Annotated in this window: 53 protein-coding genes (2 of these 53 cut by a window edge); 33 read left to right on the top strand and 20 right to left on the bottom strand. The window is 63.0% G+C overall.

The genetic code is table 11. The annotated features are described in order from the left end of the window. On the bottom strand, positions 1-96 hold the beginning of the coding sequence (locus KY379_RS07210; RefSeq protein WP_196172814.1) for a hypothetical protein. The gene continues 306 nt to the left of window position 1, outside the view; only the first 96 of its 402 coding nucleotides appear in the window; the start codon lies at positions 94-96; its stop codon lies beyond the left edge, outside the window. Between the two features lie 228 nt (positions 97-324). On the opposite strand from KY379_RS07210, the gene prfB reads away from it, so the two are divergent. The 7 genes from prfB to KY379_RS07175 all read left to right on the top strand — a co-directional run bounded on the left by prfB (position 325) and on the right by KY379_RS07175 (position 6953). Beyond that, a protein-coding gene (gene prfB / locus KY379_RS07205; protein ID WP_133326106.1) for a peptide chain release factor 2 occupies positions 325-1420 on the top strand; the annotation gives its coding sequence in 2 pieces (ribosomal slippage) (positions 325-396 and positions 398-1420; 1095 coding nt in all). A 93-nt stretch (positions 1421-1513) separates the two neighbouring features. Next, complete coding sequence (lysS, locus tag KY379_RS07200; RefSeq protein ID WP_196172812.1) at positions 1514-3016, top strand: lysine--tRNA ligase; 1503 nt, start codon at positions 1514-1516, stop codon at positions 3014-3016. 124 nt (positions 3017-3140) lie between these two features. After that, positions 3141-3845 (top strand): TetR/AcrR family transcriptional regulator, encoded by a 705-nt coding sequence (locus KY379_RS07195; protein ID WP_133326102.1) that lies wholly within the window; start codon positions 3141-3143, stop codon positions 3843-3845. Positions 3846-3872: 27 nt separating this feature from the next. After that, positions 3873-4421 (top strand): hypothetical protein, encoded by a 549-nt coding sequence (locus tag KY379_RS07190; RefSeq protein WP_133326100.1) that lies wholly within the window; start codon positions 3873-3875, stop codon positions 4419-4421. 36 nt (positions 4422-4457) lie between these two features. Then, the gene (locus KY379_RS07185) at positions 4458-5735 is read left to right on the top strand and encodes a flavohemoglobin expression-modulating QEGLA motif protein (RefSeq protein ID WP_133326098.1); all 1278 of its coding nucleotides are present in this window, start codon (positions 4458-4460) and stop codon (positions 5733-5735) included. After that, positions 5707-6630 carry an alpha/beta hydrolase gene (locus tag KY379_RS07180; RefSeq protein WP_133326096.1) on the top strand — a complete coding sequence of 308 codons (924 nt, stop codon included), beginning with the start codon at positions 5707-5709 and terminating at the stop codon, positions 6628-6630. Before KY379_RS07185 ends, KY379_RS07180 begins: the two co-directional genes overlap by 29 nt. Continuing rightward, entirely contained in the window at positions 6627-6953 is a 327-nt protein-coding gene (locus KY379_RS07175; protein ID WP_009686993.1) for a hypothetical protein, read from the top strand. The genes KY379_RS07180 and KY379_RS07175 overlap by 4 nt, the downstream gene beginning before the upstream one ends. Before the next feature lie 219 nt (positions 6954-7172). Here KY379_RS07175 and KY379_RS07170 read toward each other — a convergent pair whose 3' ends face one another. The 3 genes from KY379_RS07170 to KY379_RS07160 form a co-directional block, all read right to left on the bottom strand. Continuing rightward, positions 7173-7958 (bottom strand): OmpA family protein, encoded by a 786-nt coding sequence (locus KY379_RS07170; protein ID WP_261239480.1) that lies wholly within the window; start codon positions 7956-7958, stop codon positions 7173-7175. A gap of 50 nt (positions 7959-8008) precedes the next feature. Further along, on the bottom strand, positions 8009-8422 hold the full coding sequence (locus KY379_RS07165) for a DUF4398 domain-containing protein (protein ID WP_133326092.1): 414 nt from the start codon (positions 8420-8422) through the stop codon (positions 8009-8011). 274 nt (positions 8423-8696) lie between these two features. Then, a complete protein-coding gene (locus KY379_RS07160) occupies positions 8697-9041 on the bottom strand; it encodes a pilin assembly protein (RefSeq protein ID WP_133326090.1) in 345 nt (114 codons plus the stop codon). Positions 9042-9211: 170 nt separating this feature from the next. Here KY379_RS07160 and ppc point away from each other — a divergent pair, with 170 nt between their 5' ends. From ppc to KY379_RS07120, 8 genes are all read left to right on the top strand, one after another. Then, the gene (gene ppc, locus KY379_RS07155; RefSeq protein WP_133326088.1) at positions 9212-11839 is read left to right on the top strand and encodes a phosphoenolpyruvate carboxylase; all 2628 of its coding nucleotides are present in this window, start codon (positions 9212-9214) and stop codon (positions 11837-11839) included. 100 nt (positions 11840-11939) lie between these two features. Then, positions 11940-12086, top strand: coding sequence for a hypothetical protein (locus KY379_RS07150; protein WP_165976039.1), 147 nt, complete (start codon positions 11940-11942; stop codon positions 12084-12086). Between the two features lie 10 nt (positions 12087-12096). After that, positions 12097-12747 carry an adenylate kinase gene (adk, locus tag KY379_RS07145; protein ID WP_133326086.1) on the top strand — a complete coding sequence of 217 codons (651 nt, stop codon included), beginning with the start codon at positions 12097-12099 and terminating at the stop codon, positions 12745-12747. A gap of 88 nt (positions 12748-12835) precedes the next feature. After that, positions 12836-13510, top strand: a complete 675-nt coding sequence (gene tsaB / locus KY379_RS07140; RefSeq protein WP_261239481.1) for a tRNA (adenosine(37)-N6)-threonylcarbamoyltransferase complex dimerization subunit type 1 TsaB — start codon at positions 12836-12838, stop codon at positions 13508-13510. Between the two features lie 130 nt (positions 13511-13640). Next, complete coding sequence (locus KY379_RS07135; protein WP_133326082.1) at positions 13641-13925, top strand: hypothetical protein; 285 nt, start codon at positions 13641-13643, stop codon at positions 13923-13925. Positions 13926-13928: 3 nt separating this feature from the next. Then, the gene (locus tag KY379_RS07130; RefSeq protein WP_261239483.1) at positions 13929-14798 is read left to right on the top strand and encodes a DUF72 domain-containing protein; all 870 of its coding nucleotides are present in this window, start codon (positions 13929-13931) and stop codon (positions 14796-14798) included. 40 nt (positions 14799-14838) lie between these two features. Further along, positions 14839-15669 carry an oxaloacetate decarboxylase gene (locus KY379_RS07125; protein WP_261239484.1) on the top strand — a complete coding sequence of 277 codons (831 nt, stop codon included), beginning with the start codon at positions 14839-14841 and terminating at the stop codon, positions 15667-15669. Positions 15670-15672: 3 nt separating this feature from the next. Next, complete coding sequence (locus KY379_RS07120; protein WP_261239485.1) at positions 15673-16362, top strand: extensin family protein; 690 nt, start codon at positions 15673-15675, stop codon at positions 16360-16362. 2 nt (positions 16363-16364) lie between these two features. Here KY379_RS07120 and KY379_RS07115 read toward each other — a convergent pair whose 3' ends face one another. Then, positions 16365-16988 (bottom strand): energy transducer TonB, encoded by a 624-nt coding sequence (locus KY379_RS07115; protein ID WP_133326074.1) that lies wholly within the window; start codon positions 16986-16988, stop codon positions 16365-16367. Between the two features lie 105 nt (positions 16989-17093). Here KY379_RS07115 and KY379_RS07110 point away from each other — a divergent pair, with 105 nt between their 5' ends. Next, the gene (locus KY379_RS07110) at positions 17094-17876 is read left to right on the top strand and encodes a class I SAM-dependent methyltransferase (protein ID WP_261239537.1); all 783 of its coding nucleotides are present in this window, start codon (positions 17094-17096) and stop codon (positions 17874-17876) included. 91 nt (positions 17877-17967) lie between these two features. Here the strand turns inward: KY379_RS07110 and KY379_RS07105 are convergent, their stop codons facing one another. Beyond that, the gene (locus KY379_RS07105) at positions 17968-18597 is read right to left on the bottom strand and encodes a TetR/AcrR family transcriptional regulator (protein ID WP_133326072.1); all 630 of its coding nucleotides are present in this window, start codon (positions 18595-18597) and stop codon (positions 17968-17970) included. 181 nt (positions 18598-18778) lie between these two features. Here KY379_RS07105 and KY379_RS07100 point away from each other — a divergent pair, with 181 nt between their 5' ends. Then, complete coding sequence (locus KY379_RS07100; protein ID WP_133326070.1) at positions 18779-19879, top strand: efflux RND transporter periplasmic adaptor subunit; 1101 nt, start codon at positions 18779-18781, stop codon at positions 19877-19879. Between the two features lie 6 nt (positions 19880-19885). Continuing rightward, the gene (locus KY379_RS07095; RefSeq protein WP_133326068.1) at positions 19886-22960 is read left to right on the top strand and encodes an efflux RND transporter permease subunit; all 3075 of its coding nucleotides are present in this window, start codon (positions 19886-19888) and stop codon (positions 22958-22960) included. 81 nt (positions 22961-23041) lie between these two features. Here KY379_RS07095 and KY379_RS07090 read toward each other — a convergent pair whose 3' ends face one another. The 3 genes from KY379_RS07090 to plsB are packed head-to-tail and all read right to left on the bottom strand — an operon-like array spanning position 23042 to position 26649. Beyond that, complete coding sequence (locus KY379_RS07090; RefSeq protein WP_261239486.1) at positions 23042-23728, bottom strand: DUF4197 domain-containing protein; 687 nt, start codon at positions 23726-23728, stop codon at positions 23042-23044. A 33-nt stretch (positions 23729-23761) separates the two neighbouring features. Then, positions 23762-24160, bottom strand: a complete 399-nt coding sequence (locus KY379_RS07085) for a YbaY family lipoprotein (RefSeq protein ID WP_261239487.1) — start codon at positions 24158-24160, stop codon at positions 23762-23764. Then, entirely contained in the window at positions 24157-26649 is a 2493-nt protein-coding gene (plsB, locus tag KY379_RS07080; protein ID WP_261239488.1) for a glycerol-3-phosphate 1-O-acyltransferase PlsB, read from the bottom strand. The genes KY379_RS07085 and plsB overlap by 4 nt, the downstream gene beginning before the upstream one ends. Before the next feature lie 228 nt (positions 26650-26877). Here plsB and KY379_RS07075 point away from each other — a divergent pair, with 228 nt between their 5' ends. Next, positions 26878-27087, top strand: a complete 210-nt coding sequence (locus tag KY379_RS07075; protein ID WP_003252255.1) for a cold-shock protein — start codon at positions 26878-26880, stop codon at positions 27085-27087. A gap of 119 nt (positions 27088-27206) precedes the next feature. Here the strand turns inward: KY379_RS07075 and KY379_RS07070 are convergent, their stop codons facing one another. The 3 genes from KY379_RS07070 to dapE are packed head-to-tail and all read right to left on the bottom strand — an operon-like array spanning position 27207 to position 29562. Next, positions 27207-27581, bottom strand: a complete 375-nt coding sequence (locus tag KY379_RS07070) for a hypothetical protein (RefSeq protein ID WP_133326058.1) — start codon at positions 27579-27581, stop codon at positions 27207-27209. Positions 27582-27598: 17 nt separating this feature from the next. Then, positions 27599-28411 carry a putative RNA methyltransferase gene (locus tag KY379_RS07065; protein WP_133326056.1) on the bottom strand — a complete coding sequence of 271 codons (813 nt, stop codon included), beginning with the start codon at positions 28409-28411 and terminating at the stop codon, positions 27599-27601. Beyond that, the gene (gene dapE, locus KY379_RS07060) at positions 28411-29562 is read right to left on the bottom strand and encodes a succinyl-diaminopimelate desuccinylase (RefSeq protein WP_261239489.1); all 1152 of its coding nucleotides are present in this window, start codon (positions 29560-29562) and stop codon (positions 28411-28413) included. The genes KY379_RS07065 and dapE overlap by 1 nt, the downstream gene beginning before the upstream one ends. 181 nt (positions 29563-29743) lie before the next feature. Here dapE and KY379_RS07055 point away from each other — a divergent pair, with 181 nt between their 5' ends. Genes KY379_RS07055 through KY379_RS07045 form a run of 3 tightly spaced genes read left to right on the top strand, consistent with a single transcriptional unit; the run spans position 29744 to position 33500 of the window. Next, positions 29744-30391, top strand: a complete 648-nt coding sequence (locus tag KY379_RS07055) for a DUF1120 domain-containing protein (RefSeq protein WP_133326052.1) — start codon at positions 29744-29746, stop codon at positions 30389-30391. A gap of 8 nt (positions 30392-30399) precedes the next feature. Continuing rightward, a complete protein-coding gene (locus KY379_RS07050; protein WP_261239490.1) occupies positions 30400-31116 on the top strand; it encodes a fimbria/pilus chaperone family protein in 717 nt (238 codons plus the stop codon). Then, complete coding sequence (locus tag KY379_RS07045; protein WP_261239491.1) at positions 31116-33500, top strand: fimbria/pilus outer membrane usher protein; 2385 nt, start codon at positions 31116-31118, stop codon at positions 33498-33500. Before KY379_RS07050 ends, KY379_RS07045 begins: the two co-directional genes overlap by 1 nt. Positions 33501-33519: 19 nt before the next feature. On the opposite strand, the gene KY379_RS07040 is transcribed toward KY379_RS07045, so the two are convergent. After that, entirely contained in the window at positions 33520-36108 is a 2589-nt protein-coding gene (locus tag KY379_RS07040; protein ID WP_133326046.1) for a glycosyltransferase, read from the bottom strand. Positions 36109-36239: 131 nt separating this feature from the next. Between KY379_RS07040 and tcdA the strand changes: the two genes are divergently transcribed. Then, on the top strand, positions 36240-37049 hold the full coding sequence (gene tcdA / locus KY379_RS07035) for a tRNA cyclic N6-threonylcarbamoyladenosine(37) synthase TcdA (RefSeq protein WP_133326044.1): 810 nt from the start codon (positions 36240-36242) through the stop codon (positions 37047-37049). A 126-nt stretch (positions 37050-37175) separates the two neighbouring features. Here the strand turns inward: tcdA and KY379_RS07030 are convergent, their stop codons facing one another. The 4 genes from KY379_RS07030 to KY379_RS07015 all read right to left on the bottom strand — a co-directional run bounded on the left by KY379_RS07030 (position 37176) and on the right by KY379_RS07015 (position 40292). Next, positions 37176-37586: a SufE family protein gene (locus KY379_RS07030; RefSeq protein WP_133326042.1), complete on the bottom strand. Its 411-nt coding sequence runs from the start codon at positions 37584-37586 to the stop codon at positions 37176-37178. Beyond that, positions 37583-38788 (bottom strand): cysteine desulfurase, encoded by a 1206-nt coding sequence (locus tag KY379_RS07025; protein WP_261239492.1) that lies wholly within the window; start codon positions 38786-38788, stop codon positions 37583-37585. Before KY379_RS07025 ends, KY379_RS07030 begins: the two co-directional genes overlap by 4 nt. Positions 38789-38867: 79 nt before the next feature. Then, positions 38868-39902 (bottom strand): 2,3,4,5-tetrahydropyridine-2,6-dicarboxylate N-succinyltransferase, encoded by a 1035-nt coding sequence (dapD, locus tag KY379_RS07020; protein WP_133326038.1) that lies wholly within the window; start codon positions 39900-39902, stop codon positions 38868-38870. Positions 39903-39944: 42 nt separating this feature from the next. Beyond that, the gene (locus KY379_RS07015; RefSeq protein ID WP_165976042.1) at positions 39945-40292 is read right to left on the bottom strand and encodes an ArsC family reductase; all 348 of its coding nucleotides are present in this window, start codon (positions 40290-40292) and stop codon (positions 39945-39947) included. A 481-nt stretch (positions 40293-40773) separates the two neighbouring features. Here KY379_RS07015 and KY379_RS07010 point away from each other — a divergent pair, with 481 nt between their 5' ends. After that, on the top strand, positions 40774-42420 hold the full coding sequence (locus KY379_RS07010) for a Na+/H+ antiporter (RefSeq protein WP_133326034.1): 1647 nt from the start codon (positions 40774-40776) through the stop codon (positions 42418-42420). 54 nt (positions 42421-42474) lie between these two features. Here the strand turns inward: KY379_RS07010 and dapC are convergent, their stop codons facing one another. From dapC to map, 3 genes are read right to left on the bottom strand one after another with little or no spacing between them, the layout of a single operon-like run. Next, positions 42475-43671 (bottom strand): succinyldiaminopimelate transaminase, encoded by a 1197-nt coding sequence (gene dapC, locus KY379_RS07005; RefSeq protein WP_133326032.1) that lies wholly within the window; start codon positions 43669-43671, stop codon positions 42475-42477. A 34-nt stretch (positions 43672-43705) separates the two neighbouring features. Then, positions 43706-46408, bottom strand: coding sequence for a [protein-PII] uridylyltransferase (locus KY379_RS07000; RefSeq protein WP_196172199.1), 2703 nt, complete (start codon positions 46406-46408; stop codon positions 43706-43708). A gap of 35 nt (positions 46409-46443) precedes the next feature. Continuing rightward, entirely contained in the window at positions 46444-47226 is a 783-nt protein-coding gene (gene map / locus KY379_RS06995) for a type I methionyl aminopeptidase (RefSeq protein WP_133326028.1), read from the bottom strand. A 356-nt stretch (positions 47227-47582) separates the two neighbouring features. Between map and rpsB the strand changes: the two genes are divergently transcribed. The 9 genes from rpsB to bamA all read left to right on the top strand — a co-directional run. Further along, a complete protein-coding gene (gene rpsB / locus KY379_RS06990; RefSeq protein WP_133326026.1) occupies positions 47583-48320 on the top strand; it encodes a 30S ribosomal protein S2 in 738 nt (245 codons plus the stop codon). Between the two features lie 184 nt (positions 48321-48504). Next, the gene (tsf, locus tag KY379_RS06985; RefSeq protein ID WP_133326024.1) at positions 48505-49368 is read left to right on the top strand and encodes a translation elongation factor Ts; all 864 of its coding nucleotides are present in this window, start codon (positions 48505-48507) and stop codon (positions 49366-49368) included. Between the two features lie 180 nt (positions 49369-49548). Further along, entirely contained in the window at positions 49549-50292 is a 744-nt protein-coding gene (pyrH, locus tag KY379_RS06980) for a UMP kinase (protein ID WP_003252294.1), read from the top strand. Then, positions 50289-50846, top strand: coding sequence for a ribosome recycling factor (gene frr, locus KY379_RS06975; protein WP_051097412.1), 558 nt, complete (start codon positions 50289-50291; stop codon positions 50844-50846). The genes pyrH and frr overlap by 4 nt, the downstream gene beginning before the upstream one ends. Positions 50847-50861: 15 nt before the next feature. Then, positions 50862-51617, top strand: coding sequence for a polyprenyl diphosphate synthase (gene uppS / locus KY379_RS06970; protein ID WP_133326022.1), 756 nt, complete (start codon positions 50862-50864; stop codon positions 51615-51617). Next, a complete protein-coding gene (locus KY379_RS06965) occupies positions 51617-52432 on the top strand; it encodes a phosphatidate cytidylyltransferase (RefSeq protein ID WP_196172198.1) in 816 nt (271 codons plus the stop codon). The genes uppS and KY379_RS06965 overlap by 1 nt, the downstream gene beginning before the upstream one ends. Continuing rightward, a complete protein-coding gene (gene ispC, locus KY379_RS06960) occupies positions 52429-53619 on the top strand; it encodes a 1-deoxy-D-xylulose-5-phosphate reductoisomerase (protein ID WP_261239495.1) in 1191 nt (396 codons plus the stop codon). The genes KY379_RS06965 and ispC overlap by 4 nt, the downstream gene beginning before the upstream one ends. Positions 53620-53664: 45 nt before the next feature. After that, positions 53665-55017, top strand: coding sequence for an RIP metalloprotease RseP (rseP, locus tag KY379_RS06955; protein ID WP_133326016.1), 1353 nt, complete (start codon positions 53665-53667; stop codon positions 55015-55017). Between the two features lie 74 nt (positions 55018-55091). Then, a protein-coding gene (gene bamA / locus KY379_RS06950) for an outer membrane protein assembly factor BamA (protein ID WP_133326014.1) crosses the window boundary here: on the top strand, positions 55092-56155 show its beginning. It continues 1285 nt past the right edge of the window; the window shows 1064 of its 2349 coding nt (coding positions 1-1064); the start codon lies at positions 55092-55094; its stop codon lies off the right edge, out of view.

Raw genomic sequence — 56155 nt, 5'->3', positions numbered from 1 at the left:
GTATTCCAGGACGTTTCCTACAGCTTGGGTAAAAATTGGCGGCTCGATGTGGAAATCTTCCAGACGCTGCAGGGTTTGCTCATAGGTATTGTTCATGCTCATTCGCTCCTGAACCGAGAGGCAGGCGACTTGCCTGACCGTGGATCCAGTGTGCGCAGTTGCTGGTTGTCGGAAAACTGGCAGTTCTGTTAGGCCAGCGCGGGCTGACCGCTGCCTTGTGACTGGGGAAAATGCGCGGTGTGGGCGCCCAGCGGGCTGCTCCGACGCCTGGGATGAGTTATACTCGCGGGCTTTTCACAGAATTCGTACGAGAGCCGCGCACCCATGGAAATCCAACCGATCCTGAACACCATCAAGGACCTCACCGAACGCTCCCAGTCCATTCGGGGGTATCTTTGACTACGATCACAAGCATGACCGCCTGATCGAAGTCAACCGCGAGCTGGAAGACGCTGCCGTCTGGAACAAGCCCGAGTACGCCCAGGCCCTGGGCCGTGAGCGCGCCATGCTGGCCCAGGTCGTCGAGACCCTGGACAAACTGTCCGGTGGCCTGGCCGACTGCAAGGACCTGCTCGACATGGCCGTCGAAGAAAATGACGAAGGCGCCGTCGGCGACGTCGTGACCGAGTTGCAAGGCCTGGAAGAAAACCTGGCCCAGCTTGAGTTCCGTCGCATGTTCAGCGGCGAGATGGACATGAACAACGCCTACCTGGACATCCAGGCCGGCTCCGGTGGTACCGAGGCGCAGGACTGGGCCAACATCCTGCTGCGCATGTACCTGCGCTGGGCCGACAAGCGTGGCTTCGACGCCACCATCATCGAGCTGTCCGAAGGGGAAGTCGCCGGCATCAAGGGCGCCACCGTGCACGTCAAGGGTGAGTACGCCTTCGGCTGGCTGCGCACCGAGATCGGCGTGCACCGTCTGGTGCGCAAGAGCCCGTTCGACTCCGGCGCTCGTCGCCACACCTCGTTCTCGGCGGTGTTCGTCTCTCCTGAAATCGACGACAAGGTCGAGATCGAGATCAACCCGTCCGATCTGCGCATCGACACCTACCGCTCCTCCGGCGCCGGTGGTCAGCACGTGAACACCACCGACTCGGCGGTCCGTATCACCCACGTGCCGACCAACACCGTGGTGGCCTGCCAGAACGAACGGTCCCAGCACGCCAACAAGGACACCGCCATGAAGATGCTGCGGGCCAAGCTGTACGAGCTGGAAATGCAAAAGCGCAACGCCGCGTCGCAGGCACTGGAGGACAGCAAGTCGGACATCGGCTGGGGCCACCAGATCCGCTCCTACGTGCTGGACGACTCGCGTATCAAGGACCTGCGTACCGGCGTCGAGCGCAGCGACTGCCAGAAGGTCCTGGACGGCGACCTCGACCAATACCTGGAAGCGAGCCTCAAGCAGGGGCTGTAAGCCGCACACCACTGCCGCGATGCCTGGCCATCCGCCGGTATCGCGTGCCCTGCCCGAAAAGGGCAACGAACACCTGATGGAAAGAATGACGACATGAGCGACCTCAAGACCGAATCGCAAGACCTGCAACAGGAAGAAAACGCCCTGATCGCCCTGCGCAAGGAAAAACTTGCCGCAGAACGCGCCAAGGGCAATGCCTTCCCCAACGACTTCCGTCGCGACAGCTACTGCAACGACCTGCAGAAGCAGTATGCGGACAAGACCAAGGAAGAGCTGGAAGCAGCCGCGATCCCGGTCAAGGTTGCCGGCCGCATCATGCTCAACCGTGGCTCGTTCATGGTCATCCAGGACATGACCGGTCGAATCCAGGTCTACGTCAACCGCAAGACCCTGCCGGAAGAAACCCTGGCGGCGGTCAAGACCTGGGACCTGGGCGACATCATCAGCGCCGAAGGCACCCTGGCCCGTTCCGGCAAGGGTGACCTGTACGTCGAGATGACCGACGTGCGCCTGCTGACCAAGTCGTTGCGCCCGCTGCCGGACAAGCACCACGGCCTGACCGACACCGAACAGCGCTACCGCCAGCGCTACGTCGACCTGATGGTCAACGAGGAAACCCGCCACACTTTCCGGGTGCGCTCGCAGGTGATCTCGCACATCCGCAAGTTCCTCATCGAGCGCGACTTCCTCGAAGTCGAGACGCCGATGCTGCAGACCATCCCTGGCGGCGCCGCGGCCAAGCCGTTCGAAACCCACCACAACGCCCTGGACATGGCCATGTTCCTGCGTATCGCGCCGGAGCTGTACCTCAAGCGGCTGGTGGTCGGTGGGTTCGAGAAGGTGTTCGAGATCAACCGCAACTTCCGTAACGAAGGCGTCTCGACCCGGCACAACCCTGAGTTCACCATGCTCGAGTTCTACCAGGCCTACGCCGACTATCGCGACAACATGGACCTCACCGAGGAACTGTTCCGCGAGCTGGCGCAGCTGGTACTGGGCAGCACCGACGTGCCTTACGGCGACAAGGTGTTCCACTTCGGCGAGCCATTCGCCCGTCTTTCGGTGTTCGACTCGATCCTCAAGTACAACCCGGAGCTCACTGCCGCTGACCTGCAGGACGTCGACCGTGCCCGTGACATCGCCAAGAAAGCCGGTGCCAAGGTGCTGGGTCACGAAGGCCTGGGCAAGTTGCAGGTGATGATTTTCGAAGAGCTGGTCGAGCACAAGCTGGAGCAGCCGCACTTCATCACCGAGTACCCCTTCGAAGTCTCGCCGCTCGCCCGCCGCAACGACGACAACCCGGCTGTCACCGACCGCTTCGAGCTGTTCATCGGTGGCCGCGAGATCGCCAACGCGTACTCCGAGCTCAACGATGCCGAAGACCAGGCCGAGCGCTTCCTGGCCCAGGTGGCCGAGAAGGACGCCGGTGACGACGAAGCCATGCACTATGACGCTGACTTCGTGCGTGCGCTGGAGTACGGCATGCCGCCAACGGCCGGTGAGGGCATCGGTATCGACCGTCTGGTGATGCTGCTGACCAACTCGCCGTCGATTCGCGATGTGATCCTGTTCCCGCACATGCGCCCGCAAGCCTGAGCGAAGTGAACAAGCCGCCTTTCGGGGCGGCTTTTTATTGCCTGTACACTGGTACTGGCAGTGCTGGCCTCTTCGCGGGCCCAGGCAAACCACCGTCCATGAGGTACACCCCGTGACACCCGCAATGGCTCATCAAGGCGCCGCCGGCATCGCCACCGCCGTCGCCGAAAGCGTGCAATACCAGGGGCGCAAGACCGCCCGCCAGGGCAGTGAGCAACGTCGCCAGGCGATTCTCGACGCCGCCATGCGCATCGTCGTGCGCGATGGTGTGCGCGGTGTACGCCACCGCGCCGTGGCAGCCGAGGCCGATGTGCCGTTATCGGCCACCACCTACTACTTCAAGGATATCGAGGACCTGCTCACCGATACCTTCGCCCAGTACGTCGAGCGCAGTGCCGCCTATATGGCCAAGCTCTGGGCCAACACCGAGGTCGTGCTGCGCCAGTTGCTGGCCCAGGGCGATGGCAGTGCGCAGTCGCGGGCGCGGCTGGCGGACGAAATCGCGCGCATGACGGTCGACTACGTTCAGCGCCAGTTGCTCAACCGTCGCGATTTCATGATGGCCGAGCAGGCGTTCCGCCAAGAAGCCTTGTTGTGCCCTCGGCTGGCCGAGCTGGTGTGCGCCCACGAGCAGATTCTGCTGCACGGCGCCCGCCAGCTGCTGCAGGTGGTCGGCTCGCAGCAACCGGAACAGGACGCCCAGATGTTGACGGCGATTATCGAGCAGATGGAATATCAGGGCCTGCTCAAGGATGCCGACGCGCAAGCCGATGGGCAGATGCTCGCTATGCTTACCCGTTATCTGCACCTGGTGCTGGCATCGGCCTGAGCCGAGATATCTTTCAAGGAGAAGTAGATGAAGGCCTGGCGTGTGCTGTTGTTGACCTTGTCATTTCTGCTGCTGGGCGGTTGTCTGGTGACCTTTCATGAGCCGCTGCCGAGCAACCAGGCAGCGCCCAAGGCCTTGCTCGGCAAATGGAGCAGCAAGGATGCCTGGGGCGAGCCGCTGCGGCTGACCATCAGGCGCAGCGGTGGCGATGCCTACACGGCGGTGGCCACGGCAAAGGGCAAGGCGCCGGAGCAATACACGTTCACCGTTTCGCGACATGGCAACCGCTGGTACCTGTCTGCTGGGGTGCCGAAGCGTCTGGGCGGCAACTTCCTGATCGGTGGGTTCGACATCGTCGATGGCAAGGAGCTGGTGGTCTACAACCTTGATGTCGACCAGGTCCTGCAGGCCGTGCAGAACAAAGAACTCTCGGGGCGTAGCACCCAGGTAGACGAAGAGGACGGTGACGGCGTGCTGATCGACAGCCCTGCCGCGCGGGTCCTGGCGTACCTGGACGACCCGGCCAATTCCGACCTGTTCGTCGAGGTGGCGCGGTTCCAGCGCTCCGGTAAGTAGCGAATTACGCGTGCGCCTTTGAACAAGGAGTCCCCAGTGGACGAATACCAGCAGACCATCCGCGCCCTGTCCGACCGCATCGTCGCAGCGCAGACGCCGATCCGTGTGCTCGATGCGGTGAAGTGGGATGACAACATCCGTCAAGGCTTCCTCAAGGCCAGGGGCAAGGAGCCGCCGGCGGTCGATCGCGCTTATTATCAATCGCGTCCATTGGCATTCGATTCCAGCGCGGTGAAGGCCGAATTCCAGGGGATCGAGCGCGATATCATCCGCCAGCTCGGCCAGTTCAATCCGGTCGGGCAGATCATGAAGCGCATGTGCCGCGAATACCGAATGGTGGTGCGCATGCTCGAGGCGCGAGGCACCGAGGACTTTGGCCTGATCTCCCAGGAGCTCTACGGCGCCGCGTCGGATGCCTTTCATGCCGGTGACCCGACCCTGGCCGATCTGGGGTTGATGCTCTCGGACTACCTCAACAACATCGATGGCCGCGGCGACCTCAAGGACGAGCCAAAGAACCTCACTGCCAAGCAGGCCGTGGAAATCCTCCAGCACCGGCTGAACAAAGTGTTCGGCGAGGCGGAGGGGACCATCCGCGTGTTCGAATCCGACGGGATCGTCGCCGACGCCGCGGCGGGTGCCGACTACATCAAGGTGCGTGCCGACGCCATGTTCAACAGCCGCGATGTGCGGGCCCTGGAGGTTCATGAGGGGCTGGTGCATGTCGGCACCACGCTCAATGGCCTGAATCAGCCGATCTGCACCTTTCTGGCCAAGGGGCCGCCCTCCTCGACAGTGACCCAGGAGGGTCTGGCGATCCTCATGGAGGTAATCGCCTTCGCCTCGTATCCCAGTCGCCTGCGCAAGCTGACCAACCGTACCCGCGCCATCCACATGGTCGAGGAGGGGGCGGACTTCATGCAGGTCTATGAGTTCTTCCGCGCCCAGGGTTTCGAGATGGCGCAGAGCTACAGCAACGCCAGTCGGGTGTTCCGCGGTTCGGTGCCCGATGGATTGCCATTCACCAAGGACTTGTCCTACCTCAAAGGCTTCATCATGGTTTACAACTACATTCAGTTGGCCGTGAAGAAGGGCAAGCTGGAGCAGATTCCACTGCTGTTCTGCGGCAAAACCACTCTCGAAGACATGCGGACCTTGCGCCAGTTGGTAGAGGAAGGGCTGGTGGAGCCGCCCAAGTATCTGCCGGAGCAATTCCGCGACCTCAACGCCCTCTCGGCGTGGATGTGTTTCTCCAACTTCCTCAATCACCTGAGCCTGGATCGCATTGAAGCCGACTACGCCAACATTCTCTGATCGCTGTCGCCTGCTGGTGTTGGCCGTGGCCCTGCTGGGCCTGGCCGGGTGCAGCAGCTTGCTGTTCTATCCCGAACCTGGAGAGCCTTTCACACCGCAGCGGGCCAAGCTCGAGTACCGGGATCTGACCCTGACCACCCGCGATGGCATCCGTTTGCATGGCTGGTGGCTTCCGGCCAAGGCCGGAGTCACGGTCAAGGGCACGGTGCTGCACCTGCACGGCAATGGCGGCAACCTGGCGGGGCACCTGGGCGGCAGCTATTGGCTGCCGGAGCAGGGCTATCAGGTGCTGATGATCGATTACCGGGGCTATGGGTTGTCCGAGGGCAAGCCAAGCCTGCCTGAGGTCTACGCCGATATCGACGCAGCGATGGTGTGGCTTGCCCAGGCGCCCGAGGTTCAGGGCAAGCCGCTGGTGTTGCTGGGCCAGAGCCTGGGTGGAGCGATGGCCATTCATTACCTGGCGGCGCACCCGGAGCAGAACGCGCGCTTCAGCGCGTTGGTATTCGATGGCGTGCCTGCCAGCTACCGCGCGGTCGGTCGCTATGCCTTGAGCACCTCGTGGATGACCTGGCCGTTGCAGGTGCCGCTGTCCTGGCTGGTGCCGGACGGCGACAGCGCGATTCGCTCGATCGAGCGGCTGAGCAGCCCGCCGAAGCTGTTCTTCCACAGCATCGACGACAATCTGGTGCCGATGGACAACGGCATCCGCCTGTACCAGCACGCACCACCTCCGAGGGTGTTGCAACTGACCCGTGGCGGCCATGTGCAGACCTTCGCCGACCCGGTATGGCGCCAGGTGATGCTGCGCTTCCTCGATGACCCAAGCCATTTCAACGGCCTGCGCCGGCTTGCCGAAGTGCCCAACTATCCTGACGAGAAGAACAAGCAATGAGTGAAGAACGCAACGCCATCCCGTTGATCCTGACCGGTGTCGGCAGCATCATCGTGACGGTGGGGGCCCTTTGGTACTACGGCTACCTGCATTTCGCCAAGCCTGAGGATGCCCTGCTGCTGCAGGACTACACCATGCTCAAGACGGTCCCCGGCGAGGACTACAAGGTGTCCCTCGACCCCGCGCCGCAGGTGGCGCAATGTGTCGATGGCGTGCTGGTGTTGTTCGATACCCAGCAGAAGGGCCTGACCGGAGTCCTGGTGGACAACCGCAAGCGGGCGGTGCGCTGCATGGGCGAGGAAACGCCGCAGCAGGTGCAGTGAGCTGCGGTCTTCGCGAAGGGGGCCGCAAAACAAGGGGGTCTTCACGGAATGTTGGGAAAGAGTGGCTGTGATTGGTTTGGCGGCAGGTTGGTGGGAGCCACCAGGGGTTTGTCTTAGGGGTTGAGGTGGCGCTCGATCTCACAGGCGCCAAATACCTTATGGCAGACACCAAAAAAGCCCCGCACAGCTGGCGGGGCTTTCTATTACCTGCGGTATCGCTTAACGCTGGCTGACCGAACGCGGTGCCACGGGCTGGTTGTCGTTGGAGATGGTCACCTCCACTCGACGGTTCTGCGCGCGGCCCGAGTTGCTGGAGTTGTCCGCGACCGGGTACTCCTTGCCATAACCCTGAGCGACGATGCGCGATGGATCGACACCGGCACGTACCAAGGCCATGCGCACGCTGTTGGCGCGGCGCTCGGACAGGCTCTGGTTGTAGCTGGCCGAGCCGACGCTATCGGTATAACCCTCGACGATCACCTTGCGCTCCGGGTTTTCCTGAAGGAACTGGGCCAGCTTGGTGATGTTGGGGTAGGCACTGCTTTTGAGCTCGGCCTTGTTGAAGTCGAACAGCACGTCACCGAAGGTCACCAAGGTGCCACGGTCGGTCTGTTTGGCGTTGAGGCTCTCCTGCAGTTTCTTGATCTGTGCATCACGTGCGTCAAGCTTGGCCTGGGCACGTTGCGCAGAGGCGTTCTTCAGCTCGTTTTCGGCGGTGCGCAGGGCAATGGTCTGCTTGGCCACTTCGACGCGCTGGTTGGTCAGGTAAGCCAACTGGTCGACTTTCTCAGTGTCCTCGCGTTCCATGAAGGCCTTGTCGGCTTTGTTCAGCCAATCTTGGGCATCCTTGGTTTCCAGTGCTGCGATTTTGCTCGACTGCGGGTCGCTTTGCAGCGAAGAGAAGTTGGTGCGGGCCGACTCCAGGTTGGGGTTCGGATCGTGCGAGCAGGCAGCGAGACCGACACTCAGGGCCAGCAGGGCGGGAATCATGACGTAGTTGCGCATAGTGTTCATCCTTTGATCGTTGGCGAAGGCTGGGGTTGGCTGCACAGGGCTCATTGAGCGCTGCGCAGGCCTTCCTCACGTACGTCCTGAACGCCCTGGCGGGCATCCTGCACGGCCTTCTGGGCCTTGGCCGCCTGGGCCTTGCGCTCGGCGACGCGGGCATCCCATTCGGCCTGTTCGGCCAGACGCTTGGCTTCGTCGTACTTCTTGTCGTGCATGGCGATTTCGGCCTGCTTGAACTTGTCCTGCGCCGCTTTCATTTCGACGGCGGCGAACTCGGTGCCGCCGGCACTTACGGCGGAGTTCACGGCGGACTTGGTCACGGCATACTGCTCGGTCGGCGGGTTGCCGGCGCAGCCAGCAAGGACCAAGCTACTGCCCAGTGCCAGCGCGGCCAGCTTGAACCCGCGCAGGTGATTGGATGAGGGTTTCGAAGTGCGGGTCTTCATGGTGGTCAGCTCCATTGGATCACTCCTGATAACGACGATGTCCGTAGCAGTCCATCGCTCAATCCCTGACAGTTCCGCGCGCTTCAGCCGAACGGTGCACAACGGCAGGTGTGCAGGGTTTTAGCGTGATGGCTATTGGCTGGGACTGGGGTTTTTTTCCAATGGTTCAGAAAAATTACACATGCAACGGCAATTATTTCTGACTGGTCAGTCAGCGGCGAGGGCGGCTGGCTGCGGGGCCGAACGCCGGTCGGCGGGCCGTTTCGGCGCGCCGACCGGCGTGGTGCGGTCATTCCTGACTGTCTTGCGCCGTGTTGCTCAGGGTGTGCAAGTGGCGCCGGGAAAGGCTGAGAAAGCGCGGGGTGGGGCCAATGTCTTCATACAGCGGATCACCTTCCTCATCGGTGGCGATGACCTGGCTGCCAGGCACATAGGGAAAACTTGCCTCCACCTCTTCGAGGGCGGCTGCGACCAGTTCGCCGAGCAGTTCTTCGGCCGTACGTTTGGGGTACATCTCGATCAGCGCTGCCAGGCGTGCTTCGGACTCCAGGTCCAGGTGCAGCACATGGCTGGTCGGGCTCATGCGCCCGGCGGCGTTCTGTTCCCAGTGTTGTGCGAGTTCGCGGATTTTCATGATGACCTCTGTCTACGCCTGTGAAAGGCTGCATTGCATCGGAGTGCTCTGTCTTCACTTTAGTTTGCTTTGCCTGATCGCGGCTTGCCACAGGGCCCCGGCTGTGGGCACTCTTGGGGTTGTGCTGTTGACGACAAGCGTGCGGGCTAGCCGCGCCGAAGAGAGGGCCAATGACCGATATCGATGTGCGATTGCGTGAAGATGTCCATCTGTTGGGGGAGTTGCTCGGCGAGACCATTCGCCAGCAGCACGGCGACGCCTTTCTCGGCAAGATCGAGGACATTCGCCACAGTGCCAAGGCCGACCGCCGTGGCGCCGCCGAGCAGTTGAGCTCGACCCTGGCCAACCTCGGCGAGGACGATCTGTTGCCGGTGGCCCGGGCATTCAACCAGTTTCTGAACCTGGCCAACATGGCCGAGCAGTACCAGTTGATCCGCCGGCGCGACGCCGACCAGCCAGAGCCGTTCGAGGCTCGGGTACTGCCGGAGTTGCTGGCGCGGCTGAAACAGGCCGGTCACGGTAACGATGCGCTCGCCCGACAGTTGGCCAAGCTGGATATCCAACTGGTGCTCACCGCGCATCCCACCGAAGTGGCGCGGCGCACGTTGATCCAGAAGTACGACGCGATCGCCGGGCAACTGGCTGCTCAGGATCATCGCGATCTGACCGCAGCCGAGCGGCAACAGGTGCGCGAGCGTCTACGTCGGCTGATCGCCGAAGCCTGGCACACCGAAGAGATCCGCCGCAGCCGGCCGACCCCGGTGGATGAAGCCAAGTGGGGCTTCGCGGTGATCGAGCACTCGCTGTGGCAGGCGGTGCCCAATCACTTGCGCAAGGTCGACGCGGCGTTGTTCGAGGCGACCGGACTGCACCTGCCGCTGGAGGCCGCGCCGATCCGCTTTGCCTCTTGGATGGGAGGCGACCGTGACGGCAACCCCAACGTCACGGCGGCGGTGACTCGGGAAGTACTGCTGTTGGCGCGCTGGATGGCGGCCGACCTGTTCCTGCGCGACATCGATGCCCTGGCCGCAGAGCTGTCCATGCAGCAGGCCAGCAGCGCCGTGCGTGAGCGGGTAGGCGACAGCGCCGAGCCCTACCGGGCGCTGCTCAAGCAATTGCGCGACCGCTTGCGAGCGACGCGCACCTGGGCCCACGCCTCTTTGGCTGGCAGCCAGCCGGCCAATCCCGGCGTGTTGGTCGACAACCGCGACCTGATCGCACCGCTCGAACTCTGCTACCAGTCGCTGCATGAATGTGGCATGGGTGTGATCGCCGATGGCCCGTTGCTCGACACCTTGCGCCGCGCCGTGACCTTCGGCCTGTTCCTGGGCCGCCTGGACGTACGCCAGGATGCCGCCCGGCACCGCGACGCGCTGTCGGAAATCACCGATTACCTGGGGCTGGGCCGTTATGCCGATTGGGACGAAGAACAGCGTATTGAATTCCTTCAGGCCGAGCTGAAAAACCGCCGTCCTCTGCTACCGGCGCATTTCAAGCCCCAGGCCGACACCGCCGAAGTGCTCGCCACTTGCCGCGAGGTCGCCGCGGCGCCTGCCGCCTCGCTGGGCTCCTATGTGATTTCCATGGCCGGAGCGGCATCGGATGTGCTGGCGGTGCAATTGCTGCTCAAGGAAGCCGGCCTGACCCGGCCGATGCGGGTGGTGCCGCTGTTCGAAACCCTGGCCGATCTGGACAACGCCGGGCCGGTGATGGAGCGCCTGCTCAGTTTGCCGGGCTACCGCGCCGGCTTGCGTGGTCCGCAAGAAGTGATGATCGGCTATTCCGACTCGGCCAAGGATGCCGGCACCACTGCCGCTGCCTGGGCCCAGTACCGCGCCCAGGAAAACCTGGTGCGCATCTGCCGCGAACACCAGGTCGAGTTGCTGCTGTTCCATGGCCGGGGCGGTACCGTGGGCCGTGGCGGTGGTCCGGCCCATGCGGCGATCTTGTCGCAGCCGCCTGGCTCGGTGGCGGGGCGTTTCCGTACCACCGAGCAGGGTGAGATGATTCGCTTCAAGTTCGGCTTGCCAGGCATCGCCGAACAGAACCTCAACCTCTACCTGGCGGCCGTCCTCGAAGCCACCTTGTCGCCGCCACCGCCGCCGGAGCCGGCCTGGCGAGCGCTGATGGATCAGTTGGCTGCTGACGGCCTCAAGGCCTATCGGGGCGTGGTACGCGAAAACCCGGATTTCGTCGAGTATTTCCGTCAGTCGACCCCTGAGCAAGAGCTTGGGCGTCTACCGCTGGGCAGTCGCCCGGCCAAGCGACGGGCCGGAGGTATCGAGAGCCTGCGGGCGATCCCGTGGATTTTCGGCTGGACCCAGACGCGGCTGATGCTCCCGGCCTGGTTGGGCTGGGAGACGGCGTTGAGCAATGCCCTGGGACGTGGCCAGGGCGAGTTGTTGGCGCAGATGCGCCAGCAATGGCCGTTCTTCCGCACGCGCATCGACATGCTCGAGATGGTCCTGGCCAAGGCCGACGCGCAGATCGCCGAAGCCTACGACGAACGTCTAGTGCAACCGGAGTTGCGTGGCTTGGGTGCGCACCTGCGCGACCTATTGTCGCAGTCCTGCCAGGTGGTGCTAGGTTTGACCGGTCAGCAGGTGCTACTGGCGCACAGTCCGGAGACGCGGGAATTCATCAGCCTGCGCAATACCTACCTGGACCCGCTGCATCGCCTCCAGGCCGAACTGCTGGCGCGTTCACGCAGCCGCGAAGCCGCTCTGGACAGCCCATTGGAGCAGGCCTTGCTGGTGACCGTCGCCGGTATTGCCGCAGGTCTGCGCAACACCGGCTGAGACTGCAGCTTTACCCTGCAGGGCAACAGTGATCGAGGTGTGGCAAGAGGGGCCGGAGAGTGGTTGCGCCGGGCGCAACCACTCGCCGGCAGGGGCGTGAATGGCCCAATCCTGCAACTTTGTGGCGCTTGTCTGGCTGCCGAGCGCTGTGTATCTTGAGCAGCCTTTTGACCGATTTATGGTCTTACCCGATTTTCCGGACTTGGCCCAGGTTGCCGAATCCATTGAATTTCATAAAAAAATTTGAGGAGCACAAGATGCGCGTAATTCTGCTGGGAGCTCCCGGGGCCGGTAAAGGTACTCAGGCAAAGTTCATCACCGAAAAATTCGGTATTCCGCAGATCTCCACTGGCGACATGCTGCGTGCCGCCGTCAAGGCCGGCACCCCGCTGGGCCTGGAACTGAAGAAAGTCATGGACGCCGGCCAGCTGGTCTCGGACGAACTGATCATCAGCCTGGTCAAGGAGCGCATCGCCCAGCCGGATTGCGCCAATGGCTGCCTGTTCGACGGTTTCCCGCGGACCATTCCCCAGGCTGAAGCCATGGTCGCCGCCGGTGTCGACATCGACGCCGTGGTCGAGATCGCCGTCGACGACGAAGAGATCGTCGGCCGTATGGCGGGTCGCCGCGTGCACCTGGCGTCGGGTCGTACCTACCACATCCAGTACAACCCGCCGAAAGTGGAAGGCAAGGACGACGTCACCGGTGAAGACCTGATCCAGCGCGACGATGACAAGGAAGAAACCGTGCGTCATCGCCTGTCGGTCTACCACAGCCAGACCAAACCTCTGGTGGACTTCTACCAGAAACTGTCCGCCGACAACGGCGGCAAGCCGAAGTACAGCCACATCGAAGGCGTCGGTTCGGTCGAAGCCATTACCGCCAAGGTGCTGGCAGCGCTGAGCTGATCCATCACCGCGCGTCACAACGGCCCGCTTGCGGGCCGTTGTCGTTTATACTGCCGCTCTTTTCCCTCGCACCCTGGAAACCCGTTCGATGACCACCCTGCTGGCCCTGGATACCGCCACCGAAGCCTGTTCCGTCGCATTGCTGCATGACGGCAAGGTGACCAGCCATTACGAGGTGATCCCGCGCATGCATGCCCAGAAGCTGCTGCCGATGATCAAGCAGCTGCTGGCCGAATCCGGTGTAGCGCTCAATGCACTGGATGCCATCGCCTTTGGCCGTGGCCCAGGGGCGTTCACCGGTGTGCGTATCGCCATTGGCGTGGTCCAGGGCCTGGCGTTTGCCTTGGAGCGCCCGGTACTGCCGGTATCCAACCTGGCCGCCTTGGCCCAGGGCGCTCTGCGCGAACACGGTGTGCAACAGGTGGCTGCCGCGATCGATGCGCGGATGGACGAGGTGTATTGGGGCTGCTACCAGGCCGAGGCCGGTGAAATGCGCTTGATTGGCCAAGAGGCGGTCCTGCCGCCAGAACGCGTCATCCTGCCCGCAGGCATGGGCGGCGACTGGTTTGGAGCCGGTACAGGCTGGGGCTACGGCGAGCGGCTGGCTGTGCAGGTCGGCGCGCACAATGCCGCCGCGTTGCCCACTGCCCTGGATGTCCTCAGCCTGGCGGAGTTCGCCTGGAGGCGGGGCGAGGCGATTGCCGCCGAGCAGGCGCAACCGGTATATCTGCGCGATAATGTAGCGACACCCAAGACGCGTTGAAGGTCGCCCGTCGGTTATTGCCGGTCACGATAAAACCTTTTACCCGAACTGTGGTCCAGTTATCACGCGGGCATTAGCGAAGGATCCCTGGTGCTGCTAAATTGCCACTATTGGTCCTGAGTGCTATTTCATGCGTATCGATGGTTTCTCACCGCAGTCTTATCCGATCAAGCGTGCCCCACGCAAGGCTGCGGTGCGGGACGATGCCATCGATGATGCCGAACTGATCGACGATACCGAGGCTGCCCAGGCCGCTCCGGTACGACCTCGCAGCGGTTTACCGGCCCGCCAGCAGGATCTGGTGTTTCCCCGGGCCAGTGATCGGCGCACCGCCAGGGCGCTGGCCAGCTACCTGAGTACCGCAGGTTTCAATGACTGGGACATGGAAGTACTGGGGCTCGACCTGTACATTTGACGGATGAATTCGTCCTCCCTGCCTTATTTTCTCGGTTGCCCCTCCTGGAGCGAAATGGCCTGGCGCGACTACCTGTATCCCGCCGATGCCCGCCCCAACCAGTTTCTCGGCCTGTATAGCCAGGTGTTCAATGCGGTGGAGGGCAATACCACCTTCTATGCCCGACCTGCGCCTGCCACAGTAGCCCGTTGGGCCCAGGTTATGCCTGCGCATTTCCGTTTCACCGCCAAGTTTCCGGGTGATATCAGTCACGAGGCGGATTTGCGCGATCGGCTCGAATCGGCCTTCGACTTCACGCGCCTGCTGTCGCCGCTGGGGGAGCGTGTGGCGCCTTACTGGCTGCAGCTGCCGGCGCAGTTCGGCCCAGCGCGTCTGGCCGAGTTGAGCGCGTTTCTCGATCAGATTGGCGTGCCGGTGGCCGTCGAGGTGCGTAACCAGGCGTTTTTCGCCAAGGGCGAGGAAGAGCGCCTGCTCAATCGCCTGCTGCATGAGCGCCAGGTAGAGCGCATCTGTCTCGACCCCCGTGCATTGTTCAGTTGCACCTCACGCGAGCCTGCGGTGCTGCATGCCCAAACCAAAAAGCCCAAGGTCCCACCACGCCCAGCCGCGTTCAGCCAGCATCCGCAGGTGCGCTTCATCGGCCACCCGACCTTGGCGGCCAACGACAGCTTCCTCACGCCCTGGGTAGCCAAGGTCGCCGAATGGATCGAGCAAGGGCTCAGCCCTTATGTGTTTCTGCATACCTCGGACAACCGCTTGGCCGCAGCGCTCGCTCAGCACTTCCACCAGCGTCTGATGGCGCGTCTGCCGGGACTCGCCGCTTTGTCTGAATTGCCGCGAGCCCCTGAGGTCGAACAATTGGGGCTACTCTGACGCCACCCCATTGCCTGATCGACCTGCTGGAGACGCCATCATGGATGTACAAACCCTGCGAGCCGAAGCGTTCAAGGCGCTGCACGAGCTTGACGGTGCCTTCGTCATTCCCAACCCGTGGGATGCCGGGTCGGCGCGGCTCCTGGCCGGTCTTGGCTTCGAGGCCCTGGCCACGACCAGTGCCGGGCTTGCCTTCAGCCTTGGCAGACCCGATGCCGAAGCAGCCTTGAACCTGGAGGAGACGCTGGAAAATGCCAGGGCCATCGTCGACGCCACGCCCTTGCCGGTAGCCGCAGATCTGGAGAACGGTTTCGGTGAACTGCCGCAGGATTGTGCGCAGGCCATCCTGCGAGCGGCCGAGGCGGGGCTGGTGGGTGGTTCGATCGAGGATGCCACTGGCCGCAGCGACGCGCCTATCTACGACCTGGCCCTGGCGGTCGAGCGGGTGCGGGCGGCGGCACAGGCCGCACGCAGCCTGCCGTTCCCCTTTACCCTGTGTGCCCGGGCCGAGAACCTGCTGCATGGCCGAATGGACCTGGACGATACCATCCTGCGCCTGCAGGCCTTCGCCGAGGCGGGGGCCGATGTGCTCTATGCACCGGGACTGCGCAGCGTCGACGAAATCCGTGCGGTGGTTCAGGCCGTGGCGCCGAAGCCGGTGAACGTGCTGATGGGCCTGGCCGGCGTACCTTTGAGCGTCAACCAACTGCAAGACATGGGTGTGAAGCGCATCAGCGTCGGCTCGTCGATGGCCCGGGCGGCCATGGGCGCCTTGCAGCGTGCGGCGCTGGAGATCCGTGAACAGGGCACATTCAGCTACGGCGAACAGGCGCTGCCATTCGCCCAGCTCAACGACCTGTTCCGCCGCTGACCGATGCGCTGGCTGCTGGGGCTGCTGCTCTGCCTGGCGCTCGCCGCGGGCCTTGCCTGGCATCAGGGGTGGCGGCCACCGGCGGCGTGGAATCCGTGGGCGCCACTGGATGTCAGCCAACCCCCCAACCTGCTGACTTCCTACAAGCTGTCGCGCCTGGCCGGCGATCCAGCATTGTGCCGAGAGGCCTTGCAAAGCTCCGGCCTGCGCTATCGAGCCCAGGCCGACAGCCCGTCGTCGGCGAAATGCCCGCTACGCAACGTGTGGCGGATCGAAGGAGGGCAGGCGCGCTTGTCCAGCAGTTTTCTGGCCAGTTGCCCGCTGGCGGTGGCGTATGCGCTGTTCGAGGAGCACGGCCTGCAACCGGCAGCCCAACGTGTATTTGGCCAACCGGTGACGCAGGTGGACCACCTCGGCAGCTTTGCCTGTCGCAACGTGTATAACCGTGCCCAAGGCCGGCTGAGCCAGCACGCTTCGGCCAATGCCCTGGATATCAGCGGGTTTCGGCTCAAGGATGGTCAGCGGGTGGTATTGGCGCGGGACTGGCAAGGTGAGGGGCAGAAGGCCGCGTTCCTGCGAGAGGCTCGGCAAGCGGCGTGCGAGGTGTTCGGGACAGTGTTGGGCCCGGACTACAACGCGGCGCACCACAACCACTTTCACCTGGACATGGGGCACTGGCAGGTCTGCCGCTGACCTCAGGCGTAGGTGCGCACGTTGTTCAGTACCACCGGACGCGCCCAGTGGATGTCGAACTCCAGTGCCTGCTGCTGTTGCGCCAAGGTGAGCTCATCGAACGGCTCGGCGGCGGGTGGCAGCAGGTCCATTTCGAACTCGGCGATCGGCAGGTGCAGCGGACGGGTTGCAGGGGCGGGGCCGGGCACCGGTAACTCATGGCCCTGGCTCATGACCACGGGCCGCAACCAACTGTTGTTGACGTCGAGCTGGCGTTGCTGCTCGATCAGCTCGGCAGCGCTGTAGGGTTCGGCTGCAGGCTCGAGCAGGTGAGCTTCCAGTTCCGCCTTGGGCAGGAACAGCGGCTCAGGTGGTGCGACCTCAGTATCCTGGACATTGCAGGCGCGCTGCGCATCGATCAGCGCCAGTGCCCGGGCGCCACCGATAGGCTCGCCACTTTGCTTGTCGTATTGCTCGACCAGCGCCTGGCTGAAGGTGTCCGGCTCCGGCGCTTGCTGCTCGGCCATGGCGCGGGCGAAGAAATCCTGCCACAGGTGGCTGACGCCCCCCAGTGCCTGGGTATTCTGCCGACCGTAGTTGTCGACAGGCGACAGGTAGGTCAAGCCGATGGAAAGAGTCTCTGACATGGCAGTCGTGCGCGCTGTGCTCTGGCAGAATAGCGGGATATTGCCTGTATCGGCCGTGGCCGGTGATTCATTAAGGCTTCATCAAATTTTTCGAGTGCGGTGGTGATGGTAGAGCAGGAGCAGGGCGCAGGGATCAGGGTCGAGGCACTGACCCCCGAATATGCTGGGCGGGCCAGCGAGTGGGCAGAACGTCTGGGGCTGCCGCTGGTGGACGATGAGGCCGGTTTCGCCGTGCAGGTCGGCGCTGAGGGCTTGCAGATCCAGCAACTCGGCCCCCAGGCTCCAGGCCCGGTGCGGGTGGACTTCGTAGAAGGCCAGGCGGCGCACCGCCGACTGTTCGGTGGTGGCAACGGGCAGATGATCGCCAAGGCGGTGGGGATTGCCCAAGGTGTACGGCCTCAGGTGCTGGATGCCACGGCGGGCTTGGGCAAGGACGCATTCGTGCTGGCCAGCCTCGGCTGCCAGATGACCCTGATCGAACGTCAGCCGTTGATCGCAGCCCTGCTCGAGGATGGCTTGGCCCGTGCGGTCGGGGATGCCGAGGTCGGCCCGATCGTCGCGCGCATGCGGCTGCTGACCGGCAATGCCATCGAACGCATGCGCAGCTGGGAAGGCGAGGCGCCGCAGGTGATCTATCTCGATCCGATGTTTCCCCACCGCGACAAGAGCGCATTGGTGAAAAAGGAAATGCGCGTGTTCCGGCCCTTGGTAGGCGACGACCTGGACGCCCCGGCCTTGCTGGAAGCGGCGCTGGCGCTGGCCAGTCACCGAGTGGTGGTCAAACGCCCACGTAAGGCGCCGATCATCGACGGGCCCAAGCCGAGCCATAGCCTGGAAGGCAAGTCGAGCCGGTATGACGTTTATCCGAAGAAGGCGCTCAAGGCTTGATCAGGTAGAGCTGTGCCGGCCTCTTCGCGGGCACGCTTCCACAGGGGGGTGTGAAATTCCTATGGGAGATCACCCAGCCCCTGTCAAATTCTCAGGGCCGGAAAGCCCGCATAAACACCCCGACCACCTCGCGCACATGCGCCTCGGCCTCTTCCCCTTCGAGCGGTCCCGCACAGCCCAGCAGCAAACGATAATCCGGCGCGCCCTTGACCAGGCAGAAGAAGTGCTCTGCCGCGTGCAGTGGATTTGCGATCCGTAGCAGCCCCCGCGCATCGATATCCCGCAGCAACGCCTCCATTCCAGCCAGCACGCGCTTGGGCCCGGCTTCGTAGAAATACTCACCGAAGCTTGGGTCCTGGCTACCCTGGGCCATGATCAAGCGGCTCAGCTTCACCGCCTCGTCGCTGCTGATCAACGCCTGGAAACCACGGGCGATGTTCAGCAGTACTTCCTCCACCGGCACACCTTCGGGGTACTCGAACAGCAGATCGGGCAGTTGGATCTGGCAGGTGGCCATGACCGCCGAGCAGAACAGGGTCTGCTTGTCGGTGAAGTGGCTGTACACGGTGAGCTTCGAAACACCTGCCGCCGCAGCGACCGCATCCATGCTGGTGTTGGCATAGCCGAGACTGAGGAACAGCGACTTGGCCGCCTCGAGGATGGACTCGCGCTTGGCCAGGTCCTTGGGGCGACCTGGCCCGTTGGGTGCGTCGTTGGGCATTGGAATCCGCGTATGGATGAATGGACGTCTATCTTAGCCGCTCAGGTGCGTTTGGGCTGCAAGAGATACTCCAGCTTAATGTGGTTTTTCTTGGCCGTGCCGGCTTCCCGGCTTCGCTTGCCTGATTTAGTATACTCACCAGTATAAAAACTCGACATCGCTCCTCGCGAAAGGACTCATCATGTTGCGCCCTGCCTTGTCTTTAACTGTGCCGGTGCTTGCCGCCCTGCTGCTGGTCGCTTGCGGCCAGGAGGCGACACCGCCCGCTAGCCCTCGTCCGGCGTTGGTGGTTCAGCCACAGCCGCTCGAAGCCGGGGCCGACAGCTACCCCGGCGAGGTGCACGCGCGCTTCGAACCGGACCTGGCCTTCCGCATTGCGGGCAAGGTCAGCCGGCGACTGGTCGAGGCGGGGCAACGGGTCAAGGCCGAGCAGCCGTTGGCCGAGCTCGACCCACAGGATGTGCGCCTGCAACTGGAGGCCAACCGCGCTCAACTTGCGGCCGCCGAGGCTAACCTGTCGCTGGTGCGTGCCGAACGCGACCGATACCGCAAACTGCTGGACCGGCAGATGGTCAGCCACTCCCAGTACGACAATGCCGAGAACCTCTACCGCGCCGGTCTGGCCCGTGTGAAACAGGCCAAGGCCGAGTTCGACGTTGCCGGCAACCAGGCCGCCTATGCCGTGCTGCGAGCGCCCCAGGCAGGGGTGATCGCCAAACGCGAGGTCGAGGTCGGGCAGGTGGTCGCCGCAGGGCAGACGGTTTTCACGCTGGCCGCCGATGGCGAGCGTGAAGTGGCCATCAGCTTCCCCGAACAGCAGTTCGCTCGGTTCGCCGTTGGCCAGGCGGTGAGCGTCGAACTCTGGTCGCACCCTGGCCAGCGTTTCGAAGGGCGCATCCGGGAACTGTCGCCTGCCGCCGACCCTCGTTCGCGAACCTTCGCCGCGCGCATCGCGTTCACTTCGGCCACCGTGCCGGCCGAACTGGGGCAGAGCGCCCGGGTGTACATCAGTCATGAAGGCCGGGTGCCCTTGGCGGTGCCGTTGTCGGCGGTCAGCTCGGAAAATGGTCAGGCCTACGTTTGGCGGGTCAACCCCGAGCACCGTCTGGAGCGGGCACCGGTGCGTCTGGGTCCTTATGGCAGCGAGCGTGTGCCGGTGCTCGAGGGGCTCAGCGCCGACGACTGGATCGTCGCCGCCGGCGGCCACGTGTTGCGTGAAGGGCAGACGGTACGGCCCGTCGACCGCAGCAACCGGGTAGTCAACCTGACGGCCAAGGAGTAAGTCCCGATGGGTTTCAACCTTTCTGCCTGGGCGTTGCGCAATCGCCAGATCGTTTTGTTCCTGATGATCCTGCTAGCTGCGGTGGGGACGATGTCCTACACCAAGCTCGGTCAAAGCGAAGATCCGCCGTTCACCTTCAAGGCCATGGTCATCCAGACCTTGTGGCCGGGCGCCACGGCCGAGGAGGTGTCGCGCCAGGTCACCGAGCGTATCGAGAAGAAGCTGATGGAAACCGGCGAATACGAGCGGATCGTCTCTTTTTCGCGTCCGGGCGAGTCCCAGGTGACCTTCATGGCCCGCGACTCGATGCCGTCCAAGGATATCCCCGAGCTGTGGTATCAGATCCGCAAGAAGGTCTCGGACATTCGTCACACCTTGCCGCCAGAGGTCCAGGGCCCATTCTTCAACGATGAGTTCGGCACCACCTTCGGCAATATCTATGCGCTGACCGGCCAAGGTTTCGACTATGCGGTGCTCAAGGACTATGCCGACCGGATCCAGATCCAACTGCAGCGGGTCAAGGATGTGGGCAAGGTCGAACTGATCGGCCTGCAGGATGAAAAAGTCTGGATCGAACTCTCCAACCTCAAGCTGGCGACCCTTGGCGTGCCATTGGAAGCGGTGCAGCAGGCGCTGCGCGAGCAGAACGCAGTCAGTACCGCAGGCTTTTTCGAAACCCCCAGCGAGCGTTTGCAGCTAAGGGTCAGCGGGCGCTTCGACAGTGTCGAGCAGATCCGCCAGTTTCCCATTCGGGTCGGTGATCGCACCCTGCGCATAGGCGATGTCGCCGAGGTGCACCGAGGCTTCAACGATCCACCTGCGCCGCGCATGCGCTTCATGGGCGAAGATGCCATCGGCCTGGCCGTGGCGATGAAGGACGGTGGCGACATCCTGGTCCTGGGGAAGGCCCTGGAAGCCGAATTCGAACGGCTGGCGCGCAATCTGCCGGCGGGCATGGAGCTGCGCAAGGTCTCGGACCAGCCGGCGGCGGTCAAGGCAGGAGTCGGTGAGTTCGTCCAGGTGCTGGCCGAAGCACTGGTCATCGTGTTGCTGGTGAGCTTCTTCTCGCTCGGGCTGCGCACCGGCCTGGTGGTGGCTCTGGCCATTCCGCTGGTGCTGGCCATGACTTTCGCGGCGATGCATTACTTCGGCATCGGCCTGCACAAGATTTCCCTCGGCGCACTGGTGTTGGCGCTGGGCCTGCTGGTGGACGATGCGATCATCGCCGTGGAAATGATGGCAATCAAGATGGAACAGGGCTTCGACCGTCTCAAGGCGGCCAGCTACGCCTGGACCAGTACCGCGTTCCCGATGCTGACGGGCACGCTGATCACTGCGGCGGGTTTCCTGCCCATCGCCACCGCAGCGTCCAGTACCGGTGAGTACACGCGCTCGATCTTCCAGGTGGTGACCATTGCCTTGCTAACGTCCTGGGTGGCTGCGGTGCTGTTCGTGCCCTATCTGGGCGAGCGGCTGTTGCCGGACCTGGCCAAGATGCATGCTGCCAGGCACGGCAAGGACGGGCACGCCCCGGACCCCTATGACACACCGTTCTATCAACGGGTCCGGCGTCTGGTGGAGTGGTGCGTACGACGGCGCAAGACGGTGATCGTGCTGACCATTGCCGCGTTCGTCGGCAGCATCCTGTTGTTCCGTTTCGTACCGCAGCAGTTTTTCCCCGCCTCTGGCCGTCCGGAACTGATGGTCGATCTCAAGCTGGCCGAAGGCGCTTCGCTGGCCAATACGACCGAGCGGGTCAAGCAACTGGAGGCTCTGCTCAAGCAGCAGGATGGGATCGACAACTACGTGGCCTATGTCGGCACCGGCTCGCCGCGTTTCTATCTGCCGCTGGACCAACAATTGCCTGCGGCGAGCTTCGCCCAGTTCGTGGTGCTGGCCAAATCGCTCGACGACCGCGAACACCTTCGCAGTTGGCTGATCGCTACGCTGGACCAGCAGTTTCCCGACCTGCGCGGTCGGGTCACGCGCCTTGAAAACGGTCCTCCCGTGGGCTATCCGGTGCAGTTCCGGGTGACGGGCGAGCACATCGAGCAAGTACGGGCCTTGGCCCGTGAAGTGGCGGCCAAGGTGCGCGAGAACCCGCATGTGGTCAACGTGCACCTGGACTGGGAAGAGCCGAGCAAGGCGGTATACCTGAACATCGATCAGGATCGTGCGCGGGCGCTGGGCGTAAGTACGGCGCACTTGTCGAGCTTTCTGCAGAGCTCGCTGACCGGTACCTCGGTCAGCCAGTACCGTGAAGACAACGAATTGATCGAGATCCTGTTGCGTGGCACCCCGCGCGAACGCAGCGAGCTGGGCAACCTCGGTAGCCTGGCATTGCCCACCGACAACGGTCAGAGCGTGGCCCTGTCGCAGGTGGCGACCCTGGAATATGGCTTCGAGGAGGGCATCATCTGGCACCGCAACCGCTTGCCGACGGTGACTGTGCGTGCCGATATCTACGACCAGGAGCAGCCCGCCACCTTGGTGCGCCAGATCGAACCGACCCTGGCCGCGATCGAGGCCAAGCTGCCCGACGGCTACCTGCTCGAAGTGGGTGGCACCGTGGAGGATGCCGCCCGCGGGCAGAAGTCGGTGAACGCCGGCATGCCGCTGTTCGTGGTGGTGGTGCTGAGTTTGTTGATGGTCCAGTTGCGCAGTTTCTCGCGCACGGTGATGGTGTTCCTCACCGCGCCCCTGGGGCTGATCGGCGTGACCCTTTTCCTGTTGGTGTTCCGCCAGCCTTTCGGCTTCGTCGCCATGCTCGGGACCATCGCCCTGGCGGGGATGATCATGCGTAACTCGGTGATCCTGGTCGATCAGATCGAGCAGGATATCGCCGCCGGGCTGGACCGCTGGCAGGCGATCATCGAGGCCACCGTGCGGCGCTTCCGACCCATCGTGCTGACCGCGCTGGCGGCGGTGCTGGCGATGATTCCGTTGTCGCGCAGTGTGTTCTACGGACCGATGGCGGTGGCCATCATGGGCGGGCTGATCGTGGCCACGGCCTTGACGCTGCTGTTCCTGCCGGCGTTGTATGCGGCCTGGTTCAGGGTGAGGAAAGGCGACAAGCTATAAGCTGCAAGCCACAAGAAGTGGGGGGGCACGCAAGTACCGCTTTTCTTGCAGCTTGCAGCTTGCAGCTTGCAGCTATGCGCTTCAGAGCGCGCTGAAAACCTTCTTGGCCAGGCTGGTGGCCGCTTGTGCCGGGTTCTGGCGAATGCTCTGTTCTTCTTTGGCGATCCTCTCGAACAGGCCATCCAGGGCCTTTTCGGTCACATAGTTCTCGATGTTGGCGTCGTCCTTGATCAGGCCCAGGCTCTTGGCCTGACCGGCGAATGCATTGTACTGCTGGGCCACTCCGACCTTGTCGGTGGCTTGCTTGACGATGGGCAGGAACTTGGCGCGGATCTGTTCGCGGCTGCTCTTGTTCAGGTACTGGGTGGCCGAGTCGTCACCGCCGCTGAGGATGCCCTTGGCGTCGGCTACGCTCATTTTCTTCACCGCATCGACGAGGATCGCCTGGGCCTGTGGCACGGCGGCCTCGGCGGCGGCGTTCATGCTGTTTTCCAGGGCTTCGACTTTATCGCCCTGGCCGAACATCTTCATGGCCTTGGCCGCCTTGCCGAGTTTGCCGGGCAGCTCGATGCGCACATCCGGGTTGTCGTTGAAGCCACCTGGGGTGCTCAGTTGCTTGACGGCCAGCTGCGCGCCCTGGGTCAAGGCATCCTTGAGGCCGGCGCTGGCATCCGATTGCGAGAGGTCGCCCAGCGAAAGGGCCATGGCACTGGCTGAAAGCATCAGGCCAGCGCACAGGGTGGTGAAGCGCAGGGAGAAGCGGGACATGAGTATTTCCTTATCGACGAATATCTGAGGGGATCAGCGCACCGGGTCGACCTTGACCCGCAAGAGTCGTGGGTCGCTGCCGTCGAGCAGCACGCGGTGCTGCTCGGTACTGGTGAACAGCAGTTTGCCGTCCAGTTCGATGCGCGCTCTCACCGCGTAGCGGTGGCCAGGCTTGACCTGAGCCGGGTCATAGGTGAGGTGGAACGGCAGCGGCACATTGCCTTTGACCGGGCCGGCCTGGCTAGCCAGGGTGACCGCTGGCGCGTCCATCAGCGAGACGTCCTGCAGGCTGACGCTGAGGGTCGCGGTGGGCGGCAGGGCGATGCGTTGCAGATAGAAGACTTCGCCGTCGAGCTGCGCTTGCTGTGCGGGCTCGTTGCTGGAGCAGGCCGCCAGCAGGGCGGCGCAGAACAGCATCAAATGTTTTTTCATGGAATCTCCAGTGTTTTGGGAGCAGCTTCGTCATGGTGCAACGCGACTTGACGAATCGACAGGCGGAGTTCGGCTGAAAGCACGCGCTTGGCCACCCCTTCGGTGAGCTCGCCAAGTTTCTCGTGATAGCTCAGCTTGCCGTTACCATCCGGGCGCAGCACGCCTTGTTCGAGCAGAGTCTGGATGAAGTGACGGAACAAGGTCTTGTCGAAGAATTCCGGTGCGTTGAGGCCATGCAGGATCGACAGGCGCTGCGCCATCATCACGCACAGGTCTTCGAGCGCCTCGGCGCTGAGCGTGTGCTGGCCGCTGTTGAGCAGCAGCGAGGTCGCCATGTAGAAACGTTGTAGCGTCTGGGTGATGGCGCGGGCCAGCAGGGTCAGCAGTACGAACTGCCGTGAGCTTGGCGCCGGGCGCATGAATGTGTCGCCTTCGCGGCGCAGCAAGCCTTGCTCGACCAACACGGCCAACCACTGGTCGATCGCTTCGTCCAACTGCTCGGGTGCCCAGCGCAGGAACAGTTCGGCCTGCAGGTAGGGATAGAGCGCGTGCACATACTGACCGAGCAGATCCCGGCTCATCCGCGAACTGCTGAGGAAGAAACTGGCGAGCAGGCCTGGCAGAGCGAAGATATGCAGCACGTTGTTGCGGTAATAAGTCATCAGTACCGCGTTGGCTTCATCCAGATAAAGGATGCGGCCCATGGCATCGTTCTGCTCGGACAGCAGGTCCATGCCCCTGACATGTTCGATCAATGCCTGCCCGTCACCTTCGGGCAAGGTGGTGTGGCTGGAGTACGGCACTTGGCGCAACAGTGCCAGGTACAGGTCGAGTACGCGGACCAGGGCGCGCTCGTCGAGAGCGAGGCGGCTGCTGGACAGCAATGCCAGGGCCACCAGGTTGACCGGGTTGACCGCTGCCGCCTCGTTCAGGTGACGGGCCACGGTTTCGCCCAGGCGGGTGGTGGTTTCGTTGAGCCAGGCTGGGCGGAATTGTGGGCCGAGGTCCTGCTCACGCCATCCGGGTTGCTGCTGGTCGAGAAAGCCGGCCAGGCGGATCGGTTCGCCGAAGTTGACGTAGACCTGACCGAAGCGCTGCTTCAATGCACCGATGACCTTGAAGATGTCGAGAATCGATTCCTTCTTCTTGCTGGCACCCCGTAATTCGCCCAGGTAGGTGCGGCCCTCGAGCACTCGCTCGTAGCCGATGTAAACCGGCACGAAGACGATCGGCGTGCGCGAGGAGCGCAGGAAACTACGCAGGGTGATCGCCAGCATGCCGGTGCGTGGTTGCAGCATGCGACCGGTCCGCGAGCGCCCGCCCTCGACGAAGTACTCCACCGGGAAGCCCTTGGTGAACAAGGTGTGCAGGTATTCGTTGAACACCGCCGTGTACAGCGGATTGCCCTTGAAGGTCCGGCGCATGAAGAATGCGCCGCCGCGGCGCAACAGGCCGCCGATCACAGGCATGTTGAGGTTGATGCCGGCGGCGATATGTGGGGGTGTCAGGCCGTTGCGAAACAGCAGGTATGACAGCAGCAGATAGTCGATATGACTGCGGTGGCAAGGTACGTAGATCACTTCGTGACCTGGCGCGATACCCTGTACCTGCTCAATGTGGTTGACCTTGATGCCGTCGTAGATCTTGTTCCAGAACCAGCTCAGGACCACTTCCAGAAAGCGGATGGCGGTGTAGGTGTAATCCGAGGCGATCTCGTTGCCGTAGCGCAGTGCCTGGGCTTCGGCCTTGGCCAGCGGGATGTTCTCGCGAGCCGCTTCCTCACCGATGGCCTGGCGCACCAGCGGCGCATGGACCAGCCCCTTGACCAGATGGCGCCGGTGCGAGATGTCCGGGCCGATGACGGCGGTCTTGAGATTGCGAAAATGCACGCGCATCAGGCGCTGGGCCATGCGCACCGTGCGCTCGTGCCCCTTGTTGTGTTCGACCAGTTCGCGCACGTGGATAGGGGCAGAGAACTGCACGCGGGTCTTGCGGCCAAGGATGAGGACGGTCAGCAGCCGGCGCAAGCGACCGGTAACGGCCCAACTATCGGCGAACAGCAGTTTCCAAGGGCTCGACTCACTGGCCGGGGTCTGGCCCCAGAACACGCTGACCGGAATGATCTGCGCATCTTCTTCCGGGTGCTGGCTCACAGCCGTGACCAGGCGTTGCAAGGTCGGTGGCGCGCCGCGTTTGTCCTGGCGGCCGAGCCAGTCGGGTTCGGGAGTGAGGTAGAAGAACGCCGCGGGCTCCTGCTGGTTGGCGACACTGACGGGCAGTACCGGCCGTGGCAGCCCCGCCTTGGTGCATTCGCGGTCGATCACTGCGAGGTCGGTCAACGAGGGCGAAGGCAGGGCATAGAACACCGGGCGGCTGCGGTCGAGCTGCAAGGTCACGGATGACTGGTTGATGGTTTCTGAGCGCACCCACAGGTACAACAGGCGACGGAGGGCGCCGAAGATCAAGCGGCGCAGGGGGGAACGGGTCATGGGGTGAGTGCCCTGGGGTAAAGTTCGATGAGTATGCTGCCCGTTAGTCTGCCGTATCCGCAGAAGTTCAGCAAAATACGCGATTTTGTCTGCCAGTCATGAATCTTTTTTGTTCTGTGTCATATACTCGGCCTGCACCTTGCAAGATATTCGAGCAAGCGGCGTCGGCACGGGGGTGACCTTGTGCCTGCAAGGCGATCTTCACAATAAAAAACCGGAGTAGTTCAGATGTCGTCTCGTGAGACTGGGAATGTAAAGTGGTTCAACGATGCCAAGGGTTATGGCTTCATTCAGCGCGAAGGTGGTGCGGATGTCTTCGTCCACTATCGGGCGATCCGCGGTGAGGGGCATCGTACCCTGGTCGAAGGGCAGCGGGTGGAATACGCCTGCGTGCAGGGCCAGAAAGGCCTGCAAGCCGAGGACGTGGTAGGCCTCTGAGCCTCTGGCTGTAAGCGTGTAGGAGCGGGCTTGCCCCGCGAACACCGGCGCAGCCGGTGCCAGTCACCGCGGTGTTCGCTTCGCGGGACAAGCCCGCTCCTACAGAGAACACCATGCTGTCAGGTGCGCCAGGTGATTTCTTCTTCACCGTCGGCGCTGATGCGGATCCATCGATCGGCATCCTCTTCACCGTCTTCCTCGACCCAGCCACCCGGCGCGCAGCGGACTTCCACGCCCAGCGCGGCAAAGGCTGCGCGTGCGCAGGCGACATCGTCTTCCCACGGAGTCTGGTCACTTTCCAGATAAAGACTGTTCCATTTCCCTACAGCTTTGGGTAACCAAGTGACCGGAATGTTACCGGCCTTGCACTTGTAGGTCTGGCCTTTCTGCTGCCATTCGCTGCAAGTGCCTACAGCTTGGTCGAGCCACTGGGCGATTTGCTTGTGGTCGACGTCGGCGTCTTTCAGATAGATCTCGATATCAGGTTGGCGCATAGGGGGCTCCAGTGTGCTCAGTCTTGGCGCACGAAATAGTCATAACGCATGGAAACCGTGACCTCGAAGGGCTCGGGCTGATCGATCACCCGGGCGCGCTTCTCGGCACTGGCGCGCCAGCCGTGCGGGGTCATCGCCAGCAGGTCGGCACGGGCCTTGGGCGCGGCCAGGCTCAGGCGAAACTCGAGGATCTCGCTATGGTCGTGGGCCATGCCGGGCGGCACCAAGGCCAGGTGCTTGTCGTCAGCGTAAGGGCGCACTTCATCGTAGAGCACTTCACGCAGTTCCATCAGGTGGCCGCTGGTCGGGCCGACCCGCATCAGGCCGCCGCCGGGGCCGAGCACGCGCTTGGCCTCGGCCCAGTCCAGCGGGCTGAATACGCTGGCGATGAACTGACAACTGGCATCGGCCAGCGGTACCCGGGCCATGCTGGCCACCATCCAGGTGACCGACGGAGCTCGCCGGCAGGCGCGTTTGACCGCCTCGCGGGAGATGTCCAGCGCATAGCCGTCGGCCTGGGGCACGGCCTGGGCGAGCTGTGCGGTGTAGTAGCCTTCGCCGCAACCGATGTCGAGCCAGGCCTTGGGCTGGCGCTCGGCGGCGAGTTCGGCCAGACGCCGGGCCACCGGAGCGTAATGCCCGCCTTCGAGGAAATCGCGGCGGGCCTCGACCATGGCCTGGTTGTCACCTGGGTCGCGGCTGTTCTTGTGCTGCACCGGCAACAGGTTCAGGTACCCCTGGCGGGCGCGATCGAAGCGGTGCCCGGCGGGGCATACCACACCATTGTCGAGCCGCGTTAGGGCCGCCTGGCAAAGAGGGCAGGTGAGCATCAGGCGAGCAACCGCACCAGGGTCTGGTAGTAGATCTCGGTCAGCAGGTCGAGGTCGCTGGCCAGGATACGTTCGTCGACCTGGTGGATGGTGGCGTTGACCGGGCCGAGTTCGACCACCTGGGTACCCATGGTGGCGATGAAGCGGCCATCGGAGGTGCCACCGCTGGTGGAGGGCTGGGTGTCGCGACCGGTGACGCCTTTGATGCTGGCCGAGACCGCATCGAGCAGTTCGCCGGGTTCGGTGAGGAACGGAAGGCCCGACAGTGCCCAGTCGATCGACCAGTCCAGCTGGTGCTTGTCGAGGATTGCCGATACCCGCGCCTGCAGGCCTTCGACGGTCGATTCGGTGGAGAAGCGGAAGTTGAACAGCGCGGTGAGCTCTCCCGGCACGACGTTGGTGGCACCGGTGCCGGAATTCAGATTGGAGATCTGGAAGCTGGTCGGCGGGAAGAACGCGTTGCCTTCGTCCCAGTGCTCCGCGGCCAGTTCGGCCAGGGCCGGGGCGGCCAGGTGGATCGGGTTGCGCGCCAGGTGCGGGTAGGCCACATGGCCTTGTTTGCCGCGCACGGTGAGCTTGGCGCCCAGCGAGCCACGACGGCCGTTCTTGACCACGTCACCGAGCAGGGTGGTGCTCGACGGCTCGCCGACGATGCACCAGTCCAGGCGCTCGTTGCGGGCCTTCAGGCGCTCGACCACTGCTTTGGTGCCATGGTGGGCCGGGCCTTCCTCGTCGCTGGTGATGAGAAAGGCGACCTTGCCGCGGTGGTTCGGGTAGTCCTGCACGAAGCGTTCGCTGGCGATCACCATGGATGCCAGACTGCCTTTCATGTCAGCCGCGCCACGGCCGCAGAGCATGCCGTCGGCATCGATCAGCGCCTCGAAAGGCTCATGCTGCCACTGCTGCACCGGACCGGTGGGCACCACGTCGGTATGGCCGGCGAAACACAGTACCGGACCGTGCTGGTTGCCGTGGGTCGCCCAGAAATTGTCGACGTCCTCAATGCGCATCGGCTCGAGCTGGAAGCCCACGGCGCCAAGGCGATTCATCATCTGCGCCTGGCAGTCGGCGTCGACGGGGGTGACCGACGGGCGACGGATCAGGTCGCAGGCCAGTTGCAGGGTGGGGGTGAGGTCGGCTGGGGCCGTCATCGTGGTACTCCAGAAGCGGGCAAGGCAGGCAAGGGGGCAATAGTCTAAAGCAAAACGCCTCAGGCTGAGCATTCACGGGAGATGGTTTCTCTCGGAATGCTTGCCGTCTGACCTCGCGCCAGGCCAGCTCATAAGCTCCTCCAGCCATTGTGGCGACGTTTTGATAACGAGGAGCTTGAACATGAAACGACTACACCGCCTGCTCGTGTTGGCAGCCATGGGAGCCAGCCCATTGGCCTGGGCTGGCAGCGCCGAGATTACCGTCAGCGGCGTGATCAGGCCCAGTGCCTGCATGCCCACCCTCAGTGGTGGCGGCGAGTACAACTTCAAGACCATCAGCAGTAAACAGCTGTCGCAGACCCAGTTCACCCAGATCGATTCGCCCTATCAAGTACTCAACATCCAGTGCGACGGACCGACCCGGTTCGGCTTGCGCGCGATAGATTCCCGGGCCGGTAGCGCAGCGACCGTGGACGGATACAACTTCGGCCTGGGCATGAATGGGAGCAACAAGATAGGTAACTATCAGTTGGCCATTCTCGGTTCGAGCATCGAGGTGGATGGCAAGAAGGCAGTCTCCCGCTTTTTCAGTGGCAATGGTGGTGCCAGTTGGATGCGCGAAGATGGGGTATCTCACAACCGCCTCACCAACAGTCGGTCCAATACCCTGCATAGCTTCGCGCCAGGCAACAGCAGCCAGCCGGTGGCGATTCAAAGCCTGACCGCGCAGATGCGCGTGAATCTGTACATCTCACCCCTCAACAACCTGGATGTTGGCGCAGGTATAGAGCTCGACGGTGCCTCTACGCTCGAAGTGCACTACCTCTGAGGGCATAGATGAAACCGTTCCTGTTTGCTGCGATTGGCCTGGCCAGCGTATTCCTCCTCAGACCTTTGCCCACGCTGGCGGACGGGATGGTACCGGAAACCTCGGTTGTCATCGTCCACGAGGCCGACGGCGAGACGTCGATCCGAGTGCGCAACGATGACGACCGGGCGGCATTGTTGCTGGTGACGATCCAAGACATCCCTGAGGATGATGAACCATTGGTGTTCCTGACTCAGCCGGCCTGGCGGGTGGAGGCAGGTCAGGAGCAGGTGGTGCGGTTCATCCTGCGCGATGATGTGCCCTTGCAGGGGCAACGGCTCAAGCGCGTGGTGTTCGAAGGCGTTCCGGAACTGAGCCCCGGCGGTGACAGCGTCACCAAGGTAGGGGTGACGATCCGCCAGAACCTTCCATTGCTCATTCATCCAAGGGGACTGGACCTGGATCGCACACCTTGGACCCAGCTCGTCTGGAGTCTGGACGCCGGTCAGCTGAGGGTGACGAATCCGAGTCTGCATGTGGTGCGTCTGGCGCAGGATGTCGTGCTGTTGCCCTCTGGCAAAAACGTTTCGTTACCGCGTAGTTACCTCCTGCCCGGTCAATCCCTGCTGGCTTCTTCGGATCACCTTGCACGCAGTGACGTGCAGCGGGTACGCATATTCCCGGCGACCGTGTATGGGTTTGCGGTCGGAGCCTTCGAGACCACGCTCCAGCCGTCCGAACACTGATGCTCAAGCCGTTCGCCTGGATAGCATTGCTGGGGTGCTGCATGTCGGCACTGTGCAGCACGGGGCATGCGCAAGCGGCCGGGTTCGATCGGCAGACCTTGCGTGAGCGAGGCATCGACCCCGGCGTGGCGGAGTACCTCGCCAACGCTGCGCGCTTCACTCCCGGCACCCACCCGGTAGCATTGACGGTCAATGGGCGGGCCCTGGGGCGGGTGGAGGTGCGCATCACCCAAGCCGGTGAATTGTGTATAGACCGGCCTCTACTCGATTCCGCGCACATGGTCGCTCCACCGGGGCAGCTCGACAGTCCTGGCGTTGACTGCGAACGCTTCCAGGCGTCACATCCGCAAAGCATCGTGCACCTCGACCCCCAGGCCTCGGCAGTGGACCTGATCGTACCGCCCCAGGCGCTGTCCCGCGATCGCCACGGCCAATCGTCCGCCCATTACGACTCCGGCGGTATGGCAGGGGTGCTCAACTACGATCTGGCCTGGTCGCAACATCGATTTGGCGTAAACGCAGAGGATGCCTGGACTGCCAGGACCGAGCTGGGGCTCAACGCTGGAAATTGGGTGCTTCGAAGCCATCAATTGGCCGGCAGCCTGGACGGGCAACAGCGGGTCGACTGGCTCGATGCTTATGCCCAGCGAACTTTTGAGCAGCCGGCGCTGGTCTTTCAGCTTGGGCAGATAGATCTGCGAAATCCGCTCCTGGGTGGCATGGCGGTGACAGGTGTTCAAGCATTCCCTGAGCAGGCCTTGCACGAGGCGATCGACCAGCGGACCATCGAAGGCATCGCTCAGACCCCAGCGCGTGTCGAAGTGCGTCAGGGGGGAAGACTGGTGCACGCTACCCTGGTTCCGGCGGGGCCATTCGCCCTGGTGCCGCCAGCACTGGTCGACCCCCTCGCACCTCTCGAAGTGAGCATCATCGAGGCCGATGGCAAGAGGCGCAGGCTGAATGTTGCGACGCCTCCCTCGGTCGGGCTCGACTCGCCCGCCGGGTTCACCTACGGTTTGGGGGCAATGCGTGACCACGAGCACTCGCCTACGGTGCTTAGCGGGGGCTGGAACGGTAACCTCGGCGGACGCCTGGCGACCGCAAGCGGCGCGCTGGCCAACGCCGATTATCAGGCTTTGGGTGTGGGGCTCGGGCTGCTTGCCTGGACCGATGCGCAAATCTCGACAGTCTGGCGACAGTCCTGGGCCGGTCGACATGGACACGTGGGCTCGCAGAGCCAACTGCGCCTGGCGCAACGATGGGGACGCAACTGGCAGGCAACCGTCGACTACTCGCGGCAGACCTCTGGCTATCGCCAGCTCCATGAGGCGTTGAACACTGCAGACAAGTCTGGACAGGTTGCATTCGAACGCGACCAATACTCCTTTTCGCTGTCTTCGCAACAGGCTCGTCTGGGAGGGTTCAGCTTTGGTCTCGGACAGTCGCGCCTGGCCGACGGACAGCGCCTCGGCCGCACCCACCTGGCCTGGTCGAAGGCGCTGTCCAAGGCCACTGTCAATGTCGGGGTGGACTGGGCAAGTCGTACAGGCAGGGGCGGGCGAGCGATGTACCTCGGGCTCAGCGTGCCATTGGACGGAAAGCGGCGGCTACGGCTTTCCCACGTCGGCAAAGGTGAAACTCGACGGACTGGGATCACCCTGCGTCAACAGGTCAATGACCGGCTCGACTATGACCTGGGCCTGGAACAGCGGGCCGGCCAGGATGGACTACGCAGCCGCGCGGGTGTGTCACTGCGAAACGATTCCAACCAGATGCGCCTCGATTATGCAGGTAATGGTCGCGACGATCGCAGCGTGTCTGCCGACCTTCGGGGTGCGGCGGTTGCCCACGAGGAGGGCATCACTCTTTCGCCTTATTCCGTGCACGATACCTTTGCGTTGTTGAACGTCGCTGCGCTGGAGGATATCGAAGTGACGACCCCCAGCGGCCCGGTGCGCACCGACGGTAACGGGCGAGCGGTAGTGGCGCAGGTCGAGCCTTACCGAGAGGTGCCGGTACAGGTGCGCTCACGCAGTCTGCCGCGCAGCGCTGAACTGGATAATGCGATCGTCACCGTGCAGGCGCGTCGTGGCACGGTTTCGAAGGTGGCATTCGACGTCCAGCAACGCAGACGGTTGCTGTTGATGGTATCGCACGATGGAAAGCCCATTCCTGCCGGCGCGAAAGTCACTGACGCCGCCGGCGAGTTCGTCACTCTGGTTCAGCACGCGGGTGTGGTCTTCTTGCACGACTACCGCCAGGGCGCAAGCCTGTCGGTCGAGATACCGGGAGCGCGCACCTGCATCCTCGAGTTCCAGCCAGCCGAGAAACTCGATCCAAACCGCCATTATGAGACGCTGCCCGCTCAATGCCGGGCAGCTTGAAAGCACCGGGCGGGATCGCCTACACCTTGACCGGATCAGCCTGGTGCGCCGGTTTCGGTAGCGAGGACAGCAACGCCATCACCAGCGCCGCCAGGTACGGTAACGATTGCACCAGCAGCATGGCGACCCAGAAGCGCATATCCGAGCTGGGCAGGCCTTGCACCAGGTAGATACCCGCTGCCGCGCCCCATAGCAGCAACATGATGAACAGTTCCTCACGGGCTTCGGCAATCGCCACCATCAGACCATGGCTGTCGGCGTTCTTCGGGGTGCGGAAGAACGGCATGCTGCTGGTGAAGAAACCGTACAGCACGGCCTTGGCAATGGTGTGGGACAAGGCCAGCCCCGCCAGCGCGGCGGCGAAGGCGTCCTTGAGGTTGACCCCGACCGCTCTGCGGTAGAGAAAGACGATCTTGCCAACCTTGAAGAAGAACAGCGCCAGTGGCGGAATGGCGAAAATCATCAGTGGCGGGTCGACCCGGTGCGGCACGATGATCATCGCTGCCGACCACAGCAAGGCGCCGACGGTGAAGAAGATATTCATGCCGTCGGCGATCCATGGCAGCCAGCCGGCGAGGAAGTGGTAACGCTGGCCGCGGGTCAGTTCACTGCCCTTGCCGCGCAGCAGTTGACCAGCATGATGCTTGATGATCTGGATGGCACCATAGGCCCAGCGGAAGCGTTGTTTCTTGAAGTCGATGAAGGTGTCCGGCATCAGACCCTTACCGTAGCTGTTGTGGGCATAGGCCGCCGACAGACCTTTCTCGAAAACGCGCAAACCCAGTTCGGCATCTTCGCAGATGCACCAGTCCGCCCAGCCAAGCTCTTCCAGCACGGTGCGCCGGGTCATGGTCATGGTGCCATGCTGGATGATCGCATCACGGTCGTTGCGGGTGACCATGCCGATGTGGAAAAAGCCCTTGTACTCGCTGTAGCACAGTTTCTTGAAGGCGCTCTCGTGTTGGTCGCGGTAGTCCTGCGGCGATTGCACCACGGCGATCTTCGGGTCGGCGAAGTGCGGCACCATGTGCTTGAGCCAGTTGCGATCGACGCAGTAGTCCGAATCGATCACCGCGATCACTTCGGCATCCTTGGCCGTGTGCGGAATCAGGTAGTTGAGTGCGCCACCCTTGAAACCAGCCAGGGGCGCGACATGGAAGAACTTGAAGCGCTCGCCGAGCTTCTCGCAATGGGCCTTGAGGGGTTCCCACACGGCCGGGTCCTTGGTGTTGTTGTCGATCACCAATACTTCGTAGTCGGGGTAGTCCAGCGCGGCGAGGGCATCGAGAGTCTGCTTGACCATCTCCGGAGGCTCGTTGTAGCAAGGCACATGTACCGACACCTTGGGTCGGTAGGCGCTGTCGGCCTGTACCGGCAAGAACTCTCGGCGCCGCTTGTGAATCCATACCGCCTCGGCCAGTTCGTGGGCTTCGGTGAGCAATACGATGAATACCCCCAGGGCGCCAAGGGCCAGCAATACGCCGACGGTCAAGCTGAACCAGGTGCTGTACTGCTGGCTGTAGTCATAGGCGATCCACACCAGGACCGAACCGCACAGGAAAGTGATGAAGGTCAGGAAGGTCCTGCCCCGCTGACGCAGGGCCGAGCCGTCGATCAGCAAGACGGCGAGGGCGATCATCGCCAGCACCACCGAGGCGACTGCCAGGGCCCGCCACTGGGGAATCGCCACCACCGGCCCTTCGAAGTTGAACTTCTGTTGGCGCTCGGCGTTGAACACGCCCCAGTAGGCACCTACCGAACCTTCGTCGCTGGCCTTCCATGGCTGGTCGTAGGCTTCGATGACGAAGTAGTTGTAGCCGCGTCGGTTGAGGGTGTTGACCAGTGTCCGCAGGTAGATCGCCTGATCGGCCTGGGTAGCGTCGGCGCCGCCGCGCATGCGACCGTTGCTCGGCCAGCCGACTTCCGATAGCAGCAGTGGCTTGCGCGGGAACTGGCGCTTGAGCTCGCGAGCCCGGTCGAGGACGAACTCCACCGAGTCCTTCATGGGCACGAATTCCCAGTAGGGCAGGATGTGCGCGGCGATAAGGTCGACATGGCGGGCCAGTTCCGGGTTCTCCTTCCAGATGTGCCATTGCTCGCTGGTGGTGACCGGTACCTTGACTGCCGCACGAACCCGGTCCAGGTATTGGATCAACGCTTCGGGGGTGACCTCTTCGCGGAACAGCGCTTCGTTGCCGACCACCACGCGCACGACGCTGCGCGAGGTATTGGCCAGGGCGATGCCTTTGGCGATTTCGCGTTCGTTGCGTTCAAGGTCGGGACTGATCCAGATGCCCAGGGTCACGCGCAGCCCCAACTCTTCGGCAAGGCGGGGGATCTCGGCCTGGGTGCCCTCCACGGTATAGATGCGGATGTTGTCCGTCATCTTGCTCATCTGTTCCAGGTCCTGGCGCATCTCGTCGTCGCTGGGGTATTGCCCCTTCTGTGGGCTTTCGCCCAGACGGAACGGCGAGTAGGAGAAACCGGCGATCTGATCGGGCCAGGCCGGGGCGGACACCGGGCGGTTGATCAGCGCCCAGAAGCCGGTGAACAGCGCGGCAATGGCCAGGACCACTACCAGGTTCATGCCGAATTTACGTGAAGACATCGTCGTCCAAATCTGTCGAAGAGATAGGACATTAAAGCAGGGTTAGTAGGCTCTTTCCTAACCATGGAGCTCACGGAGTGAGTGGCCTATAATGCGCGCCGGTTTTGAGGTATAGCGTCTGGGGTATCCGCATGAGCACAGAAGATCCACGATTTGCCGGCGTCGCTCGCTTGTATGGCGACGATGGCCTGCAACGCCTGCGCCAGGCCCACGTGGCAGTGGTCGGGGTTGGCGGGGTCGGCTCGTGGGCAGCGGAAGCGCTGGCGCGCAGCGGCGTGGGCGAGATCACTCTGTTCGATCTGGACGATGTCTGCGTCAGCAACACCAATCGCCAGGCCCATGCGCTGGAAGGGCAAGTCGGGCGGGCCAAGGTCGATGTCATGGCCGAACGCCTGCGGGCGATCAACCCCGCGTGCACGGTGCATGCCGTGGCGGACTTCGTGACCCGCGAGACCATGGTCGATTACATCACCGAAAACCTCGATTGCGTCATCGACTGCATCGACAGCGTGATGGCCAAGGCTGCCCTGATCGCTTGGTGCCGGCGGCGCAAGATCGCGGTGGTTACCACCGGTGGTGCGGGCGGGCAGATCGACCCGACCCAGATCCAGATCGGCGACCTCAACAAGACCTTCAACGATCCTTTGGCCTCACGGGTGCGTTCGACCTTGCGCCGCGACTACAATTTCTCGCGCAACGTCAGCCGTAACTACGGCGTGCCCTGCGTATTCTCCAGCGAACAACTGCGCTATCCCAAAGGTGATGGCAGCGTGTGCCTGCAGAAGAGCTTCGTCGGCGAGGGTGTGCGCCTGGACTGTGCCGGCGGCTTTGGCGCAGTGATGATGGTGACCGCGACCTTCGGCATGGTGGCGGCCAGCAAGGCCGTGGAAAAGCTGGTGGCGGGGGCGCGGCGGCCGTCGGAGCGGGTCAAGCCTGAATAGTCGCGGCGGCTTCTTCGCGGGACAAGCCCGCTCCCACAGGTACGGCGCAGGCTTTGATTGCTGTGAAGATCCTGTAGGAGCGGCGGTTCGGCGCCCCGACTCGCCGGAGAAGGGCACACCGCCGACTCAACAGGAAGTCGCCAACTCAGCCATTCGCATCAGCACCGCATGCAACCCATTGCTGCGCGAGGGCGACAATTGGCGCTCCAGCCCAAGTTGGGTGAACCACTCGCGCAGATCCAGGCCAGCTAGTTCCGTCCTGGTCATCCCCTGCACCCGCACCAGCAACAACGCCAGCAAACCCCGTAACAACCGCGCATCGCTGGCAGCCTTGAACCGCCACTGGCCCTGGTGCTGCTGCGCCACCAACCACACCAGGCTCTCGCAGCCATGGACCCGGTTGGCCTCGACCTTGTCCGCCTCGCCGAGTGGCTCGAGACGCTCGCCCCACTGCATCAGCAGCCGCGCACGCTGCTCCCAGCCGCGTGCCTGCGCGAAGTTGACCAAGGCCTCCTGAGCCTCTGCCGGAAGGCTCATCGCAGTAGCTCCAGGCCCTGGTCGAGCGCATCGAAAAAGCGCTGCAGGTCGTCGCTGTCGTTGTACAGCGCCAGCGAAACCCGTATCGCGCCCTCCAGCCCCAGTCCTTTGAGCAATGGCATGGCGCAATGATGCCCGGCGCGCACGGCGATGCCTTGTTCAGTCAGGACGTGGGCGATGTCGGCATTGTGCACGCCGTCGATGACGAAGCTGGCCAGTGCCGTTTGCGGCGAGCCGAGCAGGCGTATGCCTTCGCGGTCGCCCAGGCCGCGCAGCAGGTGCTGGTGCAGGTTTGCCTCATGGGCCTGGACAGCCTGATGGTCGAGGCTGGCCAGGTAGTCGAGTGTGGCGCCCAGGCCAATCACCCCGGCGATCGGTGGAGTGCCAGCCTCGAAGCCCAGGGGCGCCGGGCGGAAGCTGGCGCCTTGGTAGTCGGCCAGTTGCACCATCTCGCCACCGAACTGCCAATGGCGCAGCAGCCCCAGCGCCTCGCGACGACCATACAGCACACCCACGCCCTCCGGGCCATACAGCTTGTGGCTGGAAAACACGTAGTAGTCGCAGCCCAACTGCATCACATCGGTACGTCCATGGACGATGCCCTGGGCGCCGTCGACCACGGTCAGCGCGCCTTGGGCACGGGCGTGGGCGAGCAGGGCCGGCAGCGGCTGCCAGGTGCCGAGCACGTTGGACAACTGGCTGACCGCCAGGACCCGGGTGCGTGGGCCGATCAGTTGCAGGGCCTGATCCAGATCGACGAGGCCGCGTGCATCGACTGGCAATACGACCAGGCGCAGGTTGCGTCGCTGCGCCAATTGCTGCCAGGGCAGCAGGTTGGCATGGTGCTCCAAGGCGCTGATGGCGATTTCGTCACCGGGCTCGAAACGGTACTCCAGGCCATAGGCCAGCAGGTTCAGCGCCGAAGTCGCGCCGTGGGTGAAGACGATCTGCTGGGATTCCGCGGCGTTGAGCCAAGCGGCTACCTTGTCGCGACTGGCCTCGAAGGCTTGGGTCGCCAGGGCGCCGGGCAGATGCTGAGCGCGGTGCACGTTCGCGGCGCCATGGCCGTAGTAGTGGCTCAGGGCATCGAGCAAGGCTTGAGGCTTCTGGGTGGTGGCGGCGCTGTCCAGGTAGGTCTGGTGCTGCCGTTGCAGGGCGGCAATGGCGGGGAAATCGGCACGCCAGGGAGAGGGCTGGAACATGTGAGCGGGGCCTGGAATGAAAAATCGGGTCTGACATGACATCAGACCCGATCTTATCACTTCGAACCGCGCAGGGTTCTCAGTTGTGAGCGTGCAGCGCTTCGTTCAGCTCAATGGCTGACTTGTGGGTCTTGCACTCCACGGCGCCGTTCAGCGAGTTGCGGCGGAACAGCAGGTCGGTCTGGCCGGCCAGGTCACGGGCCTTGACCACCTTGACCAGGACGTTGTTCTCGTCCAGCAGGTTCACTTTGGTACCGGCGGTGATGTACAGGCCGGCTTCCACGGTGTTGCGGTCGCCCAACGGGATGCCGATACCGGCGTTGGCACCGATCAGGCAGCCTTCGCCCACCTTGATGACGATGTTACCGCCGCCGGACAGGGTGCCCATGGTCGAGCAGCCGCCGCCCAGGTCCGAACCCTTGCCGACGAATACGCCAGCGGATACGCGGCCCTCGATCATGCCTGGGCCTTCGGTGCCAGCGTTAAAGTTGACGAAGCCTTCGTGCATGATGGTGGTGCCTTCGCCGATGTAGGCGCCCAGGCGCACACGGGCAGTGTCGGCGATACGCACGCCAGCCGGAACCACGTAGTCGGTCATTTTCGGGAACTTGTCGACCGAGAACACTTCGAGCAGTTCACCCTTGAGGCGGGCTTCCAATTGCAACTCGGCCAGTTCGCTCAGATCGACGGCACCCTGGTTGGTCCAGGCCACGTTCGGCAGCAGCGGGAAGATGCCGGCCAGGCTCACGCCGTGCGGCTTGACCAGGCGATGCGAGAGCAGGTGCAGCTTGAGATAGGCCTCAGGCGTCGAGGTCAGGGCTGCATCTTCGGCCAATACGGTGGCGACCAGCGGCTTGTGGCTTTCTGCCAGACGGGTCAGCAGGGCGGCCTGGGCGGCGTCGACGCCCTTGACGGCCTCGGCCAGCTGAGCGGCCTGGGCGTTGCTGAAGGTGATGGCCTGGTTGCCACCTTGGTAACCGAGGATCGGGGCAACGGCGGCCACCAGTTCGGCGCTCGGGTTGACCAGAGGCTGAGCGTAGAAGACTTCCAGCCAGGTGCCCTGGCGGTTCTGGGAGCCGACACCGAAGGCCAGGCTGAACAGAGTGTTGGACATAGGATTACCTCATGCGAAATAGGGGGTGGAACGTAGACCGGTTCAGGCCAGCGCGGCGGCGTACAGGTCGGGCTTGAAGCCGACCAGGGTGCGATTGCCGAGGTCGAGCACCGGGCGCTTGATCATCGACGGCTGGGCCAGCATCAGTTCGACGGCCTTGGCCTGGTCGAGATCGGCCTTGCTGGCGTCGTCTAGCTTGCGGAAGGTGGTGCCGGCACGATTGAGGATGACTTCCCAGCCGTGTTCGTCGCACCAGCGATTCAGGCTGTCGCGGTCGATGCCTTGGGTCTTGTAGTCGTGAAATTCGTAGCCGATGGCCTGGTCTTCGAGCCAGGTGCGGGCTTTTTTCATGGTATCGCAGGCTTTGATGCCGTAGAGCGTGTAGGTCATCGTGTTCATTGGGGAGGCGCCGCCCCAATCTCTCCGTTGCCGAATGTCAGTCGCGGGATTATGCGGGAACGATCCTTGCGGCGCCACGCTTGCAACGTTCTGTTTCCATCGAGGCACGGCTCAGGCGACCAGGCGCTGTACCGATCCGTTGACATCCTCCCCGCCCTGAAGGACGGGGATTGCTACAGGTAGACGGCCTTGCCCGACCGCGAGAATGTTCCTCGCCGCATTAATGAACGAAAAGCTTAACGTTATTCGTTAAGGTCGATTGTACGGTTATGTGCCTTGCTTGCCAGTCCGCGAGGGCAGATGCTTGCCAGCAGTCCTAGCCTGGCCATCAAGTATCATCATGTTACATATTTGCCCTCCACTTGCGACCATCGTGCAGCGGCCCCGTTTCGCCAGACGGCGCTAACATATTGTTTCAATGGCGATGTTTCGCCCCGCTGTCGTTCTAGATTCACAAAGGAAGCTTTCACGGATGCAGTCCGCCTATACCGTCCTCATCCTGCTGACGCTGGTAAGCCTCTCGAAACTGCTTGGCAGGGTGATACCGCTGCCGCTCCCCCTGGTGCAGATTGCCGCCGGTGCGCTGTTGGCCTGGCCGACCCTGGGGCTGCATGTCACCCTCAATCCCGAGCTGTTCCTGTTTCTGTTCTTGCCGCCGCTGCTGTTCGCTGACGGCTGGCGCATTCCCAAACGCGCGCTTTGGCGCATTCGAGGCCCGGTGGTGGCATTGGCCGTGGGCCTGGTGTTGTTCACCGTGGTAGGGGCGGGTTACTTCATCCATTGGCTGCTGCCGTCGATCCCGCTGGCGGTGGCCTTCGCCCTGGCGGCGGTGCTCTCGCCCACCGATGCCGTGGCAGTCTCGGCCATCGCTCAGGATCGACTACCCACGCCGCTGATGCACATGCTGCAAGGCGAAGCGCTGATGAACGACGCTTCTGGCCTGGTCACCTTCAAGTTCGCCCTGGCTGCAGCCATCACCGGCGCGTTCTCGCTGGCCGATGCCAGTCTGAGCTTCGTGCTGGTGGCCCTTGGCGGTCTGGCGGTCGGGGTGGCCTTGAGCTGGCTGATCGGTCGCCTGCGTACCTGGATGATCGCCCGCGGCTGGGACGATCCGGCGACCCATGTGGTGTTCATGCTGCTGTTGCCGTTCGCCGCCTATGTGCTGGCCGAACGCCTGGGTGTGTCGGGAATTCTTTCGGCGGTGGCGGCAGGCATGATGCAGAGCTGGCTCGACCTGTTACCGCGTCAGACCAGTACCCGACTGCTCAATCGCAGCGTCTGGGCGCTACTAGAGTTCGCCTTCAATGGCCTGATCTTCCTGCTGCTTGGCCTTCAACTGCCAGACATCATCAAGGCTGTCGTCAGTCATGAAGCCACGCTGTGGCCAACCTTGGCCTGGCGTTGCCTGGACGTGGTGGCGATCTTCGGCGCACTGATCCTGTTGCGCTTCGTCTGGGTGCAGAGCATCTGGCGGGCCATTGGCGTGGTGCGCCGTTGGCGCGGCAAACCGGAACTGGTGCTGGTGCCGACCATGCGTTCCTGCTGGTTGCTGACCTTGGGCGGCGTACGCGGTGCGGTCACCCTGGCAGGCGTGATGTCGGTGCCGCTGCTGATCGGCGCCGGCAAGGCCTTCCCTGAGCGTGATTTGCTCATATTCATTGCCGCCGGGGTGATCCTGCTGTCGTTGATCTGCGCCTGCATCGCCCTGCCTTTGCTGCTTCGTGGTGTGACCCGCAGTCCGGACGAGCGACTGCACCAGGAAGTGCAGGAAGCCTGGCGACGTACGGTAGAGGCGGCGATCCACGCCCTTGAGGCTGAAGAAGTCATCGATGCCAACGCGCCTCAGGATGCGGCCCAAGCCACCCTGGCGACCGAGCTCAAAGCGCGGCTGATGGCCGAATACCGAGCTGAACTGGACAGTTACAACGACACCGCCGAGGCGCGGGCACTGGCCGAACAAATGGACTTGCTGGAGCGTCGTTTGCGTCTGCGAGCGTTGCGGGCGCAGCGGCTGGAACTGTACAACCTGCACCGTCAGCACCAGGTCGGCGATGAGGTGGTGCGTCAGGTGCTGGGTGAGCTGGACATGAGCGAGGCCAACCTGGGGCCGGTCAAGTAGTTCTGACCGAGGCCATTCGCGGGCAAGCAGGGGCGCAACGCGCCCCCAGCCTGATCAGCGGCTCTGCAGGAACGTGCGAATCCGCTCCGCTGCCTCGATGCATTCGGCCAGTGGCGCGACCAGGGCCATGCGTACCCGCCCGGCGCCTGGGTTGACGCCGTCCACTTCGCGCGACAGGTACGAGCCTGGGACCACGGTCACGTGCTGCGCCTCGAACAGGTCGCGGGTGAAGTCGGCGTCGCTGCCTGGCACCTTGGCCCAGAGGTAGAAGCTACCGTCCGGGCGCTGCACGTCCATTACCGGCTGCAGAATGTCCAGTACGGCATCGTACTTGGCCCGGTACTGGTCACGGTTCTCGCGCACGTGGGCCTCGTCCTGCCAGGCGGCGATGCTGGCCAGCTGAGTTTGTACCGGCATGGCGCAACCGTGATAGGTGCGGTACAGCAGGAACGGCTTGATGATTTCGGCGTCGCCGGCCACGAAGCCCGAGCGTAGCCCTGGCAGGTTGGAGCGCTTGGACAGGCTGTGGAATACCACGCAGCGCTTGAAGTCGCTACGACCCAGCTCGGCGCAGGCGGTCAGCAGGCCGGGAGGTGGCGCGTCTTCGTCGAAGTACAGTTCGCTGTAGCACTCGTCGGCGGCGATCACGAAGTTGTGCTCGTCAGCCAGGGCGATCAGCTTCTTCAGCGTGTCCATCGGCACCAGGGCACCGGTGGGGTTGCCTGGCGAGCAGAGGAACAGGATCTGACAGCGCTTCCAGACATGCGCCGGCACGGCATCGAAGTCAGGATTGAAACCGTTGTTTTCCAGGCACGGCAGGTAGTGCGGGGTGGCTCCCGCCAGCAGGGCGGCACCTTCGTAGATCTGGTAGAACGGGTTGGGGCTGATCACCAGACCGTCATCGGCGCGGTTGACCACCGCCTGGGTGAAGGCGAACAGCGCCTCGCGAGTGCCATTGACCGGCAGCACGTGTCGATCGGCGTCCAACCAGCCGGCAGGCACACCGAAACGGCGCTCGCACCACTGGGCAATGGCCTGGCGCAAGGCTGGCAGGCCGATGGTGCTGGGGTAGACGGCCAGTTTATCGAGGTTGTCGGCCATGGCCTTGGCGACGAACGCCGGCGATTCGTGCTTAGGCTCGCCGATTGACAGAGCGATGGCGCGTTTACCCGCGGCAGGGGTGACACTGCCCAGCAGGGCACGGAGCTTCTCGAACGGGTAGGGCTGCAGCTGGGTCAAGGCATGGTTCATCGGCGCAAGGTCTCGTCAATCGTCTGTCTAATCGTTAAAAGGTCACGCGGGCGGGGCTGGCGTCGCTGCCCTGGCCGGCCTGCAACTGCTGGACGATGGCTTCCTGCAGGCGGCTGCACAATTGCGGGTCGGAAAGCGGCTGGTTGTCGGCATCGGTGATGAAGAACACGTCTTCCACGCGCTCGCCCAGGGTGGCGATCTTGGCATTTTGCAACGACAGGTCGAACTCCAGGAAGATCCGCCCGATGCGCGCCAGCAGGCCTGGGCGATCGGGGGCGGTGATCTCGAGGATGGTCACCGGCCGCTGTGCATCGTTGTGGATGGTCACCTGTGGGGCAAAGGTGAAATGCTTGAGCTGGCGTGGCACCCGGCGTTGGATGATGGTCGGGTAGTCCTCGGGGTTGCGCAGCGCTTCGGTCAGGCCGTCACGGATCTGCTGTACCCGCTGCGGGTTGTCGCCGATCGAGCCGCCGTCGTTGTCGAGCACGATGTAGGTGTCGAGGGTGAACTGGCTGCTCGAGGTGATGATCCGCGCATCATGGATGTTCAGGTTCAGCTGTGACATCGCGGCTACGGTCACGGCAAAGAAGTCGTGCTGGTCGGGCGCATAGATGAAGATTTGCGTACCGCCTTCGAACTCGCGCTGTGTGGTTTCCTTGATCAGCACCAGCGGTCCGCCGTCAGCTGGCTGCTGGAGGATCGCATCGCTGTGCCAGGCCACGTCGGCGGCGGTGTGCTTGAGGAAGTAGTCGTCCCCCAGTTGCGACCAGAGCTGTTCGACGTCGTCCGGATCGGTGCCTTCGCGAACGAGAATATCCAGCGCCGCACTTTGCGTCTGGCGGATCTGTTCTTCCCGGTCCAGCGGGTTTTCCAGGCCGCGGCGCAATGCGCGCTTGGTCTCGCTGTAGAGCTGGCGCAGCAGGCTGGCGCGCCAGGAGTTCCACAGGCTGGGGTTGGTGGCATTGATATCGGCCACGGTCAGCACGTAGAGGTAGTCCAGACGCGTCTCGTCACCGACGTGCAGGGCAAAGTCGTTGATGACTTGCGGGTCTGAGAGGTCTTTGCGCTGGGCGGTGGTGGACATCACCAGGTGGTTCTGCACCAGCCAGACGATCAGCCGCGAATCCCAGGCCGGCAACTGGTGGCGCTCGCAGAACTTCTGCGCGTCCACCGCCCCGAGCTCGGAGTGGTCGCCCTGGCGGCCCTTGCCGATGTCGTGGTACAGGCCGGCCAGGTAGATCAGCTCAGGCTTGGGCAGACGGCCCATGAGCTTGCTGGCCAGCGGGAATTTCTCGGACACCGGCGTGTACTGCAGCTTGCGCAGGTGCTTGATGAGATTGAGGGTGTGTGCGTCGACGGTATAGATGTGAAACAGGTCGTGCTGCATCTGTCCGACGATTAGGCCGAACTCCGGCAGGTAGCGGCCGAGGATGCCGTAGCGGTTCATCCTTCGCAGGTTGCGGTGGATGCCGACTTCGCACTTGAACAGTTCGATGAACAGGCTGGTGTTGCGGATGTCGTTGCGGAACGTTTCGTCGATCAGGTGCCTGTGCTCGCGCAACAGGCGCACGGTATCGGCGCGTACGCCCTTGATTTCCGGGTGCTGGGCCATCAGCACGAAGATTTCCAGCATGGCGAACGGGGTGCGTCTGAATACGTTCGGATTGACCGCCTCGATATAGCCGTCGTGTAGGCGGAAGCGGGCATTCAAGGGCTGGGTGGTGCCGCTGTCGTCGTCGGCGAGGATGACCTCCTCGAAGTGCTGGATGATCAGATCGCACAGCTGGCTGATGCTCATCACCACCCGGTAGTACTGCTGCATGAACTGTTCGATGGCGCGCTTGGGGTTCTCGTCGCTGTAGCCCAGCAACGCGGCGATGCTGCGCTGGTGATCGAACAGCAGACGGTCCTCGGCCCGTCCGGCCAGCATGTGCAGGGCGTAGCGCACCTTCCACAGGAAATCTTGGGACGAAGCCAGCAACTCGTTCTCGCTCTCCAGCAGGAAGCCTTCGCCGGCCAGGGCGTGCAGGTTCAAGGTGCCGTAGTGGCGACGGGCGACCCACAGCACTGTCTGGATGTCGCGAAGGCCGCCGGGCGAGCCCTTGACGTTGGGCTCGAGGTTGTACTCGGTGTCGTTGTATTTGTGGTGGCGCGCCTTGAGTTCGGCGCGCTTGGCCAGGAAAAACTCCCGGCTTGGCCACATGTTGGCGGTGCTGGTCACCTCCAGCATGCGCTGGCGCAGGGCTTCGGGGCCGGCGATGGTGCGGCTTTCCATCAGGTTGGTGATCACCGTCAGGTCGGCACGGGCCTGCTCGGCGCATTCATCGACGGTGCGCACGCTCTGGCCGACTTCCAGGCCGATGTCCCAGAGCAAGGTCAGGAAGCGCTCTATTGCGTCGCGGTATTGCTCATGCTCGGCGGCGTCGAGCAGGATCAGCAGGTCGATGTCCGAATGCGGGTGCAACTCGCCGCGACCGTAGCCGCCGACGGCTACCAGGGCGATATCGCTGCAGTCGCCCCAGTCGAACTGCTTCCAGGCCTGTTGCAGGATGTTGTCGACGAGCCAGGCGCGATCCTCGACCAGTCCGCGGATCTCGCGGCCTTCGCGAAAACGCCTGTCGAGCACCTCGCCCGCCTGGCGGATGGCCTTCTTGAAGGCGGCGATGGGGCTCGCCTTGAGGGCCAGTTCCGCCTGGAACTGGCCGCGGTCGAACAGCTCGGAATCCACCTGGGGCATGCTGTCGCGTTCCTGTCGTAGAGTGGCCGGGTAGGTCAGGCCGAAGTGCGCGGGATGGTGTCGTCCTTGCGCAGGGTGAAGATCTCATAGCCGGTAGCGGTCACCACCAGGGTGTGTTCCCACTGGGCCGAGAGCTTGCGGTCCTTGGTGATGGCGGTCCAGCCGTCGCCCAGCACCTTGGTGTCGGCCTTGCCCTGGTTGATCATCGGTTCGATGGTGAAGGTCATGCCTTCCTTGAGTTCCATGCCGGTGCCGGCCTTGCCGTAGTGGAGAATCTGCGGCTCTTCGTGGAACACCTTGCCGATGCCGTGGCCGCAGAACTCGCGCACCACCGAGAAACCGTTCTTCTCGGCGTGCTTCTGGATCACTTCGCCGATGTCGCCCAGGCGGCAGCCCGGCTTGACCAGCTCGATGGCCTTGTACATGCACTCCTGGGTGACCTTGGACAGGCGCTCGGCCCAGGCTGGTACGGTGCCGACGTGGAACATGCGGCTGGTGTCGCCGTGGTAGCCATCCTTGATGACGGTGACGTCGATGTTCAACGTATCGCCATCCTTGAGCGGCTTTTCACCGGGAATGCCGTGGCAGACCACGTGGTTGACCGACGTGCAGATGGACTTGGGGAAGCCCTTGTAGTTGAGCGGCGCCGGAATGGCCTGTTGGACGTTGACGATGTAGTCGTGGCACAGGCGGTCGAGTTCTTCGGTGGTAACGCCGGGCTTGACGTGTTCCTCGATCATTTCCAGCACTTCGGCGGCCAGGCGGCCGGCGATGCGCATCTTCTCGATGTCTTCTGCGGTCTTGATGGTAACGGTCATTGCAGGCTCTCTACGGCGCCATCTTGGGCGCGAAAAAACGGGAAAGGCCATATTCTATCAGAGCTGCAAGCTGCAAGCTGCAAGCTGCAAGTGGATGCTGCAAGTGGATGCTGCAAGTGGATGCTTTTTCTGGCTGCTTGTCGCTTGCTGCTTGCGGCTGCTCTAACTGGGTTTCGTTTGCCTGCGGTCTGTGGTATAACATGCGCCGCTTTCGGGGGAGGTCCCCGGGAGCTCAAACCCACACACGTGTCGACACGATGGCCTGGGTGCCCCGTTTACCTTCGAACCTCGGTTCGGGAGCGTGGGTTGGTCATTGGGATACGTGGAGGCCCAACCCGACTTATCAAGGAACTATCATGTCCCAAGTCAACATGCGCGATATGCTGAAGGCCGGTGTGCACTTCGGCCACCAGACCCGTTACTGGAACCCGAAAATGGGCAAGTTCATTTTCGGCGCGCGTAACAAGATCCACATCATCAACCTGGAAAAAACCCTGCCGATGTTCAACGACGCCCTGGCGTTCGTAGAGCGCCTGGCTCAGGGCAAGAACAAGATCCTGTTCGTCGGCACCAAGCGTTCCGCTGGCAAGATCGTCGCCGAGCAAGCTGCTCGCGCAGGTTCGCCATACGTTGATCACCGTTGGTTGGGCGGCATGCTGACCAACTACAAAACCATTCGCGCCTCGATCAAGCGTCTGCGCGACCTGGAAACCCAGGCCGAAGATGGCACCTTTGCCAAGCTGACCAAGAAAGAAGCCCTGATGCGTTCGCGCGATCTGGAAAAACTGGATCGTAGCCTGGGTGGTATCAAGGACATGGGCGGCCTGCCTGATGCCCTGTTCGTGATCGACGTCGACCACGAGCGCATTGCCATCACCGAAGCCAACAAGCTGGGCATCCCGGTCATCGGCGTTGTCGATACCAACAGCAGCCCAGAAGGCGTTGACTACGTGATCCCAGGTAACGACGACGCCATCCGCGCCATCGAGCTGTACATGACTTCGATGGCTGACGCCATCATCCGCGGCCGCAACAACGTTGCCGGCGGCACCGAAGTCTACGCTGAAGAAGCGGCTGCACCTGCTGCCGAGTAATAGACGCTAGCGTCTACTTGGCACGCGAAAAGGGGGCTTTGCCCCCTTTTTGCCACCTTGAAATCCTGCTGTCAGCCATGGCCCGGCATCATGCTCGGGCTGATGTAACAGCAGCGATTTGCAGAATTTAACGCCCGTGAAGAGCGGGTGGAATGGTTGAAAAACTTTCCAAGAGGATTTTGAAATGGCAGCAATTACTGCAGCGCTGGTCAAAGAACTGCGCGAGCGTACCGGCGAAGGCATGATGGATTGCAAGAAGGCCCTGGAAAAGGCCGGCGGCGACATCGAAAAAGCCATTGACGACATGCGTGCCTCGGGCGCCATCAAGGCCGCCAAAAAGGCTGGCAACGTAGCCGCCGAAGGCGCCATCGCAGTCAAGACCGACGGCAAGTCGGCCGTCCTGCTGGAAGTCAACTCGCAGACCGACTTCCTGGCCCTGCAAGACGACTTCAAGAACTTCGTCGCCGAAAGCCTCGAAGAAGCCTTCGCCCAGAAGCTGACCGACGCTGCTCCGCTGATCGCCTCGCGTGAAGCTGCTCGTGAAGCCCTGGTCGCCAAGTGCGGCGAAAACGTCAACATCCGTCGTCTGGTACGTGTCGAGGGCGACGTTGTCGGCGCCTACCTGCACGGCAACAAGATCGGTGCTGCCGTCGTTCTGAAAGGCGGTGACGTCGAGCTGGCCAAGAACATCGCCATGCACGTTGCGGCTTCGAACCCAGAGTTCCTGGATGCCTCGGAAATTTCCCCAGAGGCCATCGAGCGCGAGAAGAACGTCTTCCTGCAGCTGAACGCCGACAAGATCGCTGGCAAGCCGGAAAACATCGTTGAGAACATGATCAACGGCCGTATCGCCAAGTTCAAAGCCGAAGCTTCGCTGAAAGAGCAAGCTTTCGTCATGGATCCGGAAGTCAAGGTCGGCGCGCTGGCCAAGAAAGCCGGTGCTGAAATCGTTTCCTTCACCTACTTCAAGGTTGGCGAAGGCATCGAGAAGCCAGTCGACGACTTCGCTGCTGAAGTTGCCGCTCAGGTCGCTGCTGCCAAGCAGTAAGACAGCCCCGTCTGTCGCCCCAAAGAGGCTGCCCGCTCACGCGCGCAGCCTCTTTGTCAAAACGGAGAAGGGTTTATCCGGCTCATCTCCGCTGGCACCGAAGCGGTGCCACGCTACAGTTAGCAGGCTGTAAACAGCCCGCACGAATTTTCTAAAAGTACGCCGCAGGAGAGACTCGCAATGGCTCAGCAGGTGAGTGGTCGCCAACCTCGCTATAAACGCATTTTGCTCAAACTTAGCGGCGAGGCCCTGATGGGCTCGGAAGACTTCGGGATCGACCCGAAGGTGCTGGATCGCATGGCCCTTGAAGTCGGCCAGTTGGTGGGGATCGGTGTCCAGGTCGGTCTGGTGATCGGTGGTGGCAACCTGTTCCGCGGTGCCGCACTCAGCGCAGCCGGCATGGATCGCGTCACCGGCGACCACATGGGCATGCTCGCCACCGTGATGAACGGCCTGGCCATGCGCGATGCGCTTGAGCGCTCGAACATCCCGGCCCTGGTGATGTCGGCCATTTCCATGGTGGGCGTGACCGACCATTACGATCGTCGCAAAGCTATTCGCCACCTCAACTCCGGGGATGTGGTAATTTTCTCCGCCGGTACCGGCAATCCGTTCTTCACCACCGACTCCGCGGCCTGCCTGCGCGCCATCGAAATCGATGCCGACGTGGTGCTGAAGGCGACCAAGGTCGATGGTGTGTACACTGCCGATCCATTCAAGGACCCGCACGCCGAGAAGTTCGATCACCTGACCTACGATGAGGTGCTGGATCGCAAGCTCGGCGTCATGGACCTGACCGCAATCTGCTTGTGCCGTGACCACAAGATGCCATTGCGGGTATTCAACATGAACAAGCCTGGCGCCCTGCTGAACATCGTGGTCGGTGGCGCTGAAGGTACTCTGATCGAGGAAGGCCAAGCATGATCAACGACATCAAGAAAGACGCCCAGGAGCGCATGGGCAAGTCCATCGAGGCCCTGGCACGCAACCTGGCGGCGATCCGCACCGGTCGCGCCCACCCAAGCATCCTGGACAGCGTCAAGGTCCCGGCATGGGGTAGCGAGATGCCGCTGAACCAGGTAGCCGCGATCACCGTCGAAGACGCCCGCACCCTGAAGATCGTCGCTCACGACAAGAACCTCAGCGCGGCCATCGAAAAGGCCATCCTGACCTCGGACCTGGGTCTGAACCCGTCCAGCGCCGGTACCACCATCCGTGTACCGATGCCGGCCCTCACCGAGGAAACCCGCAAGGGCTACACCAAGCAGGCCAGTGGGGTTGCCGAAGACGCCAAGGTCGCGGTGCGCAACGTGCGTCGTGACGCCCTGGCCGATCTGAAGAAGCTGACCAAGGACAAGGAAATCAGCGAAGACGAAGAGCGTCGCGCTGCTGACGAGATCCAGAAGCTGACCGACAAGTATGTCGCCGAGGTCGATGCTGCGTTCAAAGCCAAGGAAAAGGACCTGATGGCCGTCTAAGGCCGAGGTTTTTTAATGGAAAAGACCAAGCTGGCGGCACCTTCATCGGTGCCGCGTCACGTCGCGATCATCATGGATGGCAACAATCGCTGGGCGAAGAAGCGCCTTTTGCCCGGCGTCGCCGGGCACAAGGCCGGCGTCGATGCGGTGCGTGCAGTCATCGAGGTGTGCGCCGAGGCCGGGGTCGAGGTACTGACCCTGTTCGCCTTCTCCAGTGAGAACTGGCAGCGTCCGGCCGATGAGGTCGGTGCCCTGATGGAGCTGTTCTTCTCGGCCTTGCGTCGCGAGGCCAAGCGTCTCAACGAGAACAGGATCAGCCTGCGTATCATCGGTGATCGTTCGCGTTTCCATCCTGAGCTGCAGGCCGCGATGCGCGAAGCCGAAGCGCTGACCGCAGGCAACAATCGCTTCATCCTGCAGATCGCCGCCAACTACGGTGGTCAATGGGATATCGCCCAGGCCGCCCAGCGCCTGGCGCGTGAAGTGCAGGCCGGGCATCTGCGTCCGGACGACATCACGCCTGGATTGTTGCAGACCTGCCTGGCAACCGGCGAGCTGCCATTGCCTGACCTGTGCATTCGTACCGGTGGCGAACACCGCATCAGCAACTTCCTGCTGTGGCAGTTGGCCTATGCCGAGCTGTATTTCTCCGACCTTTTCTGGCCGGACTTCAAACACGAGGCCATGCGCAACGCCCTGGCCGATTTCGCTTCGCGCCAGCGCCGCTTCGGTAAGACCAGCGAGCAGGTCGAGGCTGGAGCTCGTGCTTAATGCTTAAACAACGCATCATTACCGCGCTGATTCTGCTGCCGATCGCAGTGGGTGGATTCTTCCTGCTCAACGGTGGGGATTTCGCCCTGTTCATCGGTTTCGTCGTGACACTGGGTGCCTGGGAGTGGGCGCGCCTGGCTGGGTTGATGGCCCAGCCGCTGCGCATTGCTTATGCCGCTGTCGTCGCCGGGGCGCTGATGTTGCTGTACATCCTCCCAGAGCTGGCCCCCTGGGTACTGGGGGCGTCGGTGATCTGGTGGGCCGTGGCGACCTGGCTGGTGCTGACGTTCCCTCGTACCAGTGAGTTGTGGGCCAGTGCCGCCTGCCGACTGCTGATCGGCCTGTTGGTGTTGCTGCCTGCCTGGCAGGGGCTGTTGCTGCTCAAGCACTGGCCGTTGGGCAACTGGCTGATCCTCTCGGTCATGGTGCTGGTATGGTCCGCCGACATCGGTGCTTACTTCTCCGGGCGCAAGTTCGGCAAGCGCAAGCTGGCACCCCAGGTCAGCCCAGGCAAGAGCTGGGAAGGCGTGTATGGCGGTCTTGCGTTGAGCCTGCTGATCACCCTGGTGGTCGGCCTGAACCGTGATTGGAGCTTCGGCCAGATCCTCCTGGGTCTGCTGGGCGCGGCGCTGGTGGTCATGTCCTCGGTGGTGGGTGACCTGACCGAGAGCATGTTCAAGCGCCGTTCCGGTATCAAGGACAGCAGTAATCTGTTGCCGGGTCATGGTGGCGTGCTCGATCGCATCGACAGCCTGACCGCGGCCATTCCGCTGTTCGCCGTGCTGCTGTGGGCTGCCGAATGGGGTGTGATGTGAGTGCAGTGCAGCGCATCACCGTACTGGGCGCCACCGGTTCGATCGGCCTCAGCACGCTGGACGTGATTGCCCGTCACCCTGATCGATATGAAGTGTTCGCCCTCAGCGGCTATTCGCGCATCGACGAGTTGCTCGCCCTGTGCCTGCGTCATCGCCCGGCGTTCGCCGTGGTGCCGGCGGCCGAGCAGGCCGCGCGCCTGCGTGACGGCCTGGCCGGCGCCGGTTGCGCCACCGAGGTGCTGGTGGGCGAGGCGGGGTTGTGTCAGGTAGCTGCGGCCGCCGAGGTGGATGCCGTGATGGCGGCCATCGTCGGTGCCGCCGGCCTGCGCCCGACCTTGGCTGCGGTGGAAGCCGGCAAGAAAGTGTTGCTGGCCAACAAGGAAGCCCTGGTCATGTCCGGCGCGCTGTTCATGGAGGCGGTGCGGCGCAGTGGTGCCGTGCTGTTACCGATCGACAGCGAGCACAATGCGATCTTCCAGTGCCTGCCCGGCGACTACGCTCGTGGCCTCGGCCAGGTGGGCGTGAGGCGCATTCTGTTGACCGCCTCGGGTGGGCCGTTTCGCGAAACGTCCCAGGCTGCGCTGGTGGATGTCACGCCCGAGCAGGCCTGCGCTCATCCGAACTGGTCGATGGGCCGCAAGATCTCGGTGGACTCGGCCAGCATGATGAACAAGGGCCTGGAACTGATCGAGGCCTGCTGGTTGTTCGATGCGGCGCCTGCCAAGGTCGAGGTAGTGGTGCATCCGCAGAGCGTCATCCACTCCCTGGTCGATTATGTGGATGGTTCGGTGCTGGCCCAGTTGGGCAATCCGGACATGCGTACCCCCATCGCCAACGCCCTGGCATGGCCTGAACGGATCGATTCGGGAGTGGCTCCGCTTGACCTGTTCGCCATCGCTCGCCTGGACTTCCAGGCCCCCGACGAACAGCGCTTCCCCTGCCTGCGTCTGGCGCGGCAGGCTGCCGAGGCTGGTAACAGCGCCCCGGCGGTACTCAATGCGGCAAACGAAGTCGCCGTGGAGGCGTTTCTCCAGCGGCGTATCCGCTTCCCGGAAATCGCGGGTATGATCGAACAGGTGCTCGACCAGGAACCGGTGGTGGCGCTGCCTACGCTGGATGCGGTGTTCGCCGCCGACCAGCGGGCCCGGGAGCTGTCCCGGGAATGGCTGAGGCGTCACGGCCGCTGATGCCGTTGGCCTCCAGGTTCCGCTGAACGTCATTCGGAGATAGACATGACTGCGCTCTACATGATTATCGGCACCCTGGTGGCCCTGGGTGTTCTGGTCACTTTCCACGAGTTCGGCCACTTCTGGGTGGCGCGCCGCTGTGGGGTCAAGGTGCTGCGCTTCTCGGTCGGCTTCGGCACTCCCTTGCTGCGCTGGCACGACAAGCACGGCACCGAGTTCGTGGTGGCGGCTATTCCTCTGGGCGGTTACGTGAAGATGCTCGACGAGCGCGAGGGCGAGGTGCCGCCGGCGTTGGTCGAGCAGGCCTTCAATCGCAAGTCGGTGCGCCAGCGTATCGCTATCGTCGCGGCGGGGCCGATCGCCAACTTCCTTCTGGCGATCCTGTTCTTCTGGGTCCTGGCCATGCTCGGGACTCAGCAGGTCCGTCCGGTGGTCGGTGCAGTCGAGCCGGGCAGCCTGGCTGCGTCGGCCGGTCTGGTGGCCGGCCAGGAGATCGTCTCCATCGATGGCGAGCCGACCAGTGGTTGGTCGGCGGTCAACCTGCAGTTGGTTCGTCGTTTGGGCGAGAGCGGCACCCTGCAGGTCGGTGTGCGTGACGACGGCGCCAGCGCCGAACATCAGTTGCAGATCAAACTCGATGCCTGGCTCAAGGGGGCTGACGAGCCTGATCCGATTCAATCCCTTGGTGTGCGCCCGTGGCGTCCTTCGGTTGCGCCGGTGCTCGCCGAGATCGCGCCCAAGAGCCCGGCAGCGGCTGCGGGGCTGCAAGTCGGCGATACGTTGCTGGCCCTCGATGGTGTCGCGGTGGGGGACTGGCAGCAGTGGGTGGACGCCGTGCGCGCTCGCCCGGAAACAAAGGTCACCTTGCGGGTCGAGCGCGACGGTGCGCAGTTGGAGGTGCCGGTGACCTTGGCTCGTCACGGCGAGGGCAAGTCCTCCGGAGGCTATCTGGGTGCGGGCGTCAAAGCTGCGCAATGGCCGGCCGACATGCTCCGTGAGGTCAGCTATGGGCCGCTGGATGCGGTAGGCCAAGGCCTGTCGCGAACCTGGAACATGAGCGTGCTCACCCTCGACTCGCTGAAGAAAATGCTGTTCGGGGAGCTCTCGGTAAAAAACTTGAGTGGACCGATAACCATTGCTAAAGTGGCGGGCGCTTCAGCCCAGTCCGGCGTGGGGGATTTCCTGAATTTCCTGGCCTACCTGAGCATAAGCCTGGGGGTTCTTAACCTGCTGCCCATCCCCGTGTTGGATGGGGGGCATTTGCTGTTCTACCTGGTCGAGTGGGCGCGCGGTCGCCCGTTGTCGGATCGGGTGCAAGGTTGGGGGGTCCAGATCGGTATCAGTTTGGTCATAGGGGTGATGTTGCTCGCCCTGATCAACGATCTGGGTCGACTATAAAAGCTTCGCTCAATTGCGAACCTGCCGCCTTTTTGCGGCAGGTTGTTTATTGCCAGTTGGAATAAAAGGACTTCATGAAACGTCTGCTGCTAACTGCGGTCATGTCCGCACTGATGATCGCTGAAGTTCACGCCGAGTCCTTCACCATCTCCGATATCCGAGTCAACGGCCTGCAGCGGGTGTCCGCCGGCAGCGTCTTTGGCGCCTTGCCCCTGAACGTGGGTGATCAGGCCGATGATCGGCGCCTGGTGGAGTCGACCCGTTCGCTGTTCAAGACCGGCTTCTTCCAGGACATCCAGCTGGACCGTGACGGCAACGTCCTGATCATCAACGTGGTCGAGCGCCCCTCGGTGTCCGGTATCGAGATCGAAGGCAACAAGGCGATCAGCACCGAAGACCTGATGAAGGGCTTGAAACAGTCGGGCCTGGCCGAAGGCGAGATCTTCCAGCGGGCCACCCTCGAAGGCGTGCGTAACGAGCTGCAGCGCCAGTACGTGGCCCAGGGCCGCTACTCGGCCGAGGTCGATGCCGAGGTGGTGCCACAGCCGCGCAACCGGGTGGCGCTGAAGATCAAGATCAACGAAGGCACCGTCGCTGCCATCCAGCACATCAACATCGTCGGCAACAACGTGTTCGACGACGAGACCCTGGGGCAGCTGTTCGAACTGCACACCACCAACTGGCTGTCGTTCTTCAAGAACGACGACAAGTATGCCCGCGAGAAACTCTCCGGCGACCTGGAGCGCCTGCGTTCCTACTACCTGGACCGCGGTTACATCAACATGGACATCGCGTCCACCCAGGTATCGATCACCCCGGACAAGAAACACGTCTACATCACCGTCAACATCAACGAAGGCGAGAAGTACACCGTCCGCGACGTGAAGCTCTCCGGCGACCTCAAAGTGCCGGAAGACCAGGTCAAGTCGCTGCTGCTGGTGCAGCCAGGCCAGGTGTTCTCGCGCAAGGTGATGACCTCGACCTCCGACCTGATCACCCGCCGCCTGGGTAACGAAGGCTATACCTTCGCCAACGTCAACGGCGTGCCTCAGGCCAACGACGAAGACCACACCGTCGACATCATGTTCGTGGTCGACCCGGGCAAGCGTGCCTACGTCAACCGCATCAACTACCGCGG

Origin of the sequence: Pseudomonas sp. HD6422, assembly GCF_025377065.1 — a bacterium.
In the GTDB taxonomy this organism is placed as follows: domain Bacteria; phylum Pseudomonadota; class Gammaproteobacteria; order Pseudomonadales; family Pseudomonadaceae; genus Aquipseudomonas; species Aquipseudomonas putida_U.
The sequence above is the reverse complement of the archived record's forward strand: the minus strand, read 5'-3'. Positions and strand labels throughout refer to the sequence as shown.

Coding starts and splice junctions, on each gene's coding strand:
- ppc (WP_133326088.1), top strand. CDS start 9,212: ATGACCGATATCGATGTGCGATTGCGTGAAGATGTCCATCTGTTGGGG.
- adk (WP_133326086.1), top strand. CDS start 12,097: ATGCGCGTAATTCTGCTGGGAGCTCCCGGGGCCGGTAAAGGTACTCAG.
- KY379_RS07115 (WP_133326074.1), bottom strand. CDS start 16,988: ATGTCAGAGACTCTTTCCATCGGCTTGACCTACCTGTCGCCTGTCGAC.
- KY379_RS07075 (WP_003252255.1), top strand. CDS start 26,878: ATGTCGTCTCGTGAGACTGGGAATGTAAAGTGGTTCAACGATGCCAAG.
- dapC (WP_133326032.1), bottom strand. CDS start 43,671: ATGAACCATGCCTTGACCCAGCTGCAGCCCTACCCGTTCGAGAAGCTC.
- KY379_RS07065 (WP_133326056.1), bottom strand. CDS start 28,411: ATGCTCACCTGCCCTCTTTGCCAGGCGGCCCTAACGCGGCTCGACAAT.
- KY379_RS07040 (WP_133326046.1), bottom strand. CDS start 36,108: ATGTCTTCACGTAAATTCGGCATGAACCTGGTAGTGGTCCTGGCCATT.
- tsaB (WP_261239481.1), top strand. CDS start 12,836: ATGACCACCCTGCTGGCCCTGGATACCGCCACCGAAGCCTGTTCCGTC.
- KY379_RS07095 (WP_133326068.1), top strand. CDS start 19,886: ATGGGTTTCAACCTTTCTGCCTGGGCGTTGCGCAATCGCCAGATCGTT.
- KY379_RS07090 (WP_261239486.1), bottom strand. CDS start 23,728: ATGTCCCGCTTCTCCCTGCGCTTCACCACCCTGTGCGCTGGCCTGATG.
- KY379_RS07050 (WP_261239490.1), top strand. CDS start 30,400: ATGAAACCGTTCCTGTTTGCTGCGATTGGCCTGGCCAGCGTATTCCTC.
- KY379_RS07195 (WP_133326102.1), top strand. CDS start 3,141: ATGGCTCATCAAGGCGCCGCCGGCATCGCCACCGCCGTCGCCGAAAGC.
- KY379_RS06965 (WP_196172198.1), top strand. CDS start 51,617: ATGCTTAAACAACGCATCATTACCGCGCTGATTCTGCTGCCGATCGCA.
- KY379_RS07000 (WP_196172199.1), bottom strand. CDS start 46,408: ATGCCCCAGGTGGATTCCGAGCTGTTCGACCGCGGCCAGTTCCAGGCG.
- tcdA (WP_133326044.1), top strand. CDS start 36,240: ATGAGCACAGAAGATCCACGATTTGCCGGCGTCGCTCGCTTGTATGGC.
- uppS (WP_133326022.1), top strand. CDS start 50,862: ATGGAAAAGACCAAGCTGGCGGCACCTTCATCGGTGCCGCGTCACGTC.
- map (WP_133326028.1), bottom strand. CDS start 47,226: ATGACCGTTACCATCAAGACCGCAGAAGACATCGAGAAGATGCGCATC.
- KY379_RS07070 (WP_133326058.1), bottom strand. CDS start 27,581: ATGCGCCAACCTGATATCGAGATCTATCTGAAAGACGCCGACGTCGAC.
- KY379_RS07165 (WP_133326092.1), bottom strand. CDS start 8,422: ATGGAGCTGACCACCATGAAGACCCGCACTTCGAAACCCTCATCCAAT.
- KY379_RS07045 (WP_261239491.1), top strand. CDS start 31,116: ATGCTCAAGCCGTTCGCCTGGATAGCATTGCTGGGGTGCTGCATGTCG.
- frr (WP_051097412.1), top strand. CDS start 50,289: ATGATCAACGACATCAAGAAAGACGCCCAGGAGCGCATGGGCAAGTCC.
- KY379_RS07135 (WP_133326082.1), top strand. CDS start 13,641: ATGCGTATCGATGGTTTCTCACCGCAGTCTTATCCGATCAAGCGTGCC.
- plsB (WP_261239488.1), bottom strand. CDS start 26,649: ATGACCCGTTCCCCCCTGCGCCGCTTGATCTTCGGCGCCCTCCGTCGC.
- KY379_RS07190 (WP_133326100.1), top strand. CDS start 3,873: ATGAAGGCCTGGCGTGTGCTGTTGTTGACCTTGTCATTTCTGCTGCTG.
- KY379_RS07100 (WP_133326070.1), top strand. CDS start 18,779: ATGTTGCGCCCTGCCTTGTCTTTAACTGTGCCGGTGCTTGCCGCCCTG.
- KY379_RS07130 (WP_261239483.1), top strand. CDS start 13,929: ATGAATTCGTCCTCCCTGCCTTATTTTCTCGGTTGCCCCTCCTGGAGC.
- rseP (WP_133326016.1), top strand. CDS start 53,665: ATGACTGCGCTCTACATGATTATCGGCACCCTGGTGGCCCTGGGTGTT.
- pyrH (WP_003252294.1), top strand. CDS start 49,549: ATGGCTCAGCAGGTGAGTGGTCGCCAACCTCGCTATAAACGCATTTTG.
- KY379_RS07015 (WP_165976042.1), bottom strand. CDS start 40,292: ATGACCTACACGCTCTACGGCATCAAAGCCTGCGATACCATGAAAAAA.
- KY379_RS07025 (WP_261239492.1), bottom strand. CDS start 38,788: ATGTTCCAGCCCTCTCCCTGGCGTGCCGATTTCCCCGCCATTGCCGCC.
- KY379_RS07160 (WP_133326090.1), bottom strand. CDS start 9,041: ATGAAAATCCGCGAACTCGCACAACACTGGGAACAGAACGCCGCCGGG.
- KY379_RS07110 (WP_261239537.1), top strand. CDS start 17,094: ATGGTAGAGCAGGAGCAGGGCGCAGGGATCAGGGTCGAGGCACTGACC.
- KY379_RS07125 (WP_261239484.1), top strand. CDS start 14,839: ATGGATGTACAAACCCTGCGAGCCGAAGCGTTCAAGGCGCTGCACGAG.
- tsf (WP_133326024.1), top strand. CDS start 48,505: ATGGCAGCAATTACTGCAGCGCTGGTCAAAGAACTGCGCGAGCGTACC.
- KY379_RS07085 (WP_261239487.1), bottom strand. CDS start 24,160: ATGAAAAAACATTTGATGCTGTTCTGCGCCGCCCTGCTGGCGGCCTGC.
- lysS (WP_196172812.1), top strand. CDS start 1,514: ATGAGCGACCTCAAGACCGAATCGCAAGACCTGCAACAGGAAGAAAAC.
- KY379_RS07030 (WP_133326042.1), bottom strand. CDS start 37,586: ATGAGCCTTCCGGCAGAGGCTCAGGAGGCCTTGGTCAACTTCGCGCAG.
- KY379_RS07120 (WP_261239485.1), top strand. CDS start 15,673: ATGCGCTGGCTGCTGGGGCTGCTGCTCTGCCTGGCGCTCGCCGCGGGC.
- rpsB (WP_133326026.1), top strand. CDS start 47,583: ATGTCCCAAGTCAACATGCGCGATATGCTGAAGGCCGGTGTGCACTTC.
- dapD (WP_133326038.1), bottom strand. CDS start 39,902: ATGTCCAACACTCTGTTCAGCCTGGCCTTCGGTGTCGGCTCCCAGAAC.
- KY379_RS07105 (WP_133326072.1), bottom strand. CDS start 18,597: ATGCCCAACGACGCACCCAACGGGCCAGGTCGCCCCAAGGACCTGGCC.
- KY379_RS07170 (WP_261239480.1), bottom strand. CDS start 7,958: ATGCGCAACTACGTCATGATTCCCGCCCTGCTGGCCCTGAGTGTCGGT.
- KY379_RS07010 (WP_133326034.1), top strand. CDS start 40,774: ATGCAGTCCGCCTATACCGTCCTCATCCTGCTGACGCTGGTAAGCCTC.
- dapE (WP_261239489.1), bottom strand. CDS start 29,562: ATGACGGCCCCAGCCGACCTCACCCCCACCCTGCAACTGGCCTGCGAC.
- KY379_RS07150 (WP_165976039.1), top strand. CDS start 11,940: ATGGCCCAATCCTGCAACTTTGTGGCGCTTGTCTGGCTGCCGAGCGCT.
- KY379_RS07175 (WP_009686993.1), top strand. CDS start 6,627: ATGAGTGAAGAACGCAACGCCATCCCGTTGATCCTGACCGGTGTCGGC.
- KY379_RS07055 (WP_133326052.1), top strand. CDS start 29,744: ATGAAACGACTACACCGCCTGCTCGTGTTGGCAGCCATGGGAGCCAGC.